Genomic DNA, 57,671 nt, shown 5'->3' on the forward strand with positions numbered 1-57,671 from the left:
CAGGCCGACCTGGTAAAAGCACGGCCTGCCTGACGGCAGGCCGTTACCGGCCCGCACACAAAATATCTGACAGTCCCGATGACGTCCGCCCAATCAACGCCTTCCTTCCTGCCTCACACGCCGTAAATCCTTCCCACACCGCTTCACCCTTGATCCCACCCCCCGCGCAGGCCTACTCTAGTCACCGCGCAAACGTTTTACCCCCCCCGCCCCCATCGACAAGCCGCCACCTGGCTGGCCACGAGGCTTACTCATGTTTGATGTCGTGTCTTCGAGCAAATGGCCCACCGGCTACCTGATCAATCCCAACGTAGAGCCCCTCGATCCGAAATGGCTGAAGGAATTCAGCAAGATCCCCGCCGCCGCCGTCAGCGACTGCCTGGGTCGCAACGTCGGTGGCCTGGGTTTGAAAGCCTTCCACGGCAATGCGCCGATGCTCGGCAGTGCGCTGACGGTTCGCGTGCGCCCCGGCGACAACCTGATGATCCTCAAAGCCATGCAGATGGCCCGCCCGGGCGATGTGCTGGTGATCGACGGCAGCGCCGACCTGACCCGCGCCGTGTTCGGCGGCATCATGCGCGCCATGGCCCTCAAGGCCGGGATCGTCGGCGTGGTGATCAACGGCGCCCTGCGTGACCTCGACGAGTGGCAAACCGGTGAACTGCCGGCCTACGCCATCGGCGGCGTACACCGTGGCCCGAGCACCGACGGTGGCGGCGAAATCAACGTACCGATCTCCTGCGCCGGCATGCTGGTTGCCCCCGGTGACCTGATGATTGGCGACGGTGACGGCGTGGTAGCTGCCTCGCGCAGCGAACTGCCAGAGCTGCTGGTGCGTTGCCACGACCTGCTGGCTCGCGAAAAGGCTACGCTTGCGGCTATCGAAGCCGGAACGCTGGACCCGGATCGTTTCGACGCCATCCTGCGCGCCAAGGGTTGCCCGGTTTAACCGCCAAAAGCATCGCGGGCAAGCCTTGCTCCTACGGTTTTGAGGTTAATCTCACATCGATGATTCAACCCTGAACCTGTAGGAGCAAGGCTTGCCCGCGATGAGGCCCTCAAGGTCGCCGCTACTCACAAGGAGGTCCCCGCATGTTCGATTTCCACCCCCAGCTCAAGCAGCGTTTCGCTGCCTTGCGCACGGGCGCTGAATTTTTTTCGCTGCGCTATGTACGCGAGTCGGGTCAGTACCTGTCGGTACGCAAAAACGTTGCCGAGCCTCCAAGCCTGAGTCGCGATGAAGGGGCGATGCTGACTGCACGGGTCAATGGCGTCGAAGCCTACGCCGCGACCAACGACCTGTCGCCATCCGGCCTGCAAGCCGCCCTCGAGCGCGCCGAACGACAGGCCCGCTCGATTGCCGCCCACGCCCTGCTCGACCTGCGTCAGCAAACGGTTTCCAGCGAGCGCGCCGATTACCTGTCACCGAATCTGGAACAACCCTTCCCGTCCCTCAGCGATTGCTACCAACTGCTCGGCGCCGAATCCGCCGCCGTGCCCAAGGACGAGCGACTGGTGAACTGGCAGGTCAGCATCGGCATCACCCATGTCGAGCAGATCTACCTCAACAGCGCCGGCGCCGAACTGCGTCAGGCACAACGCTTCGTCTACCCTGGGCTGGATGTCACCGCCTACGACGGTAACGACAGCCAGACCCGCAGCCTGGGCCGCGAAAACTTCGGCCAGCAAGGTGGCGCGGACGTGATCAGCCGCTGCGGCCTGATTGGCGCCGGCCCGCACGTCGCCGACCAGGCGCTGCAATTGCTGCTGGCACCCAACACTCCGCAAGGCAAACGCGACCTGCTGCTGATGCCGGACCAAATGATGCTGCAGATCCACGAGTCCATCGGCCACCCGCTGGAACTGGACCGCATCCTCGGCGACGAGCGCAATTACGCCGGCACCAGTTTCGTCAACACCAGCGATTTCGGCAGCCTGCAATACGGCTCAAAACTGCTCAACGTGACCTTCGACCCGGACATTCCCGAGCAGCTCGCCAGCTACGGCCATGACGACGACGGCACGACGGCGAGCAAACAGTTCCTGATCCGCGAAGGCTTGCTGATCCGTCCGCTGGGTGGTGCGCTGTCGCAATTTCGTGCGGGCCTCGACGGCGTCGCCAACAGCCGCGCCTGCGGCTGGAACCGTCCGCCCATCGACCGCATGGCCAACCTCAACATCGAGCCTGGCGACCAGTCACTCGAACAGCTGATCAGCGGCATTGAACACGGCGTGCTGATGTCGACTAACCGCTCATGGTCAATTGACGATGCGCGGAATAAATTCCAGTTCGGCTGCGAGTGGGGCCAGTTGATTGAAAACGGCGAACTCAAAGGCGTGGTGAAGAACCCGAACTACCGGGGTATCTCTGCGCAGTTCTGGCGCAACCTCAGTGCGGTTGGCGACATCGGCACCTTCAAGGTGCTGGGCACGCCGAACTGCGGTAAAGGCGAACCGAACCAGGTAATCCGCGTCGGCCATGCCTCACCGGCCTGCGTGTTCAGCAACATTGATGTGTTTGGAGGAGACGCCTGATGAGTACGACGTTGAGTCAGGTCGAGCAATTCAAAGGACTGGTGGCCTGGTTGCGCAGCGCCCTGCGCGCGCCTGAGCAATTCACCCTGAGCTACGCCGCCGAATCGTCGGCGTTTGTGCGCTTCAACCACGCCAAGGTGCGTCAGGCTGGCCAGGTCCAGCAAGCCAGCGTCGGTTTCAAATTGATCAATGACGGTCGACACGCGGACCTGAGCATCACCCTCGCCGGTGATTCCGAGGTCGACCTTCAGCGCCTGGCCGAAGGTCTGCAACAGCTGCGCGAGACCCTGCCGCTGTTACCGCAGGATCCGTATCTGCTGCTCAACCACACCGGCTGGCAGAGCAAGAACATTCAGGATCACCCATTACCGGACACCGAGCAGGTGGTTGCCGAAATCGCCCGCGCCGCCGAAGGGCTCGATCTGGTTGGCTTCTACGCCGCCGGGCCGATCAGCCGGGGTTTCGCCAGTTCGTCCGGCGCCTTTGGCTGGCATCAGGCCAACAGCTTCAATTTCGACTTCAGCCTGTTCCACGCCAACGGCCAGGCGGTGAAAGCCAGCTACGCCGGGCACGACTGGAACAGCGAAGGTTTCGCCAAACGCTTCCAGCAGGCCCGCGAGCAACTGGAGTTCCTGGGGCGGCCACTGCGCACGTTGGCGCCGGGTCAATACCGCGCCTATCTGGCGCCAGCCGCTTTGGAAGAGATCGTCGGCATGCTCTGCTGGGGTGGTTTCTCCGCGCAGTCGATTGCCAGCAAAAGCAGCCCGCTGCAAAAACTCTACGCGGGTGATAGCGCGTTCAGCCCATTGCTCTCGCTGGATGAAAAAGTCAGCGGTTCCCTGAGCCCGGCGTTTTCCGGCGAAGGCTACCCGCGCAGCGATCTCGGGTTGATCGTTGCGGGCAAGGCCGGCGAGCGGCTGGTGGGCTCGCGCAGTGCCGCCGAATATGGCCTGACTGCCAACGGTGCCGGTGGCGGGGAGTCGCCAAGTGCCTTGAACATGGCCGCCGGTGTATTGCCGGAAGCCGAGATTCTCAAGCAGCTCGGCACTGGCCTGTACATCAGCAACCTGTGGTACCTGAATTACTCGGACCAACCGGCCGCACGCTTGACCGGCATGACCCGCTTCGCGACCTTCTGGGTCGAAAACGGCGAGATTCAGGCACCGGTCAGCACCATGCGCTTCGATGACAGCGCCTACAGCCTGCTCGGTTCGCAGCTGGAAGCACTGACGAGTGAGCGTGAGCTGATTCTGTCGCCCAGCACCTACAGCCAGCGGAACACGGCTTCGGCGGTGTTGCCGGGAGCGCTGGTCAGCCGCCTGACATTGACCCTGTAAAGCAATCGCGGGCAAGCCTTGCTCCTACAGGATCGGGGTTGCCACGAATCCTGCGACCGACGTAGCACTTGTAGGAGCAAGGCTTGCCCGCGATGAAGTCACCACGGACTACCTGATTTCACTCTCACACGAGGTCCCATGCCCAACCATCCGGCTCTTGATGCAATCACCGCCCGCTGGGTCCCCTGGGTGGTGGCGATTGCGTTTTTCATGCAGTCCCTCGACGGGACCATCCTCAACACCGCCCTGCCCGCCATGGCCCTCGACCTGGCAGAAGACCCACTGCGCATGCAGGGCGTGATCATCGCCTACATGCTCACAGTCGCCTTGCTGATTCCGGCGTCGGGCTGGGTCGCCGACCGCTTCGGCACCAAGAAAATCTTCTTCGGCGCGATCCTCTTGTTCAGCCTTGGTTCCTTACTCTGTGCGCTCTCCAGCACCTTGACCATGCTGGTCGGCGCCCGAGTGATTCAGGGGCTAGGCGGCGCATTGATGCTGCCGGTGGGACGACTGGTGGTGCTGCGTGCTTACCCGCGTTCGGAACTGGTGCGGATCATGGGCTTCATTACCATTCCCGGCCTGCTCGGGCCGTTGATCGGTCCGACCATGGGCGGCTGGATGGTGCAATACCTGACCTGGCACTGGATCTTCCTGATCAATCTGCCGGTCGGGCTGATCGGCTGCTACGCGGTCTGGAAGTTCATCCCGGATCTGCGCGGCTCTGAGCGCACGCGCTTCGATGGCTTGGGTTTCCTGCTGTTCGGCGCGGCGATGGTGCTGATCACCATTGCCATGGAAGGCCTGGGCGAACTGCACCTTCCGCATTTGCGGGTGATGTTGCTGCTGTTTGGTGGCATGGCGTGCCTGGCGGCGTATTGGCTGCGGGCCGGGCATATCGACAATCCGTTGTTCGCACCGGCGCTGTTCAAGACCCGGACTTTTGCCGTGGGCATTCTCGGCAACCTGTTCGCCCGGCTTGGCAGCGGCGCCCTGCCGTTTCTGGTGCCATTGCTGCTACAGGTCGCCTTGGGCTACTCGCCGTCCCTGGCCGGGATGAGCATGTTGCCGCTGGCCGCCGCGGCAATGTTCGCCAAGTCGATCGCGCGACCGCTGATCGAGCGCCTGGGTTATCGCATCGTGCTGACCAGCAACACCCTGGCGCTGGGAATCATGCTGGCGAGCATGGGCCTGGTCAGCGAGCAGACGCCTTATTGGTTGCTGCTGGTGCTGCTGGCGATACTCGGGGCGATCAACTCCTTGCAGTTCACGGCAATGAATACCGTGACCCTGATCGACCTCGACGACGCCAGCGCCAGCAGCGGCAACAGCCTGCTGTCGGTGGTCGCACAGTTGTCGCTGAGCCTCGGCGTCGCTTGCGCCGGCGCCCTGCTGGGTGGTTTCACGGCGGAGGTCGGCAACGATGGCGTGAACACGGTGCTGGGCGCCTTCCAACTAACCTTCGTCACCATCGGCATCATGGCAATGCTGGCCGCAACGATCTTTTCCCAGCTGTCCCCAAAGGATGGCCGACGGATGGTCAGCCGCGAGCACGATATCGAGCACTAACTCGTAGCAGCTGCCGAGGCACGAGGCTGCGTTGCGTGTCCGCAGGACCGCCCTCGGGGGCTACTTCGCAGCCCAACGCAGCCTCGTGCCTCGGCAGCTGCTACGACGATTTGCTACGGCTATTCGTCCAGAATTTGCAGGTGGAGCGCGCGGGACTGGTACACTGCGCGACATTTTGTTTTGCAGGCCAGTCCCGTGACCACCATCGCCACCGCTTTTAATACTTTGCCGCTGTCCGCCGCCATGCTGGCTAACCTCGACTCCCTCGGTTATGCCCAGATGACGCCGATCCAGGCGCAAAGCTTGCCGGTGATCCTCAAGGGGATGGACCTGATCGCCCAGGCCAAGACCGGCAGCGGCAAAACCGCCGCCTTCGGTATCGGCCTGCTGAACCCGATCAATCCGCGCTTCTTCGGCTGCCAGGCACTGGTGATCTGCCCGACTCGAGAGCTGGCTGACCAGGTTGCCAAGGAAATCCGCCGACTGGCCCGCGCCGAAGACAACATCAAGGTGCTGACCCTGTGTGGCGGCGTGTCGTTCGGTCCGCAGATCGGCTCGCTGGAGCACGGCGCGCACATCATCGTCGGCACTCCGGGCCGCATCCAGCAACACCTGCGCAAGGGTTCGCTGGTGCTCCACGGCCTGAACACGCTGATCCTCGACGAAGCCGACCGCATGCTCGACATGGGGTTCTACGATTCCATCGAAGAAATCATCGCCCAGTGCCCTGAGCGTCGCCAGACCCTGCTGTTCTCCGCCACGTATCCGGTAGGCATCAAGCAGCTGGCGTCGAAGTTCATGCGTAACCCGCAGCAAGTGAAGGCCGAGGCGTTCCACGACGACACCCAGATCGAACAGCGTTTCTTCGAGATTTCGCCGGAAGAACGCATGGACGCAGTGGTCAAGGTCCTCGCCCATTACCGCCCGCAGTCCACCGTCGCTTTCTGCTTCACCAAGCAGCAAGTGCAGGAAACCGTCGATCACCTGACGGCCAAAGGCATCTCGGCCGTTGGCCTGCACGGTGACCTGGAACAGCGTGATCGCGACCAGGTGCTGGCAATGTTCGCCAACCGCAGTACTTCGGTACTGGTCGCCACCGACGTCGCCGCCCGTGGTCTGGACATCGATGCGCTGGACATGGTGGTCAACGTCGAACTGGCCCGCGACTCGGAAATCCACATCCACCGCGTTGGCCGTACCGGTCGTGCCGGTGAGAAAGGCATCGCCATCAGCCTGGTCGCGCCGTCCGAAGCGCATCGCGCCCAAGCCATCGAGCAACTGCAAAAGTCGCCGCTGAGCTGGGATCAACTGGACAGCCTGACCTCCCAGGGCGGCGCCCCGCTGCTGCCGGCCATGAGCACCCTGTGCATCGGTGCCGGCCGTAAAGACAAGGTTCGCCCGGGCGACATCCTTGGCGCACTGACCGGCGATGCCGGTGTTCCAGGCGCCCAGGTCGGCAAAATCGCGATCTTCGACTACCAGGCCTATGTCGCCGTGGAGCGCAGCATCGCCAAGCAAGCCGTGCAGCGCTTGAGCGACGGCAAGATCAAAGGCCGCTCGCTGCGCGTACGGATTTTGTAAAAGATCGTCTGGCTGACAGAGATCAAATGTGGGAGCGGGCTTGCTCGCGAAGAGGGAGTGTCAGTTGGCATAAAATTGCCTGACATACCGCTTTCGCGAGCAAGCCCGCTCCCACATTGGTCCACTGGTGAATTTAAAATCTGTGTGAGGACACCGTTTTGCGCTCTACCGAAGTCGTGATCATTGGCGCTGGCGCCGCTGGGTTGATGTGTGCACTGACCGCCGCCGGGCGCGGGCGCAAGGTGATGTTGCTCGACCACGCAAACAAGGCCGGCAAGAAAATCCTCATGTCCGGTGGTGGCCGCTGCAATTTCACCAACATGTACACCGAGCCGAGCAATTTCCTCTCGCAAAACGCTCACTTCTGTAAATCCGCACTGGCGCGCTATACCCAGTGGGATTTCATCGGGATGGTGGCCAAGCACGGCGTGCCGTACCACGAGAAAAAGCTCGGCCAGCTATTCTGCGATAACAAATCCAGCGACATCCTCGGCATGCTCCTCGACGAGTGCGATCAGGTCGGCGTCAGCCTGCATCTCGACACCTCGATCCAGCAGATCGAAAAACTCGACAGCGGCTACCTGCTGGAAACCACGTTGGGCCAGTTGACCTGCGAATCGCTGGTGATCGCCACCGGCGGCCTGTCGATTCCAACCCTGGGCGCCACCGGTTTCGGCTATCAAGTGGCCAAGCAGTTCGGCCACCAGTTGCTGCCCACCCGCGCCGGCCTGGTGCCGTTCACCATCACCGACCAACTCAAAGAGCTGTGCACCGAGCTCTCCGGTACGTCGGTGGATTGTCTGGTGAGCTGCAACGATCAGAGCTTTCGCGAGAATATCCTGTTCACCCACCGCGGCCTCAGCGGCCCGGCGATTTTGCAGATTTCCTCGTTCTGGCAATCCGGCGACGCCGTCGAAATCAATCTGATGCCCGACCACGACGTGCCGAGCTGGCTGCAACAGCAGCAAGCCGAGCGTCCGAACAGCGAACTGAAAACCCTGCTCGGCGAAATCTTCACCAAGAAGATGGCCAACCTGCTGGCCGACAACTGGTTCGTCTCCAAGCCGATGAAGCAGTACACCCACGCCGAGCTGGCCGATATCGCTGCCAAACTGGCGAGCTGGACACTGGTCCCGGCCGGGACCGAAGGCTATCGCACGGCCGAAGTCACGCTCGGCGGCGTCGACACCCACGAAGTCTCGTCCAAAACCATGGAATCGCTGAAAAGCCCCGGCCTGTACTTCATCGGTGAAGTGCTGGACGTCACCGGGCACCTGGGCGGCTTCAACTTCCAATGGGCCTGGGCCTCGGGTTACGCAGCGGCGCAGTACGTCTGACTAAAGGGTGCACACAAAATAAAAGTGGGAGCGGGCTTGCTCGCGAAAGCGGTGTGTCAGGCAACTTGATGCCAACTGACACTCCCTCTTCGCGAGCAAGCCCGCTCCCACATTGAATCTATGGTGATTTGCAGATTGCAGTCACACAAGGAAGGAACAGTTTTTGCTGTCAGATGTGATCGGCGCCATTGCGTCGTCGTCATTACTGGCTCAATTTAGCTGCATTGCCCCGGAAGGCCTCCGCACTTCATGTCATCAACCTCGTTTCGTCAGACTCTGCGTCGCCTTTGGGCGCTGGATAAATTCAGCTACAGCGTGCGGGTGTTCATCGCCCTGACCGGCACCATGGCGCTGTGTTGGTATCAAAATGAAATGGGCCTGCTGATCCCGCTCTTCCTGGGGATTATCGCCAGCGCCCTGGCCGAAACCGACGACAGCTGGCAGGGCCGTCTGAATGCATTGGCGGTGACGCTGGTGTGCTTCAGCGTTGCCGCGTTCTCGGTCGAACTGCTATTCCCCTACCCATACATCTTCGTGGTCGCCCTGGCATTGGCCAGTTTCGGCCTGACCATGCTCGGCGCCTTGGGCGAACGCTATGGCGCGATTGCCTCGGCGACGTTGATTCTGTCGGTGTACACCATGATCGGTGTCGACCAGCGCGGCGGCGCGGTCACCGATTTCTGGCATGAACCGGTGTTGCTGGTGGCCGGTGCCGCCTGGTATGGCTTGCTCTCGGTGCTGTGGCAGGCGCTGTTTTCCAACCAGCCGGTGCAACAGAGCCTGGCGCGGTTGTTTCGCGAGCTGGGGTTTTACCTGAAGCTCAAATCATCGCTGTTCGAGCCGATCCGCCAGATGGACGTCGAAGCCCGCAGGCTGGAACTGGCGCAGCAGAATGGTCGCGTGGTCGCGGCGCTCAACGCCGCCAAGGAAATCATCCTGCACCGGGTCGGCAACGGTCGGCCGGGGTCGAAAGTCAGTCGCTACCTGAAACTGTATTTCCTCGCCCAGGACATCCACGAACGCGCCAGCTCTTCACACTATCCATACAACGCCCTGGCTGAAGCCTTTTTCCACAGCGACGTGCTCTTCCGCTGCCAACGCCTGCTGCGCCAGCAAGGCAAAGCCTGCCGGGCATTGGCCGAGTCGATCCAGATGCGCCAGCCGTTCGTCTATGACGACAGCTTTGCCGAAGCCCTGAGCGACCTGCACGCCTCCCTCGAACACTTGCGCATCCAGAGCAACCCGGCCTGGCGCGGTTTGCTGCGCTCATTGCGTGCACTGGCAGCCAACCTCAGCACGCTTGACCGCTTGCTCAGCGACGCGAGCAACCCCGACAGCCTGGCCGATGCCACCGACAGCAGCCTGCTCGACCGTTCACCGCGCAACCTCAAGGACGTCTGGACGCGCCTGCGCACGCAGCTGACGCCGACTTCGTTGCTGTTTCGGCATGCCCTGCGTTTGCCTCTGGCCCTGACCGTCGGCTACGGCATGGTGCACTTGATCCACCCGTCGCAAGGCTACTGGATCATCCTCACCACACTGTTTGTCTGCCAACCGAACTACGGCGCCACCCGGCGCAAACTCGGTCAGCGGATCCTCGGCACCGCGATCGGCCTGACCCTGGCCTGGGCGTTGTTCGATCTGTTCCCCAATCCACTGGTGCAGTCGAGTTTCGCGATTGCCGCCGGCGTGGTGTTCTTTATCAACCGCACCACCCGCTACACGCTGGCGACTGCGGCAATCACCTTGATGGTGCTGTTTTGCTTCAATCAGGTCGGCGACGGCTACGGGCTGTTCCTGCCAAGGCTGCTCGACACTTTGCTCGGCGGTCTGATCGCGGGGCTCGCGGTGCTGCTGTTCCTGCCGGACTGGCAGGGCCGCAGGCTGAACAAAGTGCTGGCCAACACCCTCACCTGCAACAGCATTTACCTGCGCCAGATCATGCAGCAATACGCTGTCGGCAAACGTGATGACCTGGCCTATCGGCTGGCTCGACGCAATGCCCACAACGCCGATGCGGCGCTGTCGACCACCTTGGCCAACATGCTCATGGAGCCGGGGCATTTCCGTAAGGAAGCCGACGTCGGCTTCCGTTTCCTGGTGCTTTCCCACACCTTGCTCAGCTACCTCTCGGGCCTCGGCGCACACCGTGAAATCCAGCTACCTGCTGATATTCGGGAACAGTTGATCAACGGTGCCGGCGTCAGTCTGGCGACCAGCATCGACGAAATCGCCCAAGGGCTGGCGAGCAAATCGCCGATTGCGATTCAGAGCGACGAAGAAGAAGCCCTGGCCGCCGGACTTGAACAAATGCCTGACGAGATCGACGAAGGTCAGCGTCTGGTGCAAACCCAACTGGGGTTGATCTGCCGGCAACTAGGACCGTTGCGCACGCTGGCGGCACATTTGATCAAGGATACGAGCGAGGATTGAAATCTGTGGTGACCGGGCTGACGCATTCGCGAGCAAGCCCGCTCCCACAGGGGATTTGTTGTGTACGAGAGATCTACAGCCGACACAGATCTACTGTGGGAGCGGGCTTGCTCGCGAAGAGGCCCGCACAGTCACCGTGACTTTCCGAGACATTACATCCCATGCTGCCTGAGCAATCGCTCATAGCTGCCATCCTCCTTCATCGCTGCAATCTCGCGGTCGAATCCGGCAACAATCTGTTCATGGTCGGGGTTCTTCAGGCTGACCAGAATATGCAGGCTGTTTTCACTCAGAGGATTGGGCAGGAACTCCACGGCATTGCGCACTTTGGAGGATTCGCGCGCCAGGTAATAGCGGGCAACGTATTCGTCTTCCAGGGTCAGCTTCACCCGGTCAGCGGCGAGCATGCGCACCGCCATGGGGAAGTTGTGCACCTGCACTTTCTGCAAGGCGGCGTCACCGTCAAACGCGGGTGAATAGGCGTAGCCGCGTACCACGGCAACCGGATAGGTGTGCAGCTGCTGCAAGTTGTTGTATTCGATCGGCGTGTCTTTACGCTTGAGGAAACGTATCCGGTTGAGCAGGTACTCACTGGAAAACTGCCCGATATGGGTGCGCTCCTCGTTGAACCAGGCATTGACCAGCACGTCGTAACGCCCTTCGCCCACACCCAGCAAAGCCCTGGCCCAAGGCACCTGCTCGAAATCACTGGCATAACCCGCCCGCGCCAGCGCAGTACTGACAATATCGGTTGCCACCCCGCCATTGACCAGCGTGGCATCGGTAAAGGGGGGCCAGGCATCGGCCACCAGTCGCAGTTTTTCTGCTGTGGCGGCCTGGCTCAGCAACAGCAATCCAATCAAAGCAACAGCTCGATGCAATCGCGGCATGCTAAAAAATCCTTAGCGGGCGGGCAGCCCAGCGTGTTTTTAGCCAAAACTCGAAGGCCTGTGTGCCCAATAGCAGCCACAACCCAGGCCCTAACAGTAGTTCATTGAAGCCACAACAAACCGCTAAAAATCAGATTACACAAAGAAGACAACGTCGCGAGAAATGAATGATGGCATTTTGGCCCTTATCACAGTTTTTTTGCCACAAGACATCCCGCTGCGGGACGCTTAGTATCGGAGCGACGTTGTTCAAGGAATGTGAAGATGACAATTGATTGGGTCTGCAAACACCACAGCGATCTGGGCAAAGAGCAGTTGTACGCCATTCTGCAGTTGCGCACGCAAGTGTTCGTCGTTGAGCAGAAATGCGCCTATCAGGAAGTCGATGGGCTGGACCTGGACGGTGACACCTGCCACTTGATGGCCTGGGACGGCGATCAGCTGGTGGCCTACCTGCGTTTGCTCGACCCGATCTCACAGGGCGGCGACGTGGTCATCGGCCGTGTGGTGATTGCCCCTCAGGCGCGGGGCCAGGGCCTGGGTCATGAGTTGATGGCGCAGGGGCTCAAGCAGGCTGAGAAATACTGGCCTGAAGTGCCGATCTATCTGTCGGCCCAGGCACATTTGCAGGGGTATTACGGGAGGTACGGGTTTGTCGTGGTGGGTGAGGAATACCTGGAGGATGACATTCCGCATATCGGGATGCGCCGTCCTTGAGTCTTGTGTCGGACTCGGAATCCACCCCTCACCCCAGCCCTCTCCCCTCTGGGGAGAGGGGGCGATCTAAAGCGAACATCTCCGTCAGGGATATTCCAGCACCGCTTTGATCTGCTGAAGATTGCGCTCGATCCAGCTCGGATCAATCGCCCCCCAGCTCAGGATCCGATAACGCCCGGCATGATTGCGCCCGCCCTCTTCCTGCTCGAACTCGCACACGATATCCAGATCGGCCAACGCGGCAATGGTGTCCTGGGCTGTACGCCGCGGCATGCCGGTGACCTCGGTGAGTGCCGGGACGTTGCTGGCCAGACCACTGTCGATCAGGTACGCCACGTACAAACGGCGGTAGAAGCTGCTTTTGGTCTTGCTGACGTCCATTCCCACACTCCCGATTCCAATGTTTACTGCATATCCCGCCACGTCAGGTACACCCGCAAGTCGAACTCCAACTGGTGATAGCCCGGCAGCATATGCTCGCACAGCTTGTAGAAAGCCTTGTTGTGATCGGACTCCTTGAAGTGCGCGAGTTCATGCACCACGATCATTTTCAGAAACTGCGGCGCGGCGTCCTTGAATAACGAGGCGATACGAATTTCTTTCTTGGCCTTGAGCTTGCCGCCCTGCACGCGCGAGATCGCCGTGTGCAGGCCGAGGGCACGGTGGGTCAGGTCGAGACGGTTGTCGAACAGCACTTTGTCGATGGCCGGCGCATTGCGCAGGTATTCCTGTTTCAACTCCAGCGCGTAGCTGTACAGCGCCTTGTCACTCTGCACCGCGTGCTTGTCCGGGTAACGCTGGCTCAGGTAGTCGCCCAGTCGATCCTGATCGATCAACTGGCGCACTTGGTCTTGCAAGGCAGCGGGATAAGCCTGGAGGTACTTCAGCGCGGTCATGGGTCAACAACAGAGTGACGAAAGACCGCCAGTGTAGCGAATTCAGGCGGTCAGCGCGCTCCAGTCAAACGGCTGCGCAAAGCCACCGGCATCCTCGGCCATCAGCGGCCTGGCCACCAGGAACCCTTGCACATACTGGCAACCGTTGGCCTCAAGCCATCGATACTGTGCAACGGTCTCCACGCCTTCGGCGATCACCAACATACCGAATTCCCCGCACAACTCTATGACACTGCGCACCAGCGCTGCATCCCGAGGCGAATCGGGTATCCGGGCAATCAGGTGCCGGTCGAGCTTGAGTGTGTCCAACTGCAGATCGCGTAAATGCGCCAACGAGCACGGCCCCGAACCAAAGTCATCCAGTGCCACGCGCACCCCGAGGTGGCGCAACAGACGCAGCTGTTTACGTGACTCATCAACATTTTGTATCAACGCATCTTCGGTGATTTCAACTTCCAGCTGACACGGCTGCAGCTCATGACGCTCCAGCACCTGACGCAACTCGGTGACCAGGTTCGGCATGCCGAACTGGGTGCTGCTCAAACTCACAGCAAGTACCAGATCCTTGGCAAACAGGGTTTCCCAGGCTTTACGCTGCTTGGCGCCGCGATGGTAAATCCAGCTGCCGAGACGACTGATCAGCCGCGCCTCTTCCAGCAGTGGCAAAAACAACCCCGGCGGGACATCGCCGACACTCGGGTGCTGCCAGCGCAGCAACGCTTCAAACCCGCGTACACGACCGTCGGCAATCGCCACCTGGGGTTGATACACCAGGTTGAAATCCTGATTTTCGATGGCTGTGCGCACGCTTTCTTCGAGCATCAGCCGCGAGCGCGCGCGACCGTTCATTTCATGGTCGTAGAAGCGATATTGCTGGCGCCCGGCACGCTTGGCCTCGTACATCGCGATGTCTGAGGCGCGCAGCAAGCCGTCAAGGTTAGAACCGCAATCGGGATAGGTTGCAATGCCGATGCTCGCGCCGAGCACCACATCCAGTCCTTCAATTTGCTGACAGATCGAGATTCGCTCGATGAGCTTCTCGGCAATCTTCGCCGCTTGCTCGGGAAACTCCAGATCGAGCAACGCCGTGAACTCATCACCGCCCATGCGCGCCAGAATATCGAATGGCCGAAGACAGGCTTTCAACTGCTCGGACACCCAACGCAGCACCCGGTCACCGGCATCGTGGCCCAGGGAATCGTTGACCCGTTTGAAGCCATCCAGGTCCAGGTACAACAACACCCACGCGCTGTCGGAACGCTCACCGCGCAATAGCAGGTTTTCCGCAGTCTGGTAGAAGCCACGGCGATTGAGCAGCCCGGTCAGCGGGTCTGTGACGGCCTGGAACTCCAGCTGTTGATGCAGATGGCGCACCACCGACATGTCGAGCACGGTCACCACCATCGCCCGCTGTTCGGACGGCAATGGCGCGCAGGACAGCGCCACCGGCACTTGCTGACCCGGCGCGGTGCGCAGGATTGCATCGTGCACGCGCCAGGTCTCACCCCGTTGATAACCGGCATAAATGTCAGATTCAGCCCACACCGGCACGTGCGGCTTTTGCAGGAAATCCACGAACTCCGCGCCTTGCAATTCGGTGACCGTCGCATTGAGCAGGCGGGACATGGCCGGGTTGGCGAAGCGGATCAGGCCGTCATCACCCACCACCAGAATCCCTTCGGCGGCGTTATCCAGCACCGAGGCATTGAAGGCGCGCGCGGCTTCCAGATCCTGGCTCAAGCGCTGCAAGGCGCGGCGATTGCGCTGGTGTTCAAGCAGGGCCTGGACTTTCGGTTTGAGGATTTGCGGGTCAAACGGTTTGAACAGGTAATCCACTGCGCCACTGGCATAGCCCTTGATCACAGCATCCTGGGACTGTTCGTTGGCGGTCAGGAAAATGATCGGGGTCAAACGGGTACGCTGGCTACCGCGCATCAAACGTGCCACTTCAAAACCGTCCATCTCTGGCATCTGCACATCGAGCAGCACCAGGTCGATTTCATGTTCGAGTAACAGGCTCAAGGCTTCAAAGCCGGAAGCCGCGGTCATCACCTGCCAGTCCTGGCGCTGTAACAACGCACGCATGCTGATCAGGTTTTCAGGATAATCATCCACGATTAGAAGAACTGAGCTGCCTTCAACTGGCTTGGGTTGCGCGCATTCCATGCTGCTTCTCTTTTGGTGACGTCAGGCCGGTACCGTCGAAAAAAACCGGACAACTCCACTCTAGACCGGGATCTGCCAAAGCAGTAGGCATCATCACGCCATCACCGATGGCAAAGCCTCAGACTCCGACTAACGGTCAGTTCCGAAGCCAGCAATACTGGGAAAAGCGGTAATTCGACAGAACGTTGACGCCAGTTATCCGCCAGACGGGCATTAACAAACACCTGTTCTACGCTTATAAAGACTGCCCTCTAACGTGCGGACTAGAGCTTCTGGCACGTTCGTTCAGCTAGAATTCGCGGATGCTTTGACCATGATCGATCTCGCAACCTGGAACCTCAGTGTTCCTGTCGGCAGCCCACCGTACACCGTAGATACCGCCAAACTGGTGGACGGTTTCAAGGATCAATACTTCCACTCCGACACCGGCACGTTGTTCTTCTGGGCACCGGTGACCGGCTCTCGCACGGAAAACGCGATTTACCCACGCACCGAGCTTCGCGAAACCTACAGCAACGGCACTTTGCGCAACTGGCTCTACCCCGACGCTGACAACTTGCTGCATGCGACCCTCGCGGTGAACCAGGTGCCGAGTTCGGGCAAGATCGTCATCGGCCAGATCCACGCCTACAACAGCCAAAAACCTTTGGTGAAAGTCGAGTACCAGTACAAAACCAGCACCGCGACTGGCAACATCGTCGCCAAGGTACGCATGCACCCGGACGACGATGTTGGTCGGGTGATCACTATCGCCACGAGGGTGAAGCTGGACCAGAGCTTCTCCTACCTGATCCACCTCAGCCCCGGCGGGGCCCTGGGTATCAGCGCCGCGGGCTACTCTTGGGACACCCAGATCAGCGCCACTTGGCGCGACAAGCCGCTGTACTTCAAGGCCGGGGTGTATGTGCAGGACAACACCGGATACACCAGCGAGGGTGGGAAAGTGACGTTCAGCAAGCTGAATATTGATCACAACCCGAGCTGACGGCTTGATCTCACCCCTTGAGGACGACTCGATCCCCGTAGCAGCTGTCGAGCCTGCGAGGCTGCGTTCGGCCGCAAAGCGGTCGTAATCCGGCAAATGCGGTTTGCCTGAAAAAACTCGGTGTCAGGCTTTACGACTGCTCCGCAGCCGAACGCAGCCTCGCAGGCTCGACAGCTGCTACGGGCATGGGAACGATTTGACCGTCCGCAAATCCCGTAGGATTGCTCCCACTGTGGCGAGGGAGCTTGCTCCCGCTGGGTTGCGAAGCAGCCCCAAACCCTGCCATCTCATTTCCTCAGACACACCACACCGCTCGGTTTACGACGGCTACGCCGCCGAGCGGGAGCAAGCTCCCTCGCCACAACGGTCGCCGCACCGTCCTACACCCCAGTTGCTACCACCAAAATCGGCGCTTACAGTCCATCCCGTCAGTTGGCTTCGGTCAGCGGCAGGGTTTCGCAGCCCCTAACAACATGAGCTACATCCGTCCCAAAAAGTTATGCTGGCAACCTCTCGCCAGCATGGTGATTTATGGCGGCTGTATGTGGGAGATCTTCGGGTCTGCCGGGTTCTCTTGTTGCTCGGTCTGCGAACCCGCGTACAGCTGCCACCCAATTTGTTTCGCAGCGAACGGTGGCAATCTTTCTTTAAATAAGAGGTTGCACCCAATGACTACGCAAACCCCGCCCCGCCGCTTCACCCCCTTCACCCAAATCGCCACCGACTACCCCGTCCTGCTCATCGACAGCCACGCCCCGCTACGCGAACTCCACGCCTGCGTCAGCGAACGCCTGCACGCAGTCCTCAGCTACCTTACCCTCATGGCCTGCACCAGCCTGCCCGACTACGCCGAACGCGACATCAACACCGTCACCAACGTGGCGCGCTTGATGGTTCAGGACATTACCGATGTGTTCGGGGTGATTGAGCAGCGAGGGTTTGACGAGCCAGCGAATCGCTGAGACTTAGGCTTATACGAACAAAAATGGGGGGCCGACTGAAAGAGTCGGCGCCCTTTCAACTCAAAAAATCCGCCTCACTGTGCTTTTCTGACTGATGCCAAAAAAAATCGCCCCTTTACATCTGAGAAATCTTTACAAACAAGAAACATTTATTACAGAATGAATCCTTATGATGGCGAATATAATGTCTGTCCTATAGGTATTTTTCACATCCAAATACCCGCACCGCCTCAGGGGAACTGAGTTCCATGAACACTCGAGTCATCCGCAAGAAAGCAGTCTCGGCAGTCACCATTTTTGGTATTGCCGCCATTATTTATAGTTTCCCGGTGGCCACCCTTTGGTTTCTTGCTGTGCTTTGTATTTGCGGCCTCTATGACTTCCTGCGCAATGGCATCTTCGACAAAGACATCATCAAAAAGTATTTTATAGGTGGCGGCCGCAATACGTGGTTGCTTGCGCCTCTGAATACTTTTTTCGACCTGCTGAGCAAGCCAAGCCGTTACGTTTACAAGTTACGCGAGCTTCCCGAAAGCCATCAGCAAGACATCAACTACGTGATTGAAACCGCGATGGCTCACAAGGAAGAAATCATTGCATTCCTCGATGCGCGCATGGCCCAGAAAAAGCGTGGCATGCTGTTCTTCCAATGGTATGGCCGCAAGATCGATACCGAACTCAACATCCCCGCACTTCAGAAGAAACTGCCTTATATAAAGACCATCGGCGTATCTGTTTTCAATGAAAACCAGTCGACGTCCTTTCACTTCGGGCCTTTGCGCATGATGTACCGCGTGCTCTACAACATCATGCCGGCAGCCCATCATGACGGTGTATACATTCAGGTCAGGAAGCAAAAACACTACTGGCACGACGATCCGCTGTTCATCTTTGATGACACGCTGTTACACGCCTCCTTCAACAAGAATGACGCCAAGCGCTACTGCCTGTTCCTCGACATACTGCGCCCATCCTGGGCCTCTTTTATCCTGAACGGCATCGTCGCTTCGTTTGCGGGAGTTGCGTTTGCCTTGCGCCGATTCTTTTACAAAAACTGGAAACTTATTCAGTAAACGTAAACAACGGGAAAAGCCTGCTTACGCCATCGCTACCACCCAACAAAAAACCCGCCTCTCGGCGGGTTTTTCGTTAGCGCAATCAAACGCTCAGACTTAGTTAGCCTTGGTGCTCAACCCACCCTTCAAATAACGATGGAACATCGCTTCCAGAGAGATCTGGTTTGATCTTCGAAGCATTACCGGCAGTCCTGAACGCTTGGGGGCATCCATCAGCGTGACTTGAAGCCAGCCAATGGGCATCCCTATTTCACTATTTCCAGCGCCCTCTCTCTGTCTATCGCGAAATGATATTAAAACCTGTCAAATTTCACAGGTGACCTTGCGAAAATCAACATCTAACCTGCACTACGAAACGCAAAAATCAGGTCCAGGCCGAAAATTATCATGCGCCCTAAAAATCAAAAATCGCAGAGAGAACAAAATAATGAGCATCACTTTAGACATGGCCTACACAGGCAATTTCTCTGATGGGGTATTCACCTTTACAGGAACTACCGAAGCACAAAAAACTATATACCTACACCAGACGGATGCGGGAGGCGAATACGCAAGGGCTTTTACTAGAAACGGTGATTTTGTTTTGACAGCCTCAGGACTACCAGGTGGGCAACATGATTTTTCGCTACGCACAAGCAGTGACAACGGACAAACCTTCTCCGAGTGGTTCCAGCTAAGAAATTTGAACGTCGCTTACTCAGAGAAAGGAAAAAACGGTTGATTGGGCACGACGGGGCTGACGAGAAACCGACTAATGGGCATCTACTTTTTTTACGTTCCCTCGACTCTAAACGAGATAATTCCTGCATGTTTTGGAGCCATCTTTACACTACGTCGACTCTTTTATAAAGACTGGAAGTCTGATTCAGTAATCGCCGACAAATAGGAAAATCCTGTCCCGCCCCTGTCAGTTCCACCCAACAAAAAACCCGCCTCTCGGCGGGTTTTTTATGAGTGCAACTAAACGCTCAAACTTAGTTAACCTTGGCGTTCAACTCACCCTTCAAATAACGCTGGAACATCGCTTCCAACGAGATCGGCTTGATCTTCGAAGCATTACCTGCAGTCCCGAACGCTTCATAACGTGCGATGCACACGTCGCGCATGGCTGTAACGGTCGCACCGAAGAATTTACGTGGGTCGAATTCGCTCGGGTTGGTGGCCATCAGGCGACGCATCGCGCCGGTGGACGCCAGGCGCAGGTCGGTGTCGATGTTGACCTTGCGCACGCCGTGCTTGATGCCTTCGACGATTTCTTCAACCGGTACGCCGTAGGTTTCTTTGATGTCGCCGCCGTACTGGTTGATGATCGCCAGCCACTCTTGCGGAACCGAAGAAGAACCGTGCATCACCAGGTGGGTGTTCGGGATGCGCTTGTGGATTTCCTTGATGCGGTCGATGGCCAGCACGTCGCCGGTGGGTGGCTTGGTGAACTTGTAGGCGCCGTGGCTGGTGCCGATGGCGATGGCCAGGGCGTCGACCTGGGTGCGCTTGACGAAGTCAGCGGCTTCTTCCGGGTCTGTGAGCATTTGGCTGTGATCGAGCACGCCTTCTGCGCCGATACCGTCTTCTTCACCGGCCATGCCGGTTTCCAGCGAACCCAGGCAGCCCAGCTCGCCTTCTACCGATACGCCACAGGCGTGAGCCATGGCTACGGTTTGTTGGGTGACACGGACGTTGTAGTCGTAGTCGGTCGGCGTCTTGCCGTCTTCGCCGAGGGAGCCGTCCATCATCACCGAGCTGAAACCCAGCTGGATCGAGCGCTGGCAGACGTCAGGGCTGGTGCCGTGGTCCTGGTGCATGCACACCGGGATGTGCGGGAATTCTTCGATCGCCGCCAGAATCAGGTGACGCAGGAATGGCGCGCCAGCGTATTTACGGGCGCCGGCCGAAGCCTGGACGATCACCGGGGAGTCAGTCTTGTCAGCGGCTTCCATGATGGCGCGCATCTGCTCAAGGTTGTTGACGTTGAAGGCTGGAACGCCGTAGCCGAACTCGGCTGCGTGGTCCAGCATCTGGCGCATGCTGATAAGTGCCATGGTGTGTGTCTCTCCCGGTTGAGGGTCGTTAATCGTGCAAGCCTGCCGTAGCGGCGGCTGCTATTCAAGTTAATGCAGATCGGGGGTAAGGCCGGCCTGCGAATCCGGTACAACATAAATCCTGTGTGTTACGAAGAACCCTGTGGCGACCGAGCTTGCTCGCGCTCGGCTGCGAAGCAGTCGTAAACCAATTGACTCGGTCCTTCTGGATCGCTGAGTCGACTGGCTTTGTGACCGCTTCGCGCTCCAGCGGGAGCAAGCTCCCTCGCCACAAAAGCTCTGTGATCAGCGGTGTTACTTGGCTTTACAGCCGCGGCCGATCAAATCGTTGGTGGCGACCCAATACACCAGGCCTTCCTCACCTTTTACGTGAAACGCCAACTGGTCGTCGCTGTACAGCGAACCACTGCCTGCCGGATCAAGCTTCAAGCGATGAACCTGGTCGTCGCTGAGCCGCACATCCACGGCGTTGTGCGTGGCGTCGGTGTAGCGCCAGTGCACGGGGGCCTGGCTATCGCAAACCCAGTTCGTCCAATTATCGGACGCAACAGGCGACGACGCGAACGGGTTCATAGTGGCGCAACCGGCAAGTACTGCCAGCGACCCCACGGCTATCAAGCCTTTCATCCATTTTCCTCGGCAGTCGGCACACGCCAACTGCGCTGGGTATCAGTGAGTCAGACCGGTCAAGGGCAACCATGTTCCTTGGCCGGGGTCCGTGTCTCGTATTTATCCAGGCCATCCGGCCCGGAACGCTTGTTGAGCACCGGGTTGGTTTCTGCTTGCCAGTCGGCCTGGTAACAGCCTTTGTCCGGCGCGCCGGTATCCGATTCCTGCGCGGCTTTCGGGGTACTCCCGCAGCCGGCCAGTACGCCCGCTGCGAACAATGTCGCTAACGTCTTGACCATGTAAACACTCCTTTGCCTGGCCAATGGATGACCCTTAGGCCTTTGCCCGGCTTTCCAGGACTTCAACCGCCGGCAGCACTTTGCCTTCGACGAACTCGAGGAACGCGCCGCCGCCGGTAGAAATGTAGGAGATTTGATCCGCAACGCCATATTTATCGATGGCTGCCAGGGTGTCGCCGCCGCCCGCAATGGAGAACGCCGAGCTGTCTGCGATGGCCTGAGCCAGGACTTTGGTGCCGTTACCGAACTGGTCGAATTCGAATACGCCGACCGGGCCGTTCCACAGAATGGTTTTCGACGATTTCAGCAGTTCAGCGAAGTGCGCTGCGGTCTGTGGGCCGATGTCGAGGATCATGTCGTCTGCTGCTACGTCAGCGATCAGCTTGACGGTCGCGGTAGCGCTCTCAGCGAACTCCTTGGCAACCACCACGTCGACTGGCAACGGTACGCTGACTTTGGCGGCGATGGCGCGGGCGGTGTCCAGCAGGTCTGGCTCGTACAGCGATTTGCCGACCGGGTGACCGGCAGCGGCCAGGAAGGTGTTGGCGATGCCGCCACCGACGATCAACTGGTCGCAGATCTGGCTCAGGCTGTTCAGCACGTCGAGTTTGGTCGAGACCTTGGAGCCGGCGACGATGGCCGCCATTGGCTTGGCCGGGGCGCCAAGGGCTTTGCCCAGTGCATCCAGCTCGGCAGCCAGCAACGGGCCAGCTGCAGCGACTTTGGCGAACTTGGCCACGCCGTGGGTCGAACCCTCGGCACGGTGAGCGGTGCCGAAGGCGTCCATCACGAACACGTCGCACAGGGCGGCATACTGCTTCGCCAGTTCGTCAGTGTTCTTTTTCTCGCCTTTGTTGAAGCGCACGTTCTCGAACAGCACGATGTCGCCGGCCTTGACGTCAACGCCGCCCAGGTAGTCGGAGACCAGCGGCACTTCACGGCCCAGGGCCTTGCTCAGGTAGTCAGCGACTGGCTTGAGGCTGTTCTCGGCCGAGAATTCACCCTCGGTCGGACGGCCAAGATGCGAGCAAACCATCACCGCCGCGCCTTTTTCCAGGGCCAGCTTGATGGTCGGCAGCGAGGCCAGGATTCGCGCATCGCTGGTGACAACACCGTCCTTGACTGGGACGTTGAGGTCTTCGCGGATCAATACGCGCTTACCTTGCAGATCGAGGTCGGTCATCTTCAACACGGTCATGGGTCGCATTTCCTGGATAGCTGTTTTAGAGAGCAGGTTTTTTAGAAGTAGAGAGTTCAGAAACAGAGAGCTTGATAGCGGTTTGCAGATAGTGTCCTGCAACATCCAGCATTCGGTTGGCAAAACCCCATTCGTTGTCGAACCAGGCCAGCACGTTCACCAGCCTTGGGCCGGAAACGCGGGTCTGACTGGCATCGACGATCGCTGAATGCGGGTCATGGTTGAAATCACAACTGGCATGAGGCAACTCGGTATAAGCCAAAAGCCCCTTGAGCGGGCCGCTGGTGGCAGCCTCGCGCAGGATCCGGTTGACTTCACTCGCGTCAGTGTCGGTAACGGTTTGCATCGTGATATCGAGGCAAGACACGTTGACCGTCGGCACGCGTACAGCTTTGGCCTGAATTCGCCCGGCAAGTTCCGGCAACAAGCGTTCGATACCGCGCGCCAGGCCGGTGGACACCGGGATCACCGACTGAAACGCCGAACGGGTGCGGCGTAAGTCTTCGTGGTGGTAGGCGTCAATAACCGGCTGATCGTTCATCGCCGAGTGAATCGTGGTGATCGACACGTAGTCCAGGCCAAAGGCCTGATCCAGCAGGCGCAACAGCGGCACGCCGCAGTTGGTGGTGCAGGACGCGTTGGACACCAGCAGTTCATCGCCGGTCAGGCACTCCTGATTGACGCCGTAGACGATGGTGGCGTCGACATCCGCTTCGCTGGCCATCGGCTGGGAAAACAGCACCCGCGGGGCGCCGGCGTCGAGGAAACGCTGGCCGTCTGCGCGCGTGTGGTAAGCACCGGAGCACTCAAGCACCAGATCGACGCCCAGCGACGCCCAATCGATGCCTTCGGGGGTGGCACTGCGCAGGACCTTCACGCAGTTGCCATTAATATGCAGACAATCGCCGTCAACCCTCACCTCACCGGGAAAACGCCCGTGGGTGGAGTCGAAGCGTGTCAGGTATTCGACGCTGGCCATGTCAGCCAGATCGTTGATTGCCACAATTTCAAACCCGGCAGCCGCCCCTCGCTCGAACAAAGCACGCAAGACGCAACGACCAATCCGGCCGTAGCCGTTGAGTGCAACTTTGTAAGGACGCGGTTGAGGCATGGGGTTCTCGATTACCGTGGTGAATCCGTCATTGCAGTGCTGGCCGAACTGACGCCTTCGCGAGCAAGCCCGCTCCCACATGGACGGTGATCATCCTGTGGGAGCGGGCTTGCTCGCGAAAGCGGCAGTCCAGACGACACAATTTCTGGATCAGTCTTCCAGCAGCTCTTCAGCCTGACCCAGGATGTTTTCCAGGGTGAAACCGAACTCTTCGAACAAGGCAGGCGCAGGCGCCGACTCGCCGTAGGTGGTCATGCCGATGACGCGACCTTCCAGGCCCACGTACTTGTACCAGTAGTCCGCGTGTGCGGCCTCGATGGCGATACGGGCGCTGACCTGCAACGGCAGAACCGCTTGCTTGTAGCCAGCATCCTGAGCATCGAACACGCTGGTGCATGGCATGGAAACCACGCGCACCTTGCGGCCCTGTTCAGTCAGCTTGTCGTAGGCCTGAACGGCCAGGCCGACTTCCGAACCGGTGGAGATCAGGATCAGCTCAGGCTCGCCAGCGCAGTCCTTGAGCACATAACCACCGCGGTTGATCAGTTCGATCTGCACCGCGTCACGGGTTTGGTGCTGCAGGTTCTGACGCGAGAAGATCAGTGCCGTAGGACCGTCTTTACGCTCCAGGGCGTTCTTCCAGGCCACTGCCGATTCAACGGCATCGGCTGGACGCCAGGTGTCGAGGTTCGGCGTGCAGCGCAGACTGGCCAGTTGCTCGATAGGCTGGTGAGTCGGACCGTCTTCGCCCAGACCGATGGAGTCGTGGGTGTAGACGTGGATCACGCGCTGCTTCATCAGGGCGGACATGCGCACGGCGTTGCGGGCGTATTCCATGAACATCAGGAAAGTTGCGCCGTAAGGCACCAGACCGCCGTGCAGGGCAACGCCGTTCATGATGGCAGTCATGCCGAACTCGCGAACGCCGTAGTACATGTAGTTGCCGCTGGCGTCTTCAGCGCTGACACCTTTGCAACCTTTCCACAGGGTCAGGTTGGAACCGGCCAGGTCAGCCGAACCGCCGAGCATTTCCGGCAGCAGCGGGCCGAACGCGTTCAGGGCGTTCTGGCTGGCTTTACGGCTGGCGATGGTTTCGCCCTTGGCTGCGACTTCAGCGATGTAGGCCGAGGCTTTTTCAGCGAAGTCTTCTGGCAGCTCACCGCTCAGACGACGGACCAGCTCGTTGGCCAGCTCCGGGAATTCGGCGGAGTAGGCAGCGAAACGTTGATCCCACTCGGCTTCGACCGCGCGACCGGCTTCCTTGGCATCCCACTCGGCATAGATGTCGGCCGGGATTTCGAACGGGCCGTAGTTCCACTTCAGCGCAGTGCGGGTCAAGGCGATTTCCGCGTCACCCAGTGGGGCACCGTGGCAATCTTCCTTGCCTTGCTTGTTCGGCGAACCGAAGCCGATGGTGGTTTTGCAGCAGATCAGCGTCGGTTGCGCGCTTTTGCGTGCCGTCTCGATCGCGATCTTGATCTCTTCCGGGTCGTGACCGTCAACGTTGCGGATCACTTGCCAGTTGTAGGCTTCGAAACGCTTCGGGGTGTCATCGGTGAACCAGCCTTCGACTTCGCCGTCGATGGAGATGCCGTTGTCATCGTAGAAAGCGATCAGTTTGCCCAGGCCCAGGGTACCGGCCAGGGAGCTGACTTCGTGGGAAATGCCTTCCATCATGCAGCCATCACCCAGGAACACATAGGTGTGGTGGTCGACAACGTTGTGACCTGGACGGTTGAACTGCGCCGCCAGGACTTTTTCTGCCAGGGCAAAGCCCACGGCGTTGGCCAGGCCCTGACCCAACGGGCCAGTGGTGGTTTCAACACCCGGGGTGTAACCGAGTTCCGGGTGGCCCGGGGTGCGGCTGTGCAGTTGGCGAAAGTTTTTCAGGTCATCGATCGACAGGTCGTAGCCGGTCAGGTGCAGCAACGAGTAAAGCAACATCGAGCCGTGACCGTTGGACAGGATGAACCGGTCGCGATCGGCAAACGATGGATTGCTCGGGTTGTGCTTGAGGTAGTCACGCCAAAGCACTTCGGCGATATCCGCCATACCCATAGGGGCACCGGGATGGCCGCTGTTGGCTTTTTGCACGGCATCCATGCTGAGGGCACGAATGGCGTTGGCACGCTCACGACGGCTGGGCATCGCTGTTCTCCTGCTGATACTGAATCGAGAGTGAATAAAACGAAACGGAAAAAAGGCGAGCATTTTCCCTCAGCGGACAGCCTCGGGGCAATGACAGATAGTCATCTGGAGACGTTTTTCCCACGGATAACGACGGTTTCGGGTGATGAAACCTTTCCGCTGTACGTTTGTAGAGTTAATCATCCCGTGAGAAGTGCCATCCATCGAGCAATATCAAAACTTTTTGATATTGACCTTGCAGGGATTTCGACGCATCACTAGACTGCTGGCCTTATGAACTTACGCGTGCCTTCCATTCGCCATGACGATTGCGATGAGCTGGCGGCCTTGTGCAAGGCCGGCGGCGATCCGTTGCGGCTGAATGTTTTGCGCGCACTGGCCAACGATTCGTTCGGCGTGCTGGAGCTGGCGCAAATCTTCGCCACCGGCCAATCGGGCATGAGCCACCACTTGAAGGTGCTGGCCCAGGCTGAGCTGGTAGCGACCCGCCGTGAAGGCAACGCGATTTTTTACCGTCGCGCCCTGCCCCACACCGAATTGTTGGGCGGCAAGCTGCATGCAGCACTGCTCGACGAAGTGGACAACCTGACCCTGCCCAGCGATGTGCAGGCGCGGATCAGCCAGGTCCACGGACAACGAGCCGCTGCCAGCCAGGACTTTTTCTCACGGGTTGCGGAAAAATTTCGCGCCCAGCAAGACTTGATCGCCGGCTTGGCGCAATACCGTGAAAGCGTGCTGACCCTGCTCGACAAGTTGAGCTTCAGCGAAGGTGCCACCGCGATTGAAGTCGGCCCCGGCGACGGCAGTTTTCTGCCGGAACTGGCGCGCCGCTTCAGTCAGGTCACAGCGCTCGACAACAGCCCGGCGATGCTCGAACTGGCGCGTCAGGTCTGCGAACGTGAAAAGCTGGCTAACGTCAGCCTGCAATTGGCCGATGCATTGGATGGCGTAAGCCTTGAGGCCAATTGCGTTGTACTGAACATGGTCTTGCACCATTTCGCCGCGCCAGCCGATGCGCTCAAGCACATGGCCGGCTTGCTGCAACCAGGCGGTAGCCTGTTAGTGACAGAGTTATGTAGCCACAACCAAAGTTGGGCCAAGGAGGCCTGCGGTGATCTTTGGCTGGGGTTTGAACAGGACGATTTGGCCCGTTGGGCCACCGCTGCGGGACTCGTTCCCGGGGAAAGCCTCTATGTAGGCTTACGTAATGGTTTCCAGATCCAGGTCCGCCACTTTCAGCGACCGGCTGGCGACACTCACCATCGGTAAATTCAGGAAAACATCGAGATGAGCGAATACTCCCTTTTCACCTCCGAGTCCGTGTCTGAAGGGCATCCGGACAAAATCGCCGACCAGATTTCTGATGCGGTGCTGGACGCCATCATTGCTGAAGACAAGTTCGCCCGTGTGGCGTGCGAGACTCTGGTGAAAACGGGCGTGGCGATCATCGCCGGCGAAGTCACCACCTCGGCCTGGGTCGATCTGGAAGACATCGTCCGTAACGTGATCCTCGACATCGGCTACAACAGCTCGAACGTCGGCTTCGACGGCGCAACCTGCGGCGTGATGAACATCATCGGCAAGCAGTCCCCCGACATCAACCAGGGTGTTGATCGTGCCAAGCCTGAAGACCAGGGCGCCGGCGACCAGGGCCTGATGTTCGGCTACGCCAGCAACGAAACCGACGTGCTGATGCCAGCACCGATCACCTTCTCGCACCAACTGGTTCAGCGCCAGGCCGAAGCCCGCAAGTCCGGCCTGCTGCCTTGGCTGCGTCCAGACGCCAAGTCGCAAGTGACCTGCCGCTACGAAAACGGCAAGGTTGTCGGTATCGACGCCGTTGTACTGTCGACCCAGCACAACCCGGAAGTATCCTACAAAGATCTGCGCGAAGGCGTGATGGAACTGATCGTCAAGCACGTGCTGCCTGCCGAGCTGCTGTCCAAGGACACCCAGTTCCACATCAACCCGACTGGCCAGTTCATCATCGGTGGCCCAGTGGGCGACTGCGGCCTGACCGGTCGCAAGATCATCGTTGACAGCTACGGCGGCATGGCCCGTCACGGCGGCGGCGCATTCTCCGGTAAAGATCCATCGAAGGTTGACCGTTCGGCTGCCTACGCCGGTCGTTATGTGGCCAAGAACATCGTGGCTGCCGGCCTGGCCGAGCGTTGCGAGATTCAGGTTTCCTACGCCATCGGCGTCGCTCAGCCGACTTCGATTTCGTTGAACACCTTCGGCACCGGCAAGATCAGCGACGACAAGATCGTCAAACTGGTCCGCGAAGTGTTCGACCTGCGTCCATACGCAATCACCACCATGCTCGACCTGCTGCACCCGATGTACCAGGACACCGCTGCGTACGGCCACTTCGGTCGCACCCCGGAAACCAAAACCGTGGGCGACGATACGTTCACCACGTTCACCTGGGAAAAAACCGACCGCGCCGACGCCCTGCGCGCTGCTGCCGGCCTGTAAGACTTTCCTGGCTGCACAAAAAGCCCCGCACGGTTCGCCGTGCGGGGCTTTTTCATGGGCGCTGATCCGGCCTGGACACACCCTGAAAACTACCTGCGCTCGCTAGCCTCCCTGCTGATCTAGCCTTCAGGCATCCCCCTCGAGCAAGGATGCTCATGATGCTGCCCACGCTTCGTCTGTTGATCGGGTTCTGGTTGATCGTTACCTGCCTGAACGCCAATGCCAATAGCTGTCCCGACTGGCTCCCCACCCGGGCCCAAGCCGAAATCACCGCGCTGCAAGAGCAAATCGAGCATTGGGACGACAGCTATCACCGACAAGGACATTCACTGGTCGCCGACGAGCTCTATGACCAGTCCCGTACCCGCCTCAAAGCTTGGCGAGAATGCTTTGCCCCGACCACAACACCTGAGAATCCGCTGCGTGCCGCCCGTGGCACGGTTACCCATCCGATTCCCCACACCGGCCTCGAAAAGCTCATCGACGGACGTGCCGTCGAAGCCTGGTTCAAGACACGCGACGATATCTGGGTTCAGCCCAAAGTCGACGGCGTAGCGGTCACGTTGATTTACCGTGAGGGTCAGCTCCAGCAGGCGATCAGTCGCGGCGACGGTATCAACGGCCAGGACTGGACCGCCTCGGCGCGCAAGATCGCCGCGATTCCCCAGCAACTGCCGCAGCCACTGGATTTGCTGCTGCAAGGCGAGCTCTATTGGCGCCTGACGGATCATCTGCAAGCCAAACACGGCAGCCTGAACGCCCGCAGCGCCGTGGCCGGGTTGATGGCCCGTAAAGAACTGAACCCTGTGGACGCCAACGGGATCGGGCTATTTGTCTGGGACTGGCCGCAAGGTCCGGCCAGCCTGCCGGAGCGCCTGCTCGCCCTGAAAGCACTGGGCTTCCCTGACAGTGAGTTCTACAGCCAGCCCGTCAGCGCATTGGCCGATGCCGAACGTTGGCGCGATCACTGGTATCGCACACCCCTGCCGTTTGCCAGCGACGGTATTGTCTTGCGTCAGAGCCAACGTCCGGCGGCAGAGCGCTGGGAGGCGAAAACTCCGTTCTGGAGCGTAGCCTGGAAGTACCCTTTCGCCCAGGCGTTGGCTGAAGTGCGCAAGGTCAACTTCAAGATCGGGCGCACCGGACGCATCACCCCGGTGCTCGAGCTCGCTCCGGTCATGCTCGATGACCGACAGATCAAACGTGTCAGCGTCAGTTCGTTGCTGCGGTGGCAGGCCATGGATATCCGCCCCGGCGATCAGGTCGCCATCAGCCTTGCCGGGCTGACCATCCCGCGACTCGACAGGGTCGTGTTGCGCAGCACTGAACGACCCGAGGTGAACGCACCACGCGCAGAAGACTTTCATCACCTCAGCTGTTGGCAACCGACACCGGGCTGCGAAAGCCAGTTTCTCGCACGACTGACCTGGCTCAGTGGCAAGCAAGGCCTGGCGCTGCGCCATATCGGCCCCGGCACCTGGGAAAAACTGATCAGTGCCGGACGCCTCAAGGGTTTGCTCGATTGGTTGACCCTCGATGCCCAAGAGCTTGCTAACATTGACGGCTTCGGCGAGCGCAGCAGTGTCCGCTTGCTGAACAGTCTGCAAAGCGCCCGGCAACAGCCCTTTTCACGCTGGCTGAAAGCATTGGGCTTGCCGCCTACCGGTGAGGCCAGTCTTGCAGACTCATGGCAATTACTGGCGCAACGAGACACTGAGCAATGGCAGACCGAAGCCGGAATCGGCCCGGGGCGCGCGGCGCAGTTGAGCGCATTTTTCCGCGACCCGCAGGTGCTGGCCTTGAGCGAACAATTACACGCTGCCGGGATAGACGGCTTTTAGCTATGCAGAGAGCCGGCAGTTTTGAACCCAATGAGTATTGATGCGCTCCAACAGCCCATCTGCTGCCGACCTGATGATTTTTTAAACGGAGCCTTTATGAAATTTCTTTCACCGCTCGTCATGCTGACCCTTTGTGGCGTCATGGCGACACCGCTGATGGCTGCCGAAGAAACTCCGCAACTCACTGGCTGCGCCGCCAAGCGCCAGTCCATCAGTAACCAGATCGAACAGGCCAGGGCACATGGCAATGCCGGACAACAGTCTGGCCTGGAAAAAGCCCTGAGCGAAGCCACCGAGCACTGCAACGACGCCGCCTTGAAGAAAGAGCGCGAGAACAAGGTGCTCGACGCCAAGCACGAAGTCAGCCGCCGTCAGGCCGACCTCGACAAGGCCATGAAACAGGGCGATGCCGAGAAGATCAACAAACGCAAAGACAAACTCGCCGAGTCCCGTAAGGAATTGCAGCGAGCGCTGGATGAGCTGGATAAGTAAATCCGAGATCGATGAGTGCAGCAGCTTTTGTGGCGAGGGAGCTTGCTCCCGCTCGGACGCGTAGCGTTCGCAGTCTGGCTATCGAGATTTCCCGGGATAATCGCGATAGCCGATTTTGGGGCGGCTTCACCACCCAGCGGGAGCAAGCTCCCTCGCCACAGAGTTATCAGTTGAACCTGAAATCAGTGATCACGAAACTGTTTATGGCACGCACTACAGGCGTCTTCGACTTTCTGCACGGCCGGGCCCAGGTTACTGGCCTTGTACGGCTGAACCTGGCTGGCAATCACCAATTCACCGGTGGCGGCTTCCAGTGTGCGGGCCATTTCCTGGAAACGTGCCTGCTGCTGCCAGACACCGTCTTTGGCGCTGGTGTTGCCGTCCTCACGAACCTGTGGGAAATGCTTCCACGGCTCATGGGACAAGGCATCGAGCTTGACGGCGCCTGCGGTAAAACGCGGGCCATCGAACGGGATACGTCCCCGCAACATGCCGCCCAGGTCTTCGCCGGTCTTGAGCATTTGCTTGAAAATCGCCTTGCGCTGACCCAGCGGCGAGTTCGGATCGACACCGCCACAGGCGGACAGCGTCAGGCAGGCCAGCAATACAACAGAAAGTCTTTTAAGAGTCATGGTGGCTTCAGGTCACGGGAAACGGCGGCCAGTATCCTCGCGTCGTCGGCAAAGACCAATAGCCCTATTAACAATAAGGGTTGCCTGAACGCTGGAAGCGCTCGGGCAACCTGCACAGGAAATACCGCATGAACAGCCGTTTCAAGGCCTGGCGCAACACTCTGCTCTGGACCGTACCGATGGTCGCCCTGCTCGCCGGTTGCAACAGTGGCGACACCGCAAAACCACAAACCCACGCCATCGCCACCTATTCCAGCGCGACCTGGGAAGCCTTGCCGGCGGTATCTGATAATGACTTGCTGGCCGGCTTCGGTTCCTGGCGCAGCGCCTGTACCCGCCTGAAATCCGACCCGGTCTGGGGCGCGACCTGCGCAGCGGCCGCCAATGTGCCGCAAACCGCAGACGCCATCCGCGGCTTTCTCAAGGAACAGCTGGCGGTCTACGGCCTGCGCTCCTCCAGCGGCAATGCGAATGGCTTGATCACCGGCTATTACGAGCCGGTCTATCCGGGCAGCCTGACGCAGAACCCGGTGGCCAATGTGCCGGTTTACGGTGTACCGGACGACATGATTATCGTCTCGCTTGAGAGCATTTACCCCGAACTCAAAGGCAAGCGCCTGCGCGGTCGCCTTGAAGGCCGGGTGCTCAAGCCTTACGACGATGCCGCTGCGATTGAAACCAAAGGGGTCAAGGCGCCTGTGCTGGCGTGGCTGACCGATCCGATGGACCTGCAGTTTCTACAAATCCAGGGCTCGGGCCGCATTCAGCTGGAAGATGGCCGCCAACTGCGCATCGGTTATGCCGACCAGAACGGTCACCCCTACCGCCCAATTGGCCGCTGGCTGGTAGATCAGGGCGAACTGAAGAAGGAGGACGTGACCATGGGCGCCATCAGTGCCTGGGCCAAGGCCCACCCGACGCGCATCCCCGAACTGCTCGGCAGTAACCCGAGCTACGTGTTCTTCAGCCGCAATCCTGACAGCAACGAAGGCCCGCGCGGCTCGCTGAACGTGCCGCTGACCTCGGGTTACAGCGTGGCGGTGGATCGCAAGGTTATTCCGCTGGGCAGTCTGCTCTGGTTATCCACCACCCGCCCTGATGGCAGCGCACTGGTACGCCCCGTCGCCGCACAGGACACCGGTGGCGCGATCACCGGCGAAGTTCGCGCCGACCTGTTCTGGGGCACTGGCGATGCCGCCGGGCAACTGGCCGGCGACATGAAACAGCAAGGGCAAATCTGGATGCTCTGGCCAAAAGGCGCGGCACTACCGCAACTGCCGCAGGTGACCGACACAAAGTAAGTCGCACCCAATACGCTGTTGACTCCTGTAGCAGCTGGCGAAGCCTGCTGCTACAAAAACGGTTCCGCATCGCGTCAGATCGACACAAAAAAGAAGGCGGCAATCAATCCCATGCCGACAAACCACACCAGCGAACGCAGGATCGCCCAGTCTGCCAGGTAGCAGATGATGTAAAGCAGGCGGCTGGTGATGAACAGCACCGACAGCACGTTGATCGTCACCAGTTCGGCATTGCCGACCAGGTGCGCGACGATGACCGCGGCGGCAAACGCCGGGGTGACTTCAAAGCTGTTCAACTGGGCCCAGTGGGCACGCTTGGCGAACCCTTCGAGGGACTCAAGAAAATCTCGCGGATCATGATTATCCCGAAGCCCGAACTTGCCGCCGATCTTGGCAATGGCGGTGCAAACGTACGGCAAGAAAATCGCGATCAATACACACCACAGGGCAACGTTCATTGCAGATTCCTTTTTAGAGTTTCGTAAACACTCGCTCAGAACTTCATCACGAGCATGCCGGCCAGTACCAGCCCACAAGCCAAGAGCCTGGGCCGGCCGAAAGGTTCCTTGAGGTAACGCATGCCGAACAGCACCACCAGAATCACACTGATCTCGCGCAACGCCGCCGCTTCGGCAATCGACCCCAACTGCATGGCCCAGAGCACCAAAGCGTAGCTGAACAACACGCAGAACCCGACACCCAAGCCCAGTCGCCACTGCTCACGCCAGAACAGCATAAAAGCCGGACGCTTGCGCACCAGTGCCAACAGCGGAAACGGCCAGGCACTGAGCAGCGTCACCCAGACCAGGTAATCGAGCGGGTGCGACCAGCGCCGCAACGCCTGCCCATCGATAAAGGTGTAGCCGCCAATGCACAAGCCGATCAGCACCACTACCGGCAACATCGACCACGGCAAACGCTCCCCGCCACCGCCCTGCCAAAGCAGGCACAGCATGCCGAACGGGATCAGCAAAATGCCGAGGATCTGCTGGGTCGTCAGCACTTCGCCGGCAAAGATCAGTGTCAACGCCAGGACCACCAACGGCGACAAACCGCGCATCAGCGGATAGACCAGCCCGAGATCGCCGACCCGGTAGGCCTGGATCAGCAGATAGCGATAGAGCAACTCGAAGGCGGCTGAAGCGAGTATCCACGGCCAGATGTCCATCGGCGGCAGCGCGACGAAACCCAGCATCAGCGCGACAAACAGCAGCGCGACGCTGTCCATGCAGGCCACGACCAATAACCGCTCGGCACTGAACTTGATCAGGGTATTCCAGGCGGCGTGCAACAACGCCGCCACCAACACCAGAATCGTCGCAAGCACCCTGTTCTCCTTGCCCGCATCAACCGAATTGATTCGCCATATGTCAGCAGCTGTTTATACTGCAACCGACCACGCCGCACTCAGTTGCGCACATACTTATTCCAATAAATTTCTGCTGCTACCCGATTCTCACGGAACCGGGAGCTCGCATGCGTATGCCTGATCAGAGCGTCAAGACTACCGACAGAGACCTTGCGCATGCCACTCGCCTTGCTTGCACTGGCTGTTGCCGCCTTCGGCATCGGCACCACTGAATTCGTCATCATGGGCTTGCTGCCCGATGTCGCCCGCGACCTCGCCGTGAGCATCCCCGAGGCTGGCCTGCTGATTACCGGCTATGCCCTGGGCGTGGTGTTCGGCGCGCCGATCCTCGCGATCGGCACCGCCAACATGCCGCGCAAAGCCACGCTGCTGGGCATGACGCTGATGTTCATCCTTGGCAACATGCTCTGTGCGCTCGCCCCGAACTACGCCACATTGATGGCCGCACGGGTGATTACTGCGTTGTGCCACGGCGCATTCTTCGGCATCGGTTCAGTGGTCGCTGCAGGTTTAGTGGCACCGAACAAACGCGCCCAGGCAATTGCGATGATGTTCACCGGCCTGACCCTCGCCAACGTACTCGGCGTACCGCTGGGCACCGCGCTCGGGCAATACGCCGGCTGGCGCTCGACCTTCTGGGCGGTGTCGGTGATCGGCGTGATCGCGGCCATCGCCCAGTGGGTCTGGTTGCCGAAAGAGATCGCCATGGACAAAGCCAATCTGGCCAGCGAATTCAAGGTACTGGGCAAAACCAATGTGCTGCTGGCGTTGGGCATGAGCGTGCTGGCGTCGACCAGCCTGTTCAGTGTCTTCACCTACATAGCACCGATCCTGCAGGACATCACCGGCGTCAGCCCGCACGGCGTAACCATCATGCTGTTGTTGTTCGGTGTGGGTTTGACCGCTGGCAGCATGCTCGGCGGACGCTTGGCCGACAGCCGTTTGCTGCCGTCATTAGTCGGCATGGCCCTCGCGGTCGTGCTGGTGCTGGCCGCATTCAGCCAGACCAGCCACTCGGTGATCCCGGCCGCCATCACCCTTGTACTGTGGGGTGTGTTCGCCTTCGCACTATGCCCGATCCTGCAACTGCTGATCATCGACCAGGCTCATGAGGCGCCGAACCTGGGTTCGACGCTAAACCAGAGCGCCTTCAACCTGGGCAATGCCGCCGGAGCGTGGATCGGCGGACTGGTCGTCGCCAGCGGCGCCAACCTTGCAGACCTGCCATGGACCGGCGCACTGGTCAGCGGCTTGACCGTGCTGACGGCGCTGTTCTTTATCTACCTGCAACGCCGCAGCGCAGTGACAGCCAACGTCCCCGGCTAATCGACGCGCCCCGCCCGACCACCATCGCGCGTCCTGCACAAACCTGTGGCGAGGGGGCTTGCCCCCGTTCGGCTGCGAAGCAGTCGCAAACCGGGTGATGCGGTTTCCTGACGCACCTCGAAAGCCGATTTCAGGGCCGCTACGCGCCCCAACGGGGGCAAGCCCCCTCGCCACAAAGAGCATGGTCATTCGACGGCGGGGTCATCCTGGAACTGGTCCTTGACGTACTTGATCTCGGTCCGGCCATGGGGCGTCGGCAAGCCGTCTTCACCCAGGTTGACGAAGACCATCTTCTCGACCGTCAGGATGCTTTTGCGGGTGATCTTGTTGCGCACCTCGCACGTCAGGGTGATCGAGGTACGACCGAATTCGGTAGCGGTGATACCCAGTTCGATGATGTCGCCCTGGCGCGAGGCGCTGACGAAGTTGATTTCGGAAATGTACTTGGTGACCACACGCTGGTTACCCAACTGGACGATCGCATAGATCGCCGCTTCTTCGTCGATCCAGCGCAGCAGGCTACCGCCGAACAGCGTGCCGTTGGGGTTGAGGTCTTCGGGTTTTACCCATTTGCGGGTGTGGAAATTCATGCTCGCTCCTGACCGTCTTGCCGATTAATGCCGGCCATCATGGCAGACCAGGCAGTCATGCTCCATGAGGCTTCGACTATGGTCGCCATTAGCGATCTTCATCTGGCCGACAGAAACCCTTTGGAAGTCTGGCCCAGACGGCTATAATCGCCCCCGTTTCAAAACGGTCATCTTCGATTGATACCGTTTTCCCGCCACCTGTCCGAGGGGCGCTGCAGCAGGTTCGACCTGTCAGGCTCGGATGGGGCGTTGCCCGGCCATGATCGGCTGGACACTAAACGCACAACGGCGCCCATTCGCATACTTACGAATGGAGGCTCTTCATGAGCGCTGTTATCACGCCTGCAGATTTTAACGACTACAAAGTTGCCGACATGTCCCTGGCTGCCTGGGGCCGTCGCGAAACCATCATCGCCGAATCGGAAATGCCGGCCCTGATGGGTCTGCGCCGCAAGTACTCCGTCGAGCAACCGCTCAAGGGCGCGAAGATTCTCGGCTGCATCCACATGACCATTCAGACTGCCGTGCTGATCGAAACCCTGGTTGCCCTGGGTGCCGAAGTACGCTGGTCGTCCTGCAACATTTTCTCGACTCAGGATCAGGCCGCCGCTTCGATCGCCGCTGCCGGCATCCCGGTATTCGCCTGGAAGGGCGAGACTGAAGAAGAGTACGAGTGGTGCCTGGAGCAAACCATCCTCAAGGATGGCCAGCCTTGGGATGCCAACATGATCCTCGACGATGGCGGCGACCTGACCGAGCTGCTGCACAAGAAGTACCCACAAGTACTGGACCGCGTTCACGGCGTCACCGAAGAAACCACCACCGGCGTTCACCGTCTGCTGGACATGCTGGCCAAGGGCGAGCTGAAAATCCCGGCCATCAACGTCAATGACTCGGTGACCAAGAGCAAGAACGACAACAAGTACGGCTGCCGTCACAGCCTGAACGACGCGATCAAGCGCGGCACCGACCACCTGTTGTCCGGCAAGCAAGCGCTGGTCATCGGTTACGGTGACGTGGGCAAGGGTTCGGCCCAGTCCCTGCGTCAGGAAGGCATGATCGTCAAGGTCTCCGAAGTTGACCCGATCTGCGCCATGCAAGCCTGCATGGACGGTTTCGAACTGGTTTCGCCGTTCATCGACGGTATCAACAACGGTACTGAAGCGAGCATCGACAAGGCCCTGCTGGGCAAGATCGACCTGATCGTGACCACCACCGGCAACGTCAATGTTTGCGACGCGAACATGCTCAAAGCCCTGAAGAAGCGCGCCGTTGTCTGCAACATCGGTCACTTCGACAACGAAATCGACACTGCTTTCATGCGCAAGAACTGGGCATGGGAAGAAGTGAAGCCACAGGTTCACAAGGTTCACCGTACTGGCGCGGGCGATTTCGACCCACAGAACGACGACTACCTGATCCTGCTGGCCGAAGGCCGTCTGGTTAACCTGGGCAACGCCACTGGCCACCCAAGCCGCATCATGGACGGTTCGTTTGCCAACCAGGTTCTGGCACAGATCTTCCTGTTCGGCCAGAAGTACGCCGACCTGTCGCCAGCCCAGAAAGCCGAGCGCCTGACCGTTGAAGTACTGCCGAAGAAACTCGACGAAGAAGTGGCTCTGGAAATGGTCCGCGGTTTCGGTGGCGTGGTCACTCAACTGACCAAGCAACAGGCTGAATACATCGGCGTGACCGTCGAAGGCCCGTTCAAGCCGCACGCTTACCGCTACTGATAGGCACAGACTGTCCGCTCCCCCTGTGGGAGCGGGCTTATGTAGGAGCCCTGTTTACTGCAGGAGCAAAGCTTGCTCGCGATAGCATCACCACGGTGTTCCTGAAACACCGCGGCGCTTGCATCGCAAGCAAGCTTTGCTCCTACAGTGAGCGCGGCGCCTACAAGGCTTACGAGTTTCAAAGGGTATTCCTATGTCCCAAGACCGCCGCTACAGCTTCGAGTTCTTCCCTACGAAGACCGATGCCGGGCATGAAAAGCTCATCGCCACTGCCCGTCAGTTGGCCACGTACAACCCGGATTTCTTCTCCTGCACCTATGGCGCTGGTGGTTCGACCCGTGATCGCACCCTCAACACCGTGTTGCAGCTCGAAAGCGAAGTCAAAGTCCCTGCCGCACCGCATTTGTCTTGCGTTGGCGACAGCAAGGCTGACTTGCGCGGCCTGCTGGCTCAATACAAGGCGGCCGGCATCAAGCGGATCGTTGCTTTGCGCGGTGACCTGCCTTCAGGCATGGGCATGGCCAGCGGCGAAATGCGCCATGCCAATGACCTGGTGAGCTTCATTCGTGAAGAGACCGGCGATCACTTCCACATCGAAGTCGCCGCTTACCCGGAAATGCACCCGCAAGCACGCAACTTCGAAGACGACCTCACCAATTTCGTGCGCAAGGCCAACGCCGGCGCCAACAGTGCGATCACCCAGTACTTCTTCAACGCCGACAGCTATTTCTACTTCGTCGAGCGTGTACAGGCGATGGGCGTGAACATCCCGGTTGTTCCGGGCATCATGCCGATCACCAACTACAGCAAGCTGGCACGCTTCTCCGACGCCTGCGGTGCGGAAATCCCGCGCTGGATCCGCAAACAGCTGGAAGCCTACGGTGACGACACCCAAAGCATTCAGGGTTTCGGCGAGCAGGTGATCACCGAAATGTGTGAACGCTTGTTGCAAGGCGGTGCACCAGGGCTGCATTTCTATACCCTGAACCAGGCCGAACCTAGCCTGGCCGTCTGGAACAATCTGAAACTGCCACGCTGAAACAGGCGTAGCATTCAGAACAAGGCCCTGGCAAAACCCAGGGCCTTTTTTTTCATTCTCCCAATTCGCCAGGGATGATCGCAGTAGATGTCCACCATTACCCCAGCCACAAACCCTCAACTGATTTATCTGGTTTACGGTGCCAACACCTACCACCAGGAAGCAGTGTTCAGTATCGCCAGTGCCTTGGCAGGGTTGCGCGAAACACCAGGCGAAAGCTTGGACATCCAGGTTTTCACCGACAACCCAGCGCCTTACCGCGACTTGCCGGTTCGGGTTCGAGAGCTGGATGAAAGCACCCGTCAGGCGTGGATCGCTCCGCATGGTTATCACTTTCGCGCCAAGCACGTGGTGATGCAGCAGGTGTTGCGCGAGTCCGAGCGTGCGCTGCTGATCGACACGGATACATTCTTCCACTGCTCACCGCTGGAACTGTTCCGTCGCGTCAAGCCGGGCACCCTGCTGTGCAATGCCTTTGGATTGCAATACGGCAGCAACAAAGAGGCGGGGTTGTATCGGACACTGGCTGGCGTACTGCAGCAAAGACAGCTGGCGGATGACCAGATGCCGCTGCTGAACTCGGGAGTCATCGGCCTTGATCGCGTCGATGCCGGCGTTCTCGATCATTCGATCGCCTTGATGGATGAGCTGTACCCTCTGGCGCAAGGCGCCTATACCCTTGAAGAGTTCTGCCTGTCGGTAGCGGCCTACCGCACAACGCAGGTGCGCGAGTGTCCGGACCTGATCCATCATTACTGGAGCCGCAAGCAGCTGTTTCGCGCCAAGATCAATGCATGGCTGGACAAGCATGGTGCCGACCCGATCAGCACCTTCGCGCTGGATGAAACCCGCCTGGTGACCGCGACGCTGCCGCGACCACCAACGCTCCAGCGTCTGGCCTATAAAATCGTGACCCTGGCGTTGCCCAGGCATCAGCGCCAGTTCATGCGTGAAATCCTCTACGGCTGCTACCAGCACACCAACCCGTTCGATCAGGCCTGCACGCCAGTTTGGTGGGAAAAGGCTCGTGACAACGTCGAGCGGCGCCTCGACATCCCCCTTGAAAATCATCAACTCGAACACTGGTTCAACCACCCGATGATTCGCCTGGTGCTGGGTGAACGCCGCAAGGCCATCTACTTGCACCTGGTTCAGACAAAGGGCGACTAACCCTCGGGCTAGACCGCCCTCTAGCTATTTCATCGGCTCTCGTCGTAATCTCCAGCGATGCCCGTCATTGCCCAATTGCTGACAGCCGTGCTTTTTGCTTGCCTGAGCTTTACCGCTCGGGGCGAGAAGCTGCGCATTGTCACCGAGCCCTGGGCGCCCTACGTCTACGAGGAAAACGGCCAGGCCCTCGGGCTGGACTACGAAACCACGGCGATCGTCTTCCAGCGCCTGGGGATTGAGGTGGAGTGGCAGTTCCTGCCATGGAAACGCTGCCTGGCCATGCTTGATCAAGGGTTGGCCGACGGCGCGCTGGATATCTTCCACAGCAGCGAACGCGACGCCACCTTGCTCTATCCCAGCGAACCACTCTCGGAAGTCGAGTTCGTGCTGTTCTATGCCAAGGATCGTCCTCACCCCTTCCGTACCCTTGAAGACCTGCGAGGCCTGACCATCGGCACCTCGCCCGGCTACCTGTACAGCCAGGACTTCAGGGACTCGACCCTGTTCACCCGCGAGCCTGCGCCGACCCATGAAGCCAACTTTGGCAAGCTGCAGCGCGGTCGTATCGACCTGCTGATCACCGACCGTCGGGTTGGCCAAACCCTGCTCGACACCTTGAAACTGCGCGACCAGATCAGCGAAAGCCCCACGGTCATCAGTCACCAAAGCCAGTTCCTGGCCCTGCGCCGCAATGCCGGCATGGACCTGCTGGTGCAGCGTTTCGGCGCCGAGCTCAAGCGTTTCAAACGCGAACCGGCCTACGCTCAATTGAGTGCGCGTTATGGTGCCAGCCCGGTACCTGACGCCACACAGATCACGCCGCAAGCCAGCAACGGGAAAACCGTTGAGCAGCAGGAAAGCAGCGCTCCGTGATTGCTCTGTTATACTCCGGCCTTCCCGCCAGGCTTACGCCCGGACGCTCGGTCTTGTTTAAGGCATCCCGACACTGCTACAGCGCAGCTTTTCAGCCCGCGCGAGTACTCGAAGATGAGCCTTCAAGCCCCAGCAGGACCGGACGCGATTGCGCTTCTCCATAAACGCCATTCGCGCCAGGCAAGACTATCCCATTGGGCCAAGCCCTAACTAAAACAGGATTACTCATGTCCTTTGCTTCCCTCGGTCTCTCCGAGGCTTTAGTCCGCGCCATCGAGGCAGCGGGCTACACCCAGCCTACCCCGGTGCAACAGCGGGCCATTCCCGCCGTGTTGCAAGGTCGCGACTTGATGGTTGCGGCGCAGACAGGTACGGGTAAAACCGGCGGTTTCGCCTTGCCGATTCTGGAGCGCTTGTTCCCCAACGGTCACCCGGACAAATCCCAGCGTCACGGCCCGCGCCAACCACGCGTCCTGGTCCTGACCCCGACTCGCGAACTGGCCGCCCAGGTGCACGAGAGTTTCAAGGTCTACGCCCGTGACCTGAAATTCGTCAGTGCCTGCATTTTCGGCGGCGTTGGCATGAACCCACAGGTTCAGGCGATGTCCCGCGGTGTCGACGTGCTGGTGGCTTGCCCGGGCCGTTTGCTCGACCTGGCCGGCCAAGGCAGCGTCGATCTGTCCCACGTGGAAATCCTGGTACTGGACGAAGCGGACCGGATGCTCGACATGGGCTTCGTCCATGACGTGAAGAAAGTCCTCGCCCGCCTGCCGGCCAAACGTCAGAACCTGCTGTTCTCGGCAACCTTCTCCAAGGACATCACTGACCTTGCCGGCAAGTTGCTGCACAACCCGGAACGCATCGAAGTCACGCCACCGAACACCACGGTCGAGCGCATCGAGCAACGGGTGTTCCGTCTGGCCGCCAGCCACAAGCGCTCGTTGCTGGCGCACCTGATTACTGCCGGCGCCTGGGAACAGGTTCTGGTGTTCACCCGTACCAAGCACGGCGCCAACCGCCTGGCCGAGTACCTGGACAAACACGGTCTGAGCGCCGTCGCGATCCACGGCAACAAGAGCCAGAACGCCCGCACCAAAGCCCTGGCCGACTTCAAGGCCGGCGAAGTGCGTATCCTGGTGGCCACCGATATCGCTGCTCGCGGCCTGGATATCGACCAACTGCCACACGTGGTCAACTTCGAGCTGCCAAACGTCGACGAAGACTATGTGCACCGTATCGGCCGTACCGGCCGTGCCGGTCGTTCGGGCGAGGCGATCTCGCTGGTTGCCCCGGACGAAGAAAAACTGCTGAAAAGCATCGAGCGCATGACCAAGCAGAAAATCGCCGATGGCGACCTGATGGGCTTTGATTCCAGCGCTGTAGAAGCCGAGAAACCAGAAGTTCGCGAGCGTCCGGACGTGCGTAACCCGCGCAATCCACGCGGCCCACGCGGCGACGGTCCAAACGGCAGCGGCGGTGGCGGCGGTCGTAAAGACAAGGGCAAGGACAAGGGCGGCAAGGAAAAACCGGCTGCCGGCCGTGGCGAACGCCCGGCTCAAAAGCCGCGTGAAGGCACCCCGGCCCGCGAACAGCAGCGTCCGGCACCCCGCGCCGCTGCTGACCGCGCACCGGACGAGTTCCTCGACGACGATATCGATAACTTCGGTAACCGCGTCGACTACGTTCCGCAGCAGAAGGCCCCTCAAGGCCGTGGCCGCCGTCCGGGCGCTCCGGCACAAGGCGCTGCTGGTGCAGGTGCTCCACGCACCGGCCAGCCACAAGGTCGCCAGAACGGTCCGCGTAACAGCAGCGGCGCCAGCACTGGCACCCCGCCTGCCAAGCGCAGTGGTCCACGCAGCGGTGCTCCACGTGACGGCCAGGCCCGTCGCGAGGAATCGCGCAACCGCCGCCCGGCCCGTGACGACCAGCCGCGTCAGGAACCCGCAGTGCAGAACCCGCGCGGTACGCAGCCGAAGATCATGCACAAGGAGTCCAAGGCTGATCGCTTCCCGACGCCTGAGCAGCTCGATCAACTGCCAAGCCGCCCACGCGGCGAGAAACCGGCGTTGCTGACCCGCAACCGCTGATTTCTCCTGCTAACAAAAACGCCCCTGATCTCGCGATCAGGGGCGTTTTTGTGTCAGCAGCGAAAATTATTTCGCTTGAACACCTTCAAACGTGATGTCCAGGTCCAGGGTCTGGGAAGTAGGACCTGGGCCTTTGATGCCGAACTCGCTCAACTGCAGGGTAGTCGTGCCGTTGAAGCCGGCACGGTAGCCACCCCATGGGTCCTTGCCTTCGCCGTTGAAGGTTGCCTTGATCACAACTGGCTTGGTCACGCCGTGCAGGGTCAGGTCGCCGGTCACGTCAGCGGTTTTTTCGCCAGTGGATTTGACACTGGTGGAAACGAACTTGGCTTCAGGGTATTTCGCTGCGTCCAGGAAGTCCGGGGTACGGATGTGCTTGTCACGTTCAGCGTGATTGGTATCAACGCTGGCGGTTTTCAGCACAACGTCGATTTTACTGGCTTCTGGAGCTTTGGCGTCGAAGCTGAACTTACCATCCCAGTCCTTGAAAGTACCGTGGATGAAGCTGTAGCCCAGGTGGCTGATCTTGAAGTCGACGAAAGCGTGATTGCCTTCCTTGTCGATCTTGTATTCCGCGGCCATCGCTTGCCCTGCCGACAACAGAGCAGTACCGATTGCCAGAGCGGCGAGAGTCTTTTTCAACATGCTTTCTATTCCTTGGAGTCGAGGTTGAACATCAGGCTTTGCGTCCCAGCATTCGCGTCAGGGTCGCATCACGGTCGATAAAGTGGTGCTTCAGTGCTGCCAGCGCATGGAGACCGGAAAAAATCACCAGCGCCCAGGCCAGATACAGATGAATCGCACCGGCGGTGTCTGCCTGGTCCGGTAGACCGGAAATCAGCGCAGGAATTTCAAACAGACCAAACACCGGAATCCCGACACCGTCTGCGGTGGAAATCAGGTAACCGGCAATCATCACCGCGAACAGGCTGAGATAGAGGAAGGAGTGACCGAGCTTGGCGCCGAGGCGCGTCATGCGGCTATAGCTTTGCAGCGTCGGCGGCGGTGGGCTGATAAAGCGCCACAACACCCGCAACGACAAGAACGCGAACAGCGTCAAGCCGATGCTTTTGTGCAAGTCCGGCGCTTCTTTGCGCCAGTTGCTGTAGTAGTCCAGACCGACCATCCACAAGCCCAGAGCAAACAGACCGAAGACCGCCAGCGCCACGCCCCAGTGCAGAAAGATGCTGACCCCGCCATAGCGGGAGGAAGAGTTACGTAGCTGCATTGCCCAAATCCTGTAAGAACTGCGACCAAGACTATCGAGTTATCTATCGATTTAAAGCCGAAAATTTCGCTTTGAAATATCGAGAAATACGATCAAGAGTCTGAAAGGGGTGGGTTAAGGAAAGATTAACCCCCAACGTGCGACCCAAACATCAGACGCTCTAGCGTGCCCTGTCAGCGTATGTGCACGTCAATACAACCACGTAACACACCTGCGTTTCCATGCGCAAACGCCACAATAGGTTGTCCGCTCGCCCGGCATTGCATAGGCTTGCGCGATTGTATGTCCGCGCATCTCACGGACCGCCTCGAGGAGAGTGAAAATGGGCTTGAATAATCAGTGGATGCAGCGCGATCTCGCGGTTCTGTGGCATCCCTGCACCCAGATGAAAGACCACGAACAGCTGCCGTTGATCCCGATCAAGCGCGGCGAAGGCGTATGGCTCGAAGACTTCGAAGGCAAACGCTACCTCGACGCGGTCAGCTCCTGGTGGGTCAACGTGTTCGGCCACGCCAACCCGCGGATCAACCAACGGATCAAGGACCAGGTCGATCAACTGGAACACGTGATCCTCGCCGGCTTCAGCCATCAACCGGTGATCGAGTTGTCCGAACGCCTGGTGAAAATGACGCCGGAAGGCCTGACGCGGTGTTTCTACGCCGATAACGGGTCGTCCTGCATCGAAGTGGCGCTGAAAATGAGTTTTCACTACTGGCTCAACCGCGGCCAGCCGAACAAGAAGCGCTTCGTCACGCTGACCAATAGCTACCACGGCGAAACCATGGCCGCGATGTCGGTCGGCGACGTGCCGCTGTTCACTGAGACCTATAAAGCGCTGCTGCTGGACACCATCAAGGTGCCAAGCCCGGACTGCTACCTGCGTCCCGAAGGCATGAGCTGGGAAGAACACTCGCGCAACATGTTCGCGGCGATGGAACAGACCCTCGCCGAAAACCACGAAACCGTTGCTGCAGTGATCGTCGAACCGCTGATCCAGGGTGCTGGCGGGATGCGCATGTATCACCCGGTGTACCTGAAACTGCTGCGCGAAGCCTGTGACCGTTACGGCGTGCACCTGATCCACGATGAAATCGCCGTCGGCTTCGGCCGCACCGGGACGATGTTCGCCTGCGAACAGGCCGGCATCCGCCCGGACTTCCTGTGCCTGTCCAAAGCCCTGACCGGCGGTTACCTGCCACTGGCAGCGTGCGTCACCACGGATGAGGTCTACAGCGCTTTCTACGACGACTATCCGACCCTGCGCGCCTTCCTGCATTCCCACAGCTACACCGGCAATCCGCTGGCCTGTGCGGCGGCGTTGGCGACGCTGGATATCTTCGAAGAAGACAACGTCATCGAGAATAACAAGGCCCTCGCCCAACGCATGGCCAGCTCGACCGCGCACCTGGCTGACCACCCGCATGTTTCGGAAGTACGTCAGACCGGCATGGTGCTGGCCATCGAAATGGTTCAGGACAAGGCGAGCAAAACTGCTTATCCCTGGCAGGAACGCCGTGGGCTGAAAGTGTTCCAGCACGCACTGGAACGTGGCGCGCTGTTGCGGCCGTTGGGCAGCGTGGTGTATTTCCTGCCGCCCTACGTGATCACCCCCGAGCAGATCGACTTCCTTGCCACGGTTGCCAGCGAAGGGATCGATATCGCCACCAGCAACAAGGTCAGCGTGGCAGTGCCGAAGGACTTCCATCCGGGCTTCCGCGATCCGGGCTAACAGACACTGAGTAACCCTGTGGCGAGGGGGCTTGCCCCCGTTCGGCTGCGAAGCAGTCGTAAACCCGGCCAACTCGGTGTGCCTGAACTAACCGAGTTGCAGATTTGGGGCCGCTTCGCGACCCAACGGGGGCAAGCCCCCTCGCCACAAAGTGCCACTCGATCCAACTTACTACGCCGAACATCAGATTCAGTAGAGAACTCAGAATGAGACTGTCCCGCTTCTTCATCGACGCCCCCTTGAGCCTCGGCGAGCATGAATTGCCAGAGGCTCAGGCGCACTACATCAGTCGCGTACTGCGCATGGCCGAGGGCGATGCGCTGCAAGTGTTCGACGGTTCAGGTCAGGAGTTTCGCGGCACGCTGGCGGAAGTTGGCAAGAAACGCGTGCGCGTGACGTTAACGGAAAGCTTCGCCGGGCAAATCGAGTCGCCGTTGCAGATTCATCTGGGCCAGGGTTTGTCCCGCGGTGAGCGGATGGACTGGGCGATTCAGAAAGCCACCGAACTGGGCGTGACTGAAATCACCCCGATTTTCAGTGACCGTTGCGAAGTCCGGCTCAAGGACGAACGCGCCGACAAACGCCTGCAACACTGGCGTCAGGTCGCTATCAGTGCATGCGAACAATGCGGTCGTTCGCGAGTGCCGGTGATCCACCCGCCGCTGTTGCTGGCCGACTGGCTCAAACAATCCGAGGCCGAACTGAAGCTGGTGCTGCACCCGGTGGCCGAGCCGCTGGTCAGCCATGCAAAACCTTCGACACTGGCGTTCCTGATCGGCCCGGAAGGCGGGTTGTCGGACGTGGAAGTCGATCAGGCTCAAAGCGCCGGCTTCCACTCCGCCCGCCTCGGCCCACGAGTGCTGCGCACCGAAACCGCGCCGGTGGTGGCATTGGCCGTGGCCCAGCAGTTGTGGGGGGATTTCTAACCGCACTTTTTCTGATTTGCGGTGATTGGAAAAGATCGCAGCCTGCGCCAGCTCCTACGGATGAACGCGATCCCCGTAGGAGCTGGCGAAGCCTGCGATCTTTTTGCCGTTTATTCCACCGGATCACTTACCGGTTTGGCGATGATGGCTTTCAGCTCGCTGGTCATCGGAAACTCCAGGTTCAGCCCTTTAGGCGGGATCGGCTGTTCGAACCAGCGTTGGTAGATGCCGTTGATTTCACCCGAGCTGTACAGGTCCGCCAGGGCTCCGTTGACCAGCGCGAGGAATTGCGGATCATCCTTGCGCACCATGCAGCTGTAGATTTCCCGCGACTGCTCTTCTCCAACTACCACCCACTTGTGCGGATCACGGGCCTTGGCGCGCTCGCCGTAAAGCAGTGCATCGTCCATGTAAAACGCCGCTGCCCGGCCCGATTGCAACATCTGGAAGGCTTCGCCGTGATCCTTGGCACTGATCACGAACATGTCGATCTTGTGGTCGGCGTTGTAGCTTTTGAGAAAGCGCTCGTTAGTGGTGCCGGCGGTGGTCACCACGCTCTTGCCGCGCAGGTCGGCGAAGCTCTTGATGCCGCTGTCGCTGGCCGTGAGTAACTGGCCTTTGACGTAAATAAACCCGTAGGAAAACGCCACCTGTTTTTGCCGCTCGGCGGTCACCCCGGTAGAACCGCATTCAAGGTCTACGGTGCCGTTCTGCACCAGCGGGATCCGCGTCTGCGAGGTCACGAGGTTGTACTTCACCTTGAGCTGCGGCAACGCGAGTTTCTGCTGGATACGCTCGACGATCTTGTTCGCCAGGTCCACCGAGTAACCCATGGGCTGGCCCGACTGATCCCCCACATAAGAGAACGGCACCGACGCATCGCGATAGCCCAGCGTGATGCTGTTGGCGCTGGCAATTTTGCTCAAGGTGCCGGTCAGCGGCGCCTCGGCCGCCTGGACTTGAGTCCCGAGCAGCAGGCCCAGGGTGCAGCCGATCAACGTGATTTTTTGCATTGTTATTCTCCGTTGTGGATGGTGTTTATTTAGCGGCGAGCAGCGATAACGGTGATTTCCACCAGCACCTGCGGGCGTGCGAGTTCAGCCTGCAAGGTGGTGCGACTCGGTGCGTGTCCCGGCGACAGCCAGGCCGACCAGACGTCATTCATCGCCGCAAAATCCTGGCCGATGTCCTTCAGGTAAATGGTCGCGCTCAGCAGATGGTCCTTGTCGCTGCCCGCCTCGGCCAGCAACGCGTCGATCTTCTCCAGCACCTCGCGGGTCTGCCCTGAGACATCGGTGCTGTCGCCCGGCACCTGACCGGAGAGAAACACCAACTCGCCAAAGGTCACGGCGCCGGATAAACGACTGTTGCTGTTGATACGAGTGATGGTCATGAGACGTTCCTTTGCATGGATGAGAGGTCAGGCAGCACGATGCGTAAAACCCTGCAGGTCGATGGAAGGGTTGCGTTGGCCGATCAGTTCGCTGAGCACCCGGGCACTGCCGCACGCCAGGGTGAAACCCAACGCGCCATGGCCGAGGTTGAGCCACAGGTTGCGGTAAGCCGTCGCCCCCAACAGCGGCACGCCGCTGGGAGTGGCCGGGCGCATACCAGCCCATTCGACAGCCGCGTCGTAGGTGCCGGCATTCGGAAACGTGTCGCAAGCCTGGCGCTTGATCAGTGCCAGGCGCTTGGGATCCGGCGCCGGATCGAAGCCAACGATGTCGACCATCGCCGCCACCCGCAATTGCTCGCCGATCCGCGCATAGACGATCTTGCGGTCGTAGTCGGTGATGCTCAGGTCCGGGGCACGATGCTCTGCACCAATCGGTACCGTCAGGCTATAACCTTTGAGCGGATACAGCGGCAGGTGCACACCGGGCAGTGCCAGCAACGGGCTACGGTGGCCGGCGGCGATGACCAGTTGTTCGACCGGCAACACCTCCTCAGCCAATTCAATGGCGCTTACCGCACCGTCGACATGACGAATCCCGGTCACCGCCCGCCCCAGCCGAAACTCGCATCGGCCCGAGGCTTTCAGCCGCTTCATCAGTTGCTGGCAGAAGGCGTGGCAGTCGCCCACCTCTTCGTCCGGGGTATAAATCGCCCCGACAAACGCAGCATCAGCCAGCGCTGGCTCAAGACGCGCGCTTTCAGCTGGCGACAACACTTGCTGTTGCTGTGGATCGACGAGGCTGTTGCGGGCATGCTCGAAGCTCGCAGCCTGGCGAAAGGTCACCAGTTTGCCGTTGCGCCGCCAATTGAAGCCGTCCAGCGAGTCCTCTTCGCGCCAGCCTTGCAGGGTGGTCTGGCTCAATAGCGCCAGACGTAGCAAATGGGCCGCATTCTGGCGATTCACCGAGGTCCGGCAAGCACCAAGGAAGGACGCCATCCAGCGCCACTGCGCCGGGTCGAAACGCATGCGCAGCTTCAGCGGCGAATCCCCTCGCAGCATCCAGCCGATGGCCTGTAACGGCACGCCGGCATCGGCCAGCGGCGCAACGTAGCGATAGGATAATTGGCCGCCGTTGGCAAAACTGGTTTCGCTGCCCAGCGAGTCACGGGCCTCGACCACCGTCACCTCAAAGCCATCGCGAACCAGCGCGTAAGCCGTTGTCAGGCCAATCACCCCACCGCCGATGATGCAAACTCGCTGAGCCATGTCAGTCCTTAGCCATTGTTGAGACGAGCCTGAGGTTAGAGCCAGGTGACAGGCGCCGAACAATGAATAAAGATGCCTGACCCATAAGCAAAGGTTATGGAATCGCCATGCGCCTTCGACACATCGAGATTTTCCAGGCCATCCGCCAGACCGGTTCGGTCAGCGGCGCCGCGCAATTACTGCACGTCTCGCAGCCTGCGGTGACCAAGGTGTTGCAGCACGCCGAGCAACAACTGGGCTTCCCGCTGTTTTTGCGGGTGCGTGGTAAATTGCAGGCTACGCCTGAAGCACTGGAACTGGAGCGCGAGGTCGACAAGGTCACTGAAAGCCTGCAAGGAGTACGACGCCTGGCCCAGAGCCTGCGCCGCGAGCCGGGCCACAGCCTGCGGATCGGCGCGACACCGGCGCTGGCCCTGTCGCTACTGCCGCCGGCGGTCAACGAGTGGACCCGGCGTTACCCGGACATCGTCTGCGAACTGTCCAGCGCCCACAGCCGCGAATTGATGCAGAACCTGCTGATGCGTGAAATCGATGTCGCGCTGACCCTGCAACAACCCGACCACCCAGGGCTCAAGGCCCAGGCGTTGGCCTGTGGGGTGCTGGTAGCGTTGGCGCCGAGCGGTTACTGGCCTGAGGCAGACCAAGGCAAGCCACTGCCATTGATGGCCTTGGCCGATGCGCCTTTGATTGGTCTGTCCAGCGCCGATCCGTTGTCCGCCAGGCTCGACAGTTACCTGAAAGCCGTCGAGCCACCGCCACGGGTCAGCATCTCCGTGCAGACCTATTCATTGGCGCGGGCCATGGTCGAATCCGGTGCCGGGCTGGCGGTCATCGACCCGTTCACAGCCCTCGGTGCCTCACCGAGGACTACGACCATCCGGCCATTGGCGCCGCCGTTGCCGATCACTTTGTACGCCGTGACCCGCGTTGACGAGCCACCGCCGCACACCCTGAGCGATTTGCTGACGATCTTCAGCACGCGCGCACAGGAGCAACTGGATCGGTTGGTGGATCGTTGATGAGCACCAGCTAAAAGATCGCAGCCTGCGACAGCGCCTACAGAGCAACGCGTTCGGTGTAGGAGCTGCCGCAGGCTGCGATCTTTTGCTTCACAAGACGTAAAACAGGATCGCCACGAAGTGCAGCAAACTGCCGGCGATGACGAACAGGTGCCAGATGCCGTGGGCGTGGCGCAGTCGGCTGTCGAGGGCGAAGAAGATAATGCCGACGGTATAAAACACCCCGCCCGCCGCCAGCCAGGCAAAACCGACAGTGCCCAACGCCGCCAGCAGCGGCTTGACCGCCACCAGCACGATCCAGCCCATCACCGCGTAGATCACAATCGACAGAATCCGCGCCTCGGAGCGCGGCTTGATCTCTTGCAGCATGCCGATCACCGCCAGCCCCCAGACAATCCCGAACAAGGTCCAGCCCCACGGTCCGCGCAAAGTCACCAGACAAAATGGCGTGTAACTGCCAGCGATCAGCAGGTAGATCGACAGGTGATCGACCTTCTGCATGATCACCTTCGCCCGCCCGCGCACGCTGTGATAAACCGTCGAAACGCTGTACAGCACCAGCAAGGTAAACCCGTAAATCGCCACGCTGACAATCTTCCAGGGGCTACCGTCCAAACTGGCAATCACCAACAACCAGACCGCCCCGACACACGCCGCAACCGCCCCGAACAAATGGCTCCAGGCGTTGAATTTTTCTCCGTGATACATGCGTCTCCAACCTCAAAAAATCACTGCTACATCGCACAAGCCTCAGGCTTGTAGCCTGGGTGTGCAATGTTTCAAATCAAATGTCATGGACTAAAGCGGTCCCTTTGTGGGACTTATCGTTCCCCATAAGGGACCGATCAACTCACTGCGCAACCAACCCCGCCCCCACCAACAACTCTTCCAGCGCCAGCAGATCCGGGACTTTCGCCACGTGTTCGGCAACCTGGACCGCGGCGTGTTCCAGCGAGCACAGCGGCACGTCGACATAGCTCAACTGGCTGTCGAGCTTGTAGGAGCGTGGAATCCCTTGCACCAGCAAGGCGATGAATTTGAGGTGCGGGCGCCCGCCGAGAGCGTTGAGGACGACGATACGCGCACGGTCGCCGATCACGGTTTTGTTGCCGCAGGCCAATTCGAAACTCAACAGCGGGATTTGCCGCTCGCGCCAGGTCACCAGGCCCAGGTACCAGGGCGGTGAATCGAGGTCAAAGGCGCCGGGCTGATAGTCGATCAACTCGGCGACGGCGACATTGGGCAGGATCAGGTTGCGATCGGCCAAGGGCAGCAGCAGCCCGGTGAGGTTGCTGGTGCGGTGTTCAAGCATGGGTTTTGCTCCATAAAGCGATGCTTTCGAGCAATACCGATTCCTGGTACGGCTTGCCGAGGTAGTCGTTGACGCCGATAGCCATCGCCCGGTCGCGGTGTTTCTGACCGGTGCGCGAGGTGATCATGATGATCGGCAGGTGCTGCAACCGTGGATCGTTGCGAACCTGCATGGCCACTTCAAAACCATCCATGCGCGGCATTTCAATGTCCAGCAGCATCAGGTCGGGCATATGCTCTTCCAGCAACAGCATGGCGTCGACGCCGTCCTTGGCGGTCAGCACGTTCATGCCGTGGCGTTCGAGCAGGCGGCTGGTGACCTTGCGCACGGTGACCGAGTCGTCGACCACCAGGACCAGCATCGAACGCTGCGGCTCGGCCTCCGTGGCCGTCTCCTGAATGACCCGCTGCGGTGACACCTGCGTCTGCATGGCGCGGATATGCGTCAGCAGGTCGAGAATCAGCACCACCCGGCCATCGCCAAGAATGGTCGCGCCAGACAACCCCTGCACCGCCGCGAACTGCGGGCCGAGACTTTTCACCACGATTTCCCGGGTACCGGTCGTCGCATCGACCTGCACCGCGATGCGCCGCTCGTTGCACTGCACCAGCAACACCGGCAACGGCAGGCTCTGGCCCAGCAGTTTCGGGCGGACGCTGGTCTTCAGCAGCTCGCCGAGGTAGCACAGTTCATAGCGTTGCCCGGCGTATTCATATAGCGGTGGATCGAGCTGGTAATAGCCCTCCAGCTCAAAGGGCAGCACGCACACGATGCCCTCGATGGTGTTCAGCGGGATCGCGTATTGATCCTCGGCACACTGCACCATCAACGCGCGGTTGACCGACACGGTGAACGGCAGACGAATGCGAAAGTGCACGCCGTGCCCAGGCACAGAGTCGATGACCATCGAGCCACCGAGTTGCCGCACTTCTTCGTGAACCACATCCATACCGACGCCACGCCCGGAGATCTGGGTGATTTTCTCGGCAGTGGAAAACCCTGGCTGCAGAATGAACTGCAACACGTCGCGATCGCTCATGTCGCTACCGGGATCGAGCAACCCGCGCTTGATCGCCTTGCGCCGCACGGCATCCAGCGGCACGCCGGCACCGTCGTCGCGGATGTCGAAAATGATGTCGCCGCCCTCACGAGACAAGTCCAGGGTGATGCGGCCTTGCTCGGGTTTACCGGCCGCACGACGGACTTCGGCGGACTCCAGACCGTGGTCGACAGCATTGCGCAGCATGTGCTCAAGCGGCGCCGCCATGCGTTCCAGCACATTGCGGTCCATCTCGCCTTCGGCGTTCCCGACAATGAACTCGACGTCTTTGCCCAACTCGCTGGAAACCTGACGAACGATGCGCTTCAAGCGCGGCAGCATCCGTTCGAACGGTACCATGCGCGAACGCATCAAGCCTTCCTGCAGTTCGGTATTGATCCGACCTTGTTGTTGCAGCAGGTTCTCTGCGTCGTGGTTGCAGCGCTCGAGGGTTTCCTTGAGGTCGAGCAAGTCGGACGCCGACTCGAACAATGCCCGCGACAACTGCTGCAACTGCGAGTGACGGTCCATTTCCAGTGGATCGAACTCTTCGTAGCCCAGGCGCTCGGCCTCAACCTGCTGCCGGCTGAGGATCCGGCCCTGAGTTTCGGTGTCGAGCCGGCGCAACTGATCGCGCATGCGCTCGATGGTGGTTTCCATCTCGCTCAGGGCGACTTGCGCATCGTTGACTTGCTGCTCGATGCGACCGCGAAAGATCGAGGTTTCCCCGGCCAGGTTGACCAGATCGTCCAACAATTCGGCCGACACCTTGACCATATCGGCGCCAGCGTCCGGTTGCAGCGCCGCGGCCTCTGGCTTGGCCACCGGTGCCACTTCAACCACCGGAGCCGGTGTCGGGGCCTTGTCAGCTGTCGGGTGAGTGAAGGCCTTGATCGCGTCGATCAGGCTGTCCGCCGGCAGCACCGGCTGGCCGGCGCGGGTCGCATCGAGCATCTGCGCCAACCGGTCATGGCTGCGTTGCAACAGATCGAACAACGCCGGTATGGCGTGCAGCAAGCCGGTCGACAACCCTTCGTAAAGAAATTCCAGCTCATGGGCCAGGTCGCCAATCGGGGCGATTTCGACCATTCGCGCGCCGCCCTTGAGGGTGTGCAGGTCGCGCAGCAGGGTTTCCATTTCCTGACGATTTTGCGGGTCCGCCTGCCAGCGCGACAGCGCCGCACCCGAACTGTCGATGATGTCGAAACCTTCCTCGAGGAAGATCTCCAACAGTTCCGGATCGTGGCTCGCCGCATCATTCGCAGCCGCCGCCTCGACCACTTCAGCCGTACTGCCAGTGCTTTGCCGAAATTGCTGGATCGCCTCGATCAACGTACCCGGATCGCTCAGTGGCTGATGGTTTTGCAACTGTTCGAGCAACATCGCGAGGCGGTCGTGGCTCTGTTGCAATAACACCCCGAGCGCTGGTGAATGACTGAAGCGCCGGTCGACCAAGCCTTCATAAAGGCTTTCAAGCTCGTGGGCCAGATCGCCGACCGGCCCAACCTCTGCCATTCGTGCGCCGCCCTTGAGAGTGTGCAAGTCGCGCTGCAATGACGACAGCGGCGCAGCGCTCTCTGGATCATTGAGCCAACGCTGCAAGGCCTGTCCGGCGCTTTCGAGGATATCCACCGCTTCTTCGAGAAAGATCGAAACGATTTCATCGTCAATCGTCAACGCCTGCGCCTGTGCCAGCTCGCTGGTGGCGCTGCCCAGTTCGGTAATGCTCAGCGTGCGACTGCCATCGCTGCGAATCAGGCCCATGGCCGACGGATCAAGGCCCTCATTGAGCAAATCACGCAAGGCCCGCACCCGCGCCGGTTGTGAACCGACTTCCTGGCCGGCGGCCAGTTCATCAAGCATGTTGATCAGCGCTTCGTGAGCACTTTGCGCTTCATGGAAGAACCGCTCGTTGACCGCCAGGCTGCTTTCCTCCACCGCGCCGTAGAGGTCGAGCAAGGCTTCGCACAGCTCGTCCACCGGATGCAGATCGGCCAGGTGCGCGTTCTCGCCCAGGGTCGTCAATTCATCCAGCAGCGCGCTGAGTTCCTGCCGCTCGCCGGGGTGTTGCTGCCAGCGCTGCAAGAGGTTTTCGGCGTCCAGCAGGATATCCATGCCCTGGGCCAGGAATTTGTTGATCAGTTGCGGATCACGCTTGATCCGCAACCCCGTGTTCGGCGCATTGAGGATGGCGTCCAGGCGCTCGGCAAGCAGCGCCTGAGTGCGCCCGATCAAGTCTTCGGCACCCCTGATCGGCATCAGCGGATCACCGCTCAATTGCTTCAGCCCGCGCCGCAACAGTTCACCGGCTTCGAGCAGCAGCTCGACTTCATCCAGGTCCAGCGCAATCTGGTGCGCCTTGTACTCGCGGGCCAGATGATCGAACGGCGCCGCCAGTTCGGCAATCGGCAACACACCGGCCATCGAAGCGCTGCCCTTGAGGGTGTGCAAGGCGCGTTGCAACTCATCGCTGGCCTGCAACGGCACATGCTCAGCGGCCCGGTCGAGAAAACGGTCGAGGCTCTGGAGGTGGGTTTCAGCTTCGTTGCGGAAGATCTCCAGCAACTGCGGATCAAGCATCGCGTCATCATGCGACGCAGTGTCCGGCAGGGTTTCATCCCCCTTCGCCAGGGCATGGGCGCGAGCGGCCAGGCGGTCGACATCATCGCGCTGACGCTGGGTGTTGGCGGCGAACTCAGCGATCAGTTCAGGGAGCAGTTGCAGCACTTCATCCAGCAGCTGATAAACCGGCGGACCCGGTTCGACACTGCGTTCCAGCACCCGGTTGAGCAGATTCTCCAGCGCCCACGCCAACTCGCCCAACACCAGAGCGCGGACCATTCGCCCGCTGCCTTTCAAGGTATGGAAAGCGCGACGCAACTCGCTCAGGACCGAGGTGCTTTCGGGGCTGGCGACCCAGCGCGGCAAGTATTCGCGCAGGATATCCAGGACTTCATCGGTCTCCTCGAGAAAGACTTCGCGCAGCTCGGCATCCACCGGTTCTTCATCGGCCGGCGGCGGCAACAGACTGCCCGGCGTGATCAGCGCAGGCGGATTGACGGCACGGGCCGGGCTGGCCAACACCTCGGCCAGCGACTGGGCGATCTGCGGGTTATCCAGTGCCGGCAGATCCGGCATCACCAACGCCAAGCCTGGGCTCAGCACGTCTTCGGGCAGCGGCACAGGCACCTCGCCAGGGAAATACCCCAGAGCGGCCAGGCTTTGCTCGGCGACATCGAGGATCTTTTCGCCAGGCGCCTCAGGGTCTTCGCTCAAACGTTCCAGGTAATACTCGATGCTGGTAATGGCGTCGGCCAGGCTATCGAGTTGTGGCCAATCGGGACGCGTCTGGTCTGCCAGCAGATGCTCGCGAATGAAACCGTTGCAGGCTTCCAGCAGGCTTGCCGCGCGACTCAACGGAATCATCGCCAACGCGCCACGCACCTGGGTCAGCACGGCCGGAAGCGGCTGCAAGACCTGTCGATCCCAATCGCTGTCGATGTAGTCGACGATCATGTCCTTGGCCTGTTGCAGGCAGATTCGCGCTTCCTTGATAACGATCTGGTGGATCTGCGTCAGGTCGGTGGTCGGCAACCGGCTCTCTTCGCGGTTTTCCTCAACGGTGCCGACCATTCCGGCCAGGGTCGCCTCGACGTAAAGCAGGGCTCCGGCGACATCCATCAGGATCGCGTCGTTCGGCTCGCGCTGGCCTTGGGCCAGGCTCAGAACCACCGCCAGTTGATCGATGATCACCTTGCGCGGCTGACCGAAGCCGAGCACCGCCAGGGTGTCGGCGATTTGCCGCAGTGGCGCCAGCAGGCTGTCGAGGTCCGAGACATGTTGTCGGTCACTGCGCACGAACAGGTCGAGGCGCTCCTTGACCCGCACCAGTTCTTCGCAGAGCGCGGCCAGCACCGAGCGCATCGCGTCGCGGTCCGGGCCAGCCAGGCGAGCGCGTTCTTCATCGACCATTGCACTGTCGGGCAACGCGTCGTCCAGGGCATAACGCTCTTTCATGGCTTGCATCTGCGCAGTGGGATGTTGTGCCTTGGCAATGTAGAACAGCAGGCTCTTGAGCAATTCAGGCGGCGCTGGCTGATTGATTTCCGAGATGCCGTGTTCAAGCAGGCGCTTGAGTTCCTTGTCAGCGTCCTTGAACAGGCTGCGCAGCGCCGGACTGTTGGCGACACTGCCGCTGAGCATGCCTTCGACCAGCGCCGAAGCGATCTGCCACAACGGCCCCAATGGCGCCCCGTCGCAGAGCATTTCGAGGCGTGCAAAGACCTTGGCCAGATAGCCGAGATTGGTGGTGTCGTCCTGTTCGCGAAGCAACCCGACCAGTCCCATCTGCAACATTTGCCGCAATTTGCGCAGCACATTCGGCAGCTCGGCCGGCTCAAGCATTGCCAGCGTGTCGTCATCCAATTCGGGAAGCGCTTGCCACTGCGGGCTGAACAGGCTGGTTTCCGACAACAGGCTTTCGCCACGGGCGCTGCGCAGGTCGTTGATCAACGGCAAGACCACCAACGGCAAGTCACGGCGGGCACTGTGTACTCGGTCGAGGTAAATCGGCAGTTGGCCGAGGGCTTGTTGCAGCAGGCGAATGGCTTCATCGCGGTGGCTGACGCGGTTGTGCTGCAACGCCGCCGCGAGCTGCTCCATCTCTTCGGCGAGCAACGCCGCGCCGTAGAATTCGACCATCTGCAAACTGCCGTGAACCTGATGAATCCCCGCCAGGCACTCCGCGATCGCGTGCGCCGTCAGCGGCTCTTCGACCCGGTTGTCGAGGGCCATGCTTTCAAGGGCAATAAACGCCTGCTTCAACGTTTCGGCAATTTCGCCCTTGACCCATTCGAGGGCCACATAGTCGTGCCGATCACCCATAACCACTCCCATCAAAATGCTTTTCCAGCAGGCATCGTTCAAGCCTTGTCGGCGCT

49 protein-coding genes and 1 riboswitch (1 of these 50 running past the window's edge) are annotated in these 57,671 nt (G+C 60.1%); of the genes, 26 read left to right on the top strand and 23 right to left on the bottom strand.

All coding sequences use genetic code 11. The features are described from left to right. Nucleotides 1-253: 253 nt before the first annotated feature. From AC3WK5_RS23710 to yccS, 7 genes are all read left to right on the top strand, one after another. Entirely contained in the window at nt 254-949 is a 696-nt protein-coding gene (locus AC3WK5_RS23710; protein WP_019694022.1) for an RraA family protein, read from the top strand. Between the two features lie 143 nt (nt 950-1,092). After that, nucleotides 1,093-2,535 (top strand): TldD/PmbA family protein, encoded by a 1,443-nt coding sequence (locus AC3WK5_RS23715; protein ID WP_103320375.1) that lies wholly within the window; start codon nt 1,093-1,095, stop codon nt 2,533-2,535. Then, nucleotides 2,535-3,872: a TldD/PmbA family protein gene (locus AC3WK5_RS23720; RefSeq protein WP_103320372.1), complete on the top strand. Its 1,338-nt coding sequence runs from the start codon at nt 2,535-2,537 to the stop codon at nt 3,870-3,872. Before AC3WK5_RS23715 ends, AC3WK5_RS23720 begins: the two co-directional genes overlap by 1 nt. 138 nt (nt 3,873-4,010) lie before the next feature. Continuing rightward, nucleotides 4,011-5,438: a multidrug transporter subunit MdtD gene (gene mdtD, locus AC3WK5_RS23725; protein ID WP_103320370.1), complete on the top strand. Its 1,428-nt coding sequence runs from the start codon at nt 4,011-4,013 to the stop codon at nt 5,436-5,438. Between the two features lie 243 nt (nt 5,439-5,681). Beyond that, a complete protein-coding gene (gene dbpA, locus AC3WK5_RS23730; RefSeq protein ID WP_237142987.1) occupies nt 5,682-7,019 on the top strand; it encodes an ATP-dependent RNA helicase DbpA in 1,338 nt (445 codons plus the stop codon). Nucleotides 7,020-7,177: 158 nt separating this feature from the next. After that, nucleotides 7,178-8,356: a BaiN/RdsA family NAD(P)/FAD-dependent oxidoreductase gene (locus AC3WK5_RS23735; protein ID WP_054594403.1), complete on the top strand. Its 1,179-nt coding sequence runs from the start codon at nt 7,178-7,180 to the stop codon at nt 8,354-8,356. Between the two features lie 249 nt (nt 8,357-8,605). Further along, nucleotides 8,606-10,789 (top strand): YccS family putative transporter, encoded by a 2,184-nt coding sequence (gene yccS, locus AC3WK5_RS23740; protein WP_103320365.1) that lies wholly within the window; start codon nt 8,606-8,608, stop codon nt 10,787-10,789. A gap of 152 nt (nt 10,790-10,941) precedes the next feature. On the opposite strand, the gene AC3WK5_RS23745 is transcribed toward yccS, so the two are convergent. After that, nucleotides 10,942-11,679, bottom strand: coding sequence for a substrate-binding periplasmic protein (locus AC3WK5_RS23745; protein WP_054594405.1), 738 nt, complete (start codon nt 11,677-11,679; stop codon nt 10,942-10,944). A gap of 264 nt (nt 11,680-11,943) precedes the next feature. On the opposite strand from AC3WK5_RS23745, the gene AC3WK5_RS23750 reads away from it, so the two are divergent. Then, nucleotides 11,944-12,396, top strand: a complete 453-nt coding sequence (locus tag AC3WK5_RS23750) for a GNAT family N-acetyltransferase (protein WP_054594406.1) — start codon at nt 11,944-11,946, stop codon at nt 12,394-12,396. An 84-nt stretch (nt 12,397-12,480) separates the two neighbouring features. Here AC3WK5_RS23750 and AC3WK5_RS23755 read toward each other — a convergent pair whose 3' ends face one another. From AC3WK5_RS23755 to AC3WK5_RS23765, 3 genes are read right to left on the bottom strand one after another with little or no spacing between them, the layout of a single operon-like run. Continuing rightward, entirely contained in the window at nt 12,481-12,777 is a 297-nt protein-coding gene (locus AC3WK5_RS23755) for a winged helix-turn-helix domain-containing protein (protein ID WP_103320363.1), read from the bottom strand. A 23-nt stretch (nt 12,778-12,800) separates the two neighbouring features. Then, nucleotides 12,801-13,292: a M48 metallopeptidase family protein gene (locus AC3WK5_RS23760; protein ID WP_019694032.1), complete on the bottom strand. Its 492-nt coding sequence runs from the start codon at nt 13,290-13,292 to the stop codon at nt 12,801-12,803. Nucleotides 13,293-13,334: 42 nt separating this feature from the next. Continuing rightward, on the bottom strand, nt 13,335-15,458 hold the full coding sequence (locus AC3WK5_RS23765) for a putative bifunctional diguanylate cyclase/phosphodiesterase (protein WP_103320361.1): 2,124 nt from the start codon (nt 15,456-15,458) through the stop codon (nt 13,335-13,337). Nucleotides 15,459-15,771: 313 nt separating this feature from the next. Here AC3WK5_RS23765 and AC3WK5_RS23770 point away from each other — a divergent pair, with 313 nt between their 5' ends. The 4 genes from AC3WK5_RS23770 (at nt 15,772) to AC3WK5_RS23785 (ending at nt 19,202) form a co-directional block, all read left to right on the top strand. After that, a complete protein-coding gene (locus AC3WK5_RS23770) occupies nt 15,772-16,443 on the top strand; it encodes a polysaccharide lyase family 7 protein (RefSeq protein ID WP_103320358.1) in 672 nt (223 codons plus the stop codon). Between the two features lie 668 nt (nt 16,444-17,111). After that, nucleotides 17,112-17,405: a fructose-bisphosphate aldolase gene (locus AC3WK5_RS23775; protein WP_285379289.1), complete on the top strand. Its 294-nt coding sequence runs from the start codon at nt 17,112-17,114 to the stop codon at nt 17,403-17,405. Between the two features lie 248 nt (nt 17,406-17,653). Beyond that, nucleotides 17,654-18,478, top strand: coding sequence for an aspartyl/asparaginyl beta-hydroxylase domain-containing protein (locus AC3WK5_RS23780; RefSeq protein ID WP_103316689.1), 825 nt, complete (start codon nt 17,654-17,656; stop codon nt 18,476-18,478). A gap of 430 nt (nt 18,479-18,908) precedes the next feature. Next, nucleotides 18,909-19,202, top strand: coding sequence for a hypothetical protein (locus AC3WK5_RS23785; protein WP_146039817.1), 294 nt, complete (start codon nt 18,909-18,911; stop codon nt 19,200-19,202). Nucleotides 19,203-19,455: 253 nt separating this feature from the next. Here AC3WK5_RS23785 and fba read toward each other — a convergent pair whose 3' ends face one another. The 6 genes from fba to tkt form a co-directional block, all read right to left on the bottom strand. Then, the gene (gene fba, locus AC3WK5_RS23790; RefSeq protein ID WP_019694035.1) at nt 19,456-20,520 is read right to left on the bottom strand and encodes a class II fructose-bisphosphate aldolase; all 1,065 of its coding nucleotides are present in this window, start codon (nt 20,518-20,520) and stop codon (nt 19,456-19,458) included. A 294-nt stretch (nt 20,521-20,814) separates the two neighbouring features. After that, nucleotides 20,815-21,147, bottom strand: a complete 333-nt coding sequence (locus AC3WK5_RS23795; protein WP_103316691.1) for an MliC family protein — start codon at nt 21,145-21,147, stop codon at nt 20,815-20,817. Nucleotides 21,148-21,206: 59 nt separating this feature from the next. Then, the gene (locus tag AC3WK5_RS23800; RefSeq protein ID WP_103316693.1) at nt 21,207-21,428 is read right to left on the bottom strand and encodes a hypothetical protein; all 222 of its coding nucleotides are present in this window, start codon (nt 21,426-21,428) and stop codon (nt 21,207-21,209) included. A gap of 34 nt (nt 21,429-21,462) precedes the next feature. Then, entirely contained in the window at nt 21,463-22,626 is a 1,164-nt protein-coding gene (locus AC3WK5_RS23805) for a phosphoglycerate kinase (protein ID WP_103316696.1), read from the bottom strand. A gap of 25 nt (nt 22,627-22,651) precedes the next feature. Further along, nucleotides 22,652-23,737 carry an erythrose-4-phosphate dehydrogenase gene (gene epd, locus AC3WK5_RS23810; RefSeq protein WP_103316699.1) on the bottom strand — a complete coding sequence of 362 codons (1,086 nt, stop codon included), beginning with the start codon at nt 23,735-23,737 and terminating at the stop codon, nt 22,652-22,654. A gap of 150 nt (nt 23,738-23,887) precedes the next feature. Continuing rightward, nucleotides 23,888-25,885, bottom strand: a complete 1,998-nt coding sequence (gene tkt / locus AC3WK5_RS23815; protein ID WP_054594422.1) for a transketolase — start codon at nt 25,883-25,885, stop codon at nt 23,888-23,890. A 273-nt stretch (nt 25,886-26,158) separates the two neighbouring features. Here tkt and AC3WK5_RS23820 point away from each other — a divergent pair, with 273 nt between their 5' ends. From AC3WK5_RS23820 to AC3WK5_RS23835, 4 genes are all read left to right on the top strand, one after another. Further along, nucleotides 26,159-27,154 (top strand): ArsR/SmtB family transcription factor, encoded by a 996-nt coding sequence (locus AC3WK5_RS23820; RefSeq protein WP_103316702.1) that lies wholly within the window; start codon nt 26,159-26,161, stop codon nt 27,152-27,154. Between the two features lie 18 nt (nt 27,155-27,172). Further along, complete coding sequence (metK, locus tag AC3WK5_RS23825) at nt 27,173-28,363, top strand: methionine adenosyltransferase (protein WP_103316704.1); 1,191 nt, start codon at nt 27,173-27,175, stop codon at nt 28,361-28,363. Between the two features lie 158 nt (nt 28,364-28,521). Then, nucleotides 28,522-30,204, top strand: a complete 1,683-nt coding sequence (gene ligB, locus AC3WK5_RS23830) for an NAD-dependent DNA ligase LigB (RefSeq protein WP_103316707.1) — start codon at nt 28,522-28,524, stop codon at nt 30,202-30,204. A 96-nt stretch (nt 30,205-30,300) separates the two neighbouring features. Beyond that, complete coding sequence (locus AC3WK5_RS23835; protein ID WP_103316709.1) at nt 30,301-30,696, top strand: DUF1090 domain-containing protein; 396 nt, start codon at nt 30,301-30,303, stop codon at nt 30,694-30,696. 182 nt (nt 30,697-30,878) lie between these two features. Here the strand turns inward: AC3WK5_RS23835 and AC3WK5_RS23840 are convergent, their stop codons facing one another. Next, nucleotides 30,879-31,328 (bottom strand): c-type cytochrome, encoded by a 450-nt coding sequence (locus AC3WK5_RS23840; RefSeq protein ID WP_103316712.1) that lies wholly within the window; start codon nt 31,326-31,328, stop codon nt 30,879-30,881. Nucleotides 31,329-31,456: 128 nt separating this feature from the next. Between AC3WK5_RS23840 and mltA the strand changes: the two genes are divergently transcribed. After that, on the top strand, nt 31,457-32,629 hold the full coding sequence (gene mltA, locus AC3WK5_RS23845) for a murein transglycosylase A (RefSeq protein ID WP_103316715.1): 1,173 nt from the start codon (nt 31,457-31,459) through the stop codon (nt 32,627-32,629). 74 nt (nt 32,630-32,703) lie between these two features. Here the strand turns inward: mltA and AC3WK5_RS23850 are convergent, their stop codons facing one another. After that, on the bottom strand, nt 32,704-33,087 hold the full coding sequence (locus tag AC3WK5_RS23850; RefSeq protein WP_103316718.1) for an MAPEG family protein: 384 nt from the start codon (nt 33,085-33,087) through the stop codon (nt 32,704-32,706). 35 nt (nt 33,088-33,122) lie between these two features. Then, nucleotides 33,123-33,956 carry an EamA family transporter gene (locus AC3WK5_RS23855; protein WP_103316720.1) on the bottom strand — a complete coding sequence of 278 codons (834 nt, stop codon included), beginning with the start codon at nt 33,954-33,956 and terminating at the stop codon, nt 33,123-33,125. Between the two features lie 198 nt (nt 33,957-34,154). On the opposite strand from AC3WK5_RS23855, the gene AC3WK5_RS23860 reads away from it, so the two are divergent. Next, nucleotides 34,155-35,324: an MFS transporter gene (locus AC3WK5_RS23860; protein ID WP_103316722.1), complete on the top strand. Its 1,170-nt coding sequence runs from the start codon at nt 34,155-34,157 to the stop codon at nt 35,322-35,324. A gap of 185 nt (nt 35,325-35,509) precedes the next feature. Here AC3WK5_RS23860 and AC3WK5_RS23865 read toward each other — a convergent pair whose 3' ends face one another. After that, nucleotides 35,510-35,914: an acyl-CoA thioesterase gene (locus AC3WK5_RS23865; RefSeq protein WP_103316724.1), complete on the bottom strand. Its 405-nt coding sequence runs from the start codon at nt 35,912-35,914 to the stop codon at nt 35,510-35,512. A 198-nt stretch (nt 35,915-36,112) separates the two neighbouring features. Beyond that, a riboswitch (S-adenosyl-L-homocysteine riboswitch) is annotated at nt 36,113-36,215 on the top strand. Between the two features lie 22 nt (nt 36,216-36,237). On the opposite strand from AC3WK5_RS23865, the gene ahcY reads away from it, so the two are divergent. From ahcY to rhlE2, 5 genes are all read left to right on the top strand, one after another. Continuing rightward, nucleotides 36,238-37,647, top strand: a complete 1,410-nt coding sequence (ahcY, locus tag AC3WK5_RS23870; RefSeq protein WP_103316727.1) for an adenosylhomocysteinase — start codon at nt 36,238-36,240, stop codon at nt 37,645-37,647. 193 nt (nt 37,648-37,840) lie between these two features. Next, nucleotides 37,841-38,686, top strand: a complete 846-nt coding sequence (metF, locus tag AC3WK5_RS23875; RefSeq protein WP_103316729.1) for a methylenetetrahydrofolate reductase [NAD(P)H] — start codon at nt 37,841-37,843, stop codon at nt 38,684-38,686. A gap of 87 nt (nt 38,687-38,773) precedes the next feature. Beyond that, complete coding sequence (locus AC3WK5_RS23880) at nt 38,774-39,856, top strand: hypothetical protein (RefSeq protein WP_103316731.1); 1,083 nt, start codon at nt 38,774-38,776, stop codon at nt 39,854-39,856. 57 nt (nt 39,857-39,913) lie between these two features. After that, nucleotides 39,914-40,729, top strand: coding sequence for a substrate-binding periplasmic protein (locus AC3WK5_RS23885; RefSeq protein WP_103316733.1), 816 nt, complete (start codon nt 39,914-39,916; stop codon nt 40,727-40,729). Nucleotides 40,730-40,956: 227 nt separating this feature from the next. Then, nucleotides 40,957-42,816 (top strand): RNA helicase RhlE2, encoded by a 1,860-nt coding sequence (rhlE2, locus tag AC3WK5_RS23890; protein WP_054594437.1) that lies wholly within the window; start codon nt 40,957-40,959, stop codon nt 42,814-42,816. A 66-nt stretch (nt 42,817-42,882) separates the two neighbouring features. On the opposite strand, the gene AC3WK5_RS23895 is transcribed toward rhlE2, so the two are convergent. Both AC3WK5_RS23895 and AC3WK5_RS23900 read right to left on the bottom strand, forming a co-directional pair. Next, complete coding sequence (locus AC3WK5_RS23895) at nt 42,883-43,461, bottom strand: YceI family protein (RefSeq protein WP_054594438.1); 579 nt, start codon at nt 43,459-43,461, stop codon at nt 42,883-42,885. A gap of 31 nt (nt 43,462-43,492) precedes the next feature. After that, nucleotides 43,493-44,044 (bottom strand): cytochrome b, encoded by a 552-nt coding sequence (locus tag AC3WK5_RS23900; RefSeq protein WP_103316736.1) that lies wholly within the window; start codon nt 44,042-44,044, stop codon nt 43,493-43,495. Nucleotides 44,045-44,366: 322 nt separating this feature from the next. On the opposite strand from AC3WK5_RS23900, the gene AC3WK5_RS23905 reads away from it, so the two are divergent. Together AC3WK5_RS23905 and AC3WK5_RS23910 are read left to right on the top strand one after the other, a co-directional pair. Continuing rightward, complete coding sequence (locus tag AC3WK5_RS23905; RefSeq protein WP_103316739.1) at nt 44,367-45,773, top strand: adenosylmethionine--8-amino-7-oxononanoate transaminase; 1,407 nt, start codon at nt 44,367-44,369, stop codon at nt 45,771-45,773. A 206-nt stretch (nt 45,774-45,979) separates the two neighbouring features. Then, nucleotides 45,980-46,699, top strand: a complete 720-nt coding sequence (locus tag AC3WK5_RS23910; protein ID WP_103316741.1) for a 16S rRNA (uracil(1498)-N(3))-methyltransferase — start codon at nt 45,980-45,982, stop codon at nt 46,697-46,699. 110 nt (nt 46,700-46,809) lie between these two features. Here AC3WK5_RS23910 and AC3WK5_RS23915 read toward each other — a convergent pair whose 3' ends face one another. The 3 genes from AC3WK5_RS23915 to AC3WK5_RS23925 are packed head-to-tail and all read right to left on the bottom strand — an operon-like array spanning nt 46,810 to nt 49,361. Continuing rightward, on the bottom strand, nt 46,810-47,712 hold the full coding sequence (locus tag AC3WK5_RS23915; protein WP_103316743.1) for a transporter substrate-binding domain-containing protein: 903 nt from the start codon (nt 47,710-47,712) through the stop codon (nt 46,810-46,812). 29 nt (nt 47,713-47,741) lie between these two features. Further along, nucleotides 47,742-48,092, bottom strand: a complete 351-nt coding sequence (locus AC3WK5_RS23920) for a RidA family protein (protein WP_103316745.1) — start codon at nt 48,090-48,092, stop codon at nt 47,742-47,744. 27 nt (nt 48,093-48,119) lie between these two features. Continuing rightward, nucleotides 48,120-49,361 (bottom strand): D-amino acid dehydrogenase, encoded by a 1,242-nt coding sequence (locus tag AC3WK5_RS23925; RefSeq protein WP_103316747.1) that lies wholly within the window; start codon nt 49,359-49,361, stop codon nt 48,120-48,122. A gap of 107 nt (nt 49,362-49,468) precedes the next feature. Here AC3WK5_RS23925 and AC3WK5_RS23930 point away from each other — a divergent pair, with 107 nt between their 5' ends. Beyond that, on the top strand, nt 49,469-50,380 hold the full coding sequence (locus AC3WK5_RS23930; RefSeq protein ID WP_054594445.1) for a LysR family transcriptional regulator: 912 nt from the start codon (nt 49,469-49,471) through the stop codon (nt 50,378-50,380). 90 nt (nt 50,381-50,470) lie between these two features. Here the strand turns inward: AC3WK5_RS23930 and trhA are convergent, their stop codons facing one another. The 4 genes from trhA to AC3WK5_RS23950 form a co-directional block, all read right to left on the bottom strand. Beyond that, a complete protein-coding gene (gene trhA / locus AC3WK5_RS23935) occupies nt 50,471-51,088 on the bottom strand; it encodes a PAQR family membrane homeostasis protein TrhA (protein ID WP_054594446.1) in 618 nt (205 codons plus the stop codon). 142 nt (nt 51,089-51,230) lie between these two features. Continuing rightward, nucleotides 51,231-51,692 (bottom strand): chemotaxis protein CheW, encoded by a 462-nt coding sequence (locus tag AC3WK5_RS23940; protein ID WP_103316749.1) that lies wholly within the window; start codon nt 51,690-51,692, stop codon nt 51,231-51,233. Next, nucleotides 51,685-57,615, bottom strand: coding sequence for an Hpt domain-containing protein (locus tag AC3WK5_RS23945; protein WP_103316751.1), 5,931 nt, complete (start codon nt 57,613-57,615; stop codon nt 51,685-51,687). The genes AC3WK5_RS23940 and AC3WK5_RS23945 overlap by 8 nt, the downstream gene beginning before the upstream one ends. Nucleotides 57,616-57,653: 38 nt before the next feature. After that, on the bottom strand, nt 57,654-57,671 hold the 3' end of the coding sequence (locus AC3WK5_RS23950) for a methyl-accepting chemotaxis protein (RefSeq protein ID WP_103316753.1). 2,043 nt of this gene lie beyond the right edge of the window; only the last 18 of its 2,061 coding nucleotides appear in the window; its start codon lies off the right edge, out of view — the gene reads right to left on this strand; the stop codon is at nt 57,654-57,656.

The sequence above is a fragment of the Pseudomonas sp. FW306-02-D09B genome, from assembly GCF_058782685.1.

Bases quoted from the DNA above. Each gene is read 5' to 3' on its own strand.
- metF (WP_103316729.1), top strand. From the start codon at position 37,841: ATGTCCCAAGACCGCCGCTACAGCTTCGAGTTCTTCCCTACGAAGACC.
- AC3WK5_RS23880 (WP_103316731.1), top strand. From the start codon at position 38,774: ATGTCCACCATTACCCCAGCCACAAACCCTCAACTGATTTATCTGGTT.
- metK (WP_103316704.1), top strand. From the start codon at position 27,173: ATGAGCGAATACTCCCTTTTCACCTCCGAGTCCGTGTCTGAAGGGCAT.
- AC3WK5_RS23940 (WP_103316749.1), bottom strand. From the start codon at position 51,692: ATGCTTGAACACCGCACCAGCAACCTCACCGGGCTGCTGCTGCCCTTG.
- rhlE2 (WP_054594437.1), top strand. From the start codon at position 40,957: ATGTCCTTTGCTTCCCTCGGTCTCTCCGAGGCTTTAGTCCGCGCCATC.
- AC3WK5_RS23805 (WP_103316696.1), bottom strand. From the start codon at position 22,626: ATGACCGTGTTGAAGATGACCGACCTCGATCTGCAAGGTAAGCGCGTA.
- AC3WK5_RS23770 (WP_103320358.1), top strand. From the start codon at position 15,772: ATGATCGATCTCGCAACCTGGAACCTCAGTGTTCCTGTCGGCAGCCCA.
- AC3WK5_RS23710 (WP_019694022.1), top strand. From the start codon at position 254: ATGTTTGATGTCGTGTCTTCGAGCAAATGGCCCACCGGCTACCTGATC.
- AC3WK5_RS23925 (WP_103316747.1), bottom strand. From the start codon at position 49,361: ATGGCTCAGCGAGTTTGCATCATCGGCGGTGGGGTGATTGGCCTGACA.
- AC3WK5_RS23760 (WP_019694032.1), bottom strand. From the start codon at position 13,292: ATGACCGCGCTGAAGTACCTCCAGGCTTATCCCGCTGCCTTGCAAGAC.
- mdtD (WP_103320370.1), top strand. From the start codon at position 4,011: ATGCCCAACCATCCGGCTCTTGATGCAATCACCGCCCGCTGGGTCCCC.
- AC3WK5_RS23800 (WP_103316693.1), bottom strand. From the start codon at position 21,428: ATGGTCAAGACGTTAGCGACATTGTTCGCAGCGGGCGTACTGGCCGGC.
- tkt (WP_054594422.1), bottom strand. From the start codon at position 25,885: ATGCCCAGCCGTCGTGAGCGTGCCAACGCCATTCGTGCCCTCAGCATG.
- AC3WK5_RS23720 (WP_103320372.1), top strand. From the start codon at position 2,535: ATGAGTACGACGTTGAGTCAGGTCGAGCAATTCAAAGGACTGGTGGCC.
- AC3WK5_RS23865 (WP_103316724.1), bottom strand. From the start codon at position 35,914: ATGAATTTCCACACCCGCAAATGGGTAAAACCCGAAGACCTCAACCCC.
- AC3WK5_RS23895 (WP_054594438.1), bottom strand. From the start codon at position 43,461: ATGTTGAAAAAGACTCTCGCCGCTCTGGCAATCGGTACTGCTCTGTTG.
- AC3WK5_RS23785 (WP_146039817.1), top strand. From the start codon at position 18,909: ATGAGCATCACTTTAGACATGGCCTACACAGGCAATTTCTCTGATGGG.
- ligB (WP_103316707.1), top strand. From the start codon at position 28,522: ATGCTGCCCACGCTTCGTCTGTTGATCGGGTTCTGGTTGATCGTTACC.
- AC3WK5_RS23795 (WP_103316691.1), bottom strand. From the start codon at position 21,147: ATGAAAGGCTTGATAGCCGTGGGGTCGCTGGCAGTACTTGCCGGTTGC.
- mltA (WP_103316715.1), top strand. From the start codon at position 31,457: ATGAACAGCCGTTTCAAGGCCTGGCGCAACACTCTGCTCTGGACCGTA.
- AC3WK5_RS23945 (WP_103316751.1), bottom strand. From the start codon at position 57,615: ATGGGTGATCGGCACGACTATGTGGCCCTCGAATGGGTCAAGGGCGAA.
- AC3WK5_RS23930 (WP_054594445.1), top strand. From the start codon at position 49,469: ATGCGCCTTCGACACATCGAGATTTTCCAGGCCATCCGCCAGACCGGT.
- AC3WK5_RS23820 (WP_103316702.1), top strand. From the start codon at position 26,159: ATGAACTTACGCGTGCCTTCCATTCGCCATGACGATTGCGATGAGCTG.
- AC3WK5_RS23775 (WP_285379289.1), top strand. From the start codon at position 17,112: ATGACTACGCAAACCCCGCCCCGCCGCTTCACCCCCTTCACCCAAATC.
- AC3WK5_RS23885 (WP_103316733.1), top strand. From the start codon at position 39,914: ATGCCCGTCATTGCCCAATTGCTGACAGCCGTGCTTTTTGCTTGCCTG.
- AC3WK5_RS23840 (WP_103316712.1), bottom strand. From the start codon at position 31,328: ATGACTCTTAAAAGACTTTCTGTTGTATTGCTGGCCTGCCTGACGCTG.
- AC3WK5_RS23900 (WP_103316736.1), bottom strand. From the start codon at position 44,044: ATGCAGCTACGTAACTCTTCCTCCCGCTATGGCGGGGTCAGCATCTTT.
- AC3WK5_RS23920 (WP_103316745.1), bottom strand. From the start codon at position 48,092: ATGACCATCACTCGTATCAACAGCAACAGTCGTTTATCCGGCGCCGTG.
- epd (WP_103316699.1), bottom strand. From the start codon at position 23,737: ATGCCTCAACCGCGTCCTTACAAAGTTGCACTCAACGGCTACGGCCGG.
- AC3WK5_RS23905 (WP_103316739.1), top strand. From the start codon at position 44,367: ATGGGCTTGAATAATCAGTGGATGCAGCGCGATCTCGCGGTTCTGTGG.
- AC3WK5_RS23765 (WP_103320361.1), bottom strand. From the start codon at position 15,458: ATGGAATGCGCGCAACCCAAGCCAGTTGAAGGCAGCTCAGTTCTTCTA.
- AC3WK5_RS23750 (WP_054594406.1), top strand. From the start codon at position 11,944: ATGACAATTGATTGGGTCTGCAAACACCACAGCGATCTGGGCAAAGAG.
- ahcY (WP_103316727.1), top strand. From the start codon at position 36,238: ATGAGCGCTGTTATCACGCCTGCAGATTTTAACGACTACAAAGTTGCC.
- AC3WK5_RS23745 (WP_054594405.1), bottom strand. From the start codon at position 11,679: ATGCCGCGATTGCATCGAGCTGTTGCTTTGATTGGATTGCTGTTGCTG.
- fba (WP_019694035.1), bottom strand. From the start codon at position 20,520: ATGGCACTTATCAGCATGCGCCAGATGCTGGACCACGCAGCCGAGTTC.
- AC3WK5_RS23910 (WP_103316741.1), top strand. From the start codon at position 45,980: ATGAGACTGTCCCGCTTCTTCATCGACGCCCCCTTGAGCCTCGGCGAG.
- trhA (WP_054594446.1), bottom strand. From the start codon at position 51,088: ATGTATCACGGAGAAAAATTCAACGCCTGGAGCCATTTGTTCGGGGCG.
- AC3WK5_RS23860 (WP_103316722.1), top strand. From the start codon at position 34,155: ATGCCACTCGCCTTGCTTGCACTGGCTGTTGCCGCCTTCGGCATCGGC.
- dbpA (WP_237142987.1), top strand. From the start codon at position 5,682: ATGCTGGCTAACCTCGACTCCCTCGGTTATGCCCAGATGACGCCGATC.
- AC3WK5_RS23835 (WP_103316709.1), top strand. From the start codon at position 30,301: ATGAAATTTCTTTCACCGCTCGTCATGCTGACCCTTTGTGGCGTCATG.
- AC3WK5_RS23780 (WP_103316689.1), top strand. From the start codon at position 17,654: ATGAACACTCGAGTCATCCGCAAGAAAGCAGTCTCGGCAGTCACCATT.
- AC3WK5_RS23850 (WP_103316718.1), bottom strand. From the start codon at position 33,087: ATGAACGTTGCCCTGTGGTGTGTATTGATCGCGATTTTCTTGCCGTAC.
- AC3WK5_RS23915 (WP_103316743.1), bottom strand. From the start codon at position 47,712: ATGCAAAAAATCACGTTGATCGGCTGCACCCTGGGCCTGCTGCTCGGG.
- yccS (WP_103320365.1), top strand. From the start codon at position 8,606: ATGTCATCAACCTCGTTTCGTCAGACTCTGCGTCGCCTTTGGGCGCTG.
- AC3WK5_RS23715 (WP_103320375.1), top strand. From the start codon at position 1,093: ATGTTCGATTTCCACCCCCAGCTCAAGCAGCGTTTCGCTGCCTTGCGC.
- AC3WK5_RS23755 (WP_103320363.1), bottom strand. From the start codon at position 12,777: ATGGACGTCAGCAAGACCAAAAGCAGCTTCTACCGCCGTTTGTACGTG.